This window comes from Halomonas sp. DP8Y7-3, assembly GCF_019801675.1.
Lineage (GTDB): Bacteria > Pseudomonadota > Gammaproteobacteria > Pseudomonadales > Halomonadaceae > Halomonas > Halomonas litopenaei_A.
In genome coordinates this window covers 57,672-115,342 of record NZ_JAHVIO010000008.1, presented here as the reverse complement: position 1 = coordinate 115,342, position 57,671 = coordinate 57,672, and the positions used below count along the sequence as shown (strand labels likewise).

Here is a 57,671-nt window from a genome sequence, read left to right as displayed (position 1 = left end):
GATGTCGACTGCTGCAGCTGCCGCTCCCGGCCTGGGGGCGAATCAACCGCTGTCCGGTGTGACGGTGCTCGACATGTCACGGGTACTGGCTGGACCCTGGTGCGGTCAGCTGCTGGCTGACATGGGGGCCAGGGTGATCAAGATCGAGCATCCAGGCCGGGGTGATGACACGCGTGGCTGGGGTCCCCCCTGGCACCAGGGGGTGGCGCAGGCTGAGCAGGACGTCGAACGTCAGGCGGCGTACTACCTGTGTGCCAATCGAGCCAAGCAGTCGTTGGCGATCGATATTGCCAGCGGCGAGGGCCAGCGCCTGGTCAAGGCGCTGGCCCGCGGCGCTGACATCGTGCTCGAGAACTTCAAGGTCGGAGGGCTGGCGCGCTACGGCCTGGACGCTGCGTCGCTGCGGGCGCTGAATCCTGCTCTGGTGGTATGTTCCATCACCGGCTTCGGTCAGACTGGCCCCTATGCCCATCGGGCGGGTTACGACTTCATGATCCAAGCCATGGGCGGCTTGATGAGCCTGACCGGCGAAGCCGATGGCATGCCGATGAAGACAGGCGTGGCCATTACGGATGTGATGACCGGGCTGTACGCTGCCGTTGGCGTTCTGGCGGCACTGAATCGCCGGCGTGACACCGGGGAAGGCAGCCATGTCGACCTGGCACTGCTGGACGTCCAGGTGGCGACCTTGGCCAATCAGGCGCTGAACACGCTGGTCAGTGGTCGTGCACCAGAGCGCCATGGCAACGCCCACCCCAATATTGTTCCCTACCAGGCGTTTGCCTGTCGGGATGGCCACCTGGTGCTGACGGTAGGCAATGATGGACAGTTTGCACGCCTCGCTGAACTGCTCGGGCATCCCGAGTGGAGTCAGGGCGAGTACGCCACCAATGAAGGGCGGGTGGCCCATCGTGACGACCTGGTGGCCTTGATCCAGGGCATACTCAGCGGCGATGAACGGGATGTGTGGCTGGCGCGCTTCGAAGCCCTGGGCATTCCCGCAGGGCCGATTCACACCCTGACGGAAGTGTTTGCCGATCCCCAGGTGCGGCATCGGGGGATGGCCCGTGAGATTGATGGCGTGCCCCAGGTCGCCAACCCGCTGCGCTTCGATGGCGAGAGTGCCACCGCCGATGTTCCACCCCCCAGGCTCGGCGAGCACAGCGAGCGTGTGCTGACCGACATGGGGCTCAGTGCAGACGATATCGCGCGACTCAGGCGCGAGGGCATCATTCGCTGAGGCGCCTGGTCCCTGGTGTTGCTTCTCAAGTAATACGTGGATGTTGCTGCTCAGGTCAGATGGTTGTCCCAGCGCAGCGGCAGCGAGGCGACCAGGCTATGGTGACCTGACGACGCAAGGTGGTGGACATCACCGCTGCCGGTGGTGATCAGATAGCCGCCGCTGCCGTCGCAGCGAAGCCCGGCAGCATCGTCGATCGGGAGGTCTGCCTGCAGCGCGCCACTGTTTCGGTCGATCAACAGCACGCGATTTCCTCTGGGTGCAGATACCGCTGCAGTGGCGGCAACCTGGCTGACCGCAACACTTGCCGTGTATTGGGCAAGGCCCGCCTGGATCTGGTCGGGCAGTGTCCACTCCTCAAACCCACCATCTGCGGATCGCTTAGCGATCAGCGGGTGGTGGGTTTCCCATTCGGGACCCTGGAATTGATAGCCGACGATGATGCTGCCATCGTCGGCAATATCCAGGTGGCGGCAGCTCAGCTGGTGGTGAGACGGGCGGTGGCGCTCCACAAGGTCACCGCTATGGCGATCGATCAGCAGCAGGGCCGGTGCCATCTCGGCCAGGTTGAGCTTGGCGCGGCCGCTTTCGGGACGGGTCAGGATGCCGCCCAGGGCGATCGCCAGGCTGACACCGTCGGGCATCAGGCCGATCTCGTGGGGCCCGATACCATCCAGTTCCCACTCGTTCACCAGGCGATAGTGATCCTCTGCATCCCGCACCTGCACCAGCCCCATGGCATCCTCGACGCGATTGGCGGTGAGGTAGAGCCAACGGCCGCTGGGGTCGAACACCCCATGTCCGTAAAAGTGGCGCCCGTCACCCGCTTCTATGGTCATCAGCGTCGCTTGATGCGATGCGTCGATGACGTGGAAGCGGTAGCCGGGACGACGTGCAAACAGCACCGCCTGGTCGTGGCCTGGCCTCAGGCAGCCGCCGTGACAGCGCTCTGGCGCGGGCAGCAGAAAATGCTCGCTGCCGTCACGCCGAAGACCCGCCAGGTGGTGGCCGCCATCGGTATCGTCCACCGCGCTGAAAAACCACTCACGCCGCTGCTGCTCGTCGCTGGCCCACAGCGACGTGGGCACACCCGCTAACGCCAGGCCGGTCAGGGCGAGTCCCGCACTGGAGCCGACCAGCAGCCGTCGGCGCAGGGGGTCCTGAACCGACGCTTGTCGAGAAGTCGACGGCTGTTTGCGGCCGATGGCTAGCCTCGATGACATGGGATCAGTCTCCGTCGCTCGAGTTGAAGCCGCGAACGATACCTAGCGCCGGGGCTATTTCATCGCCGAGTACCTGGCGTAGCTGGGCAACTTCCAGATAGAGCGTGGCCAGCTGCTGGCGCGCCTGGTCGTCTTGCAGTCCAGCGGCAATGCCTGTGTCCAGTTGACGTGCCTGGTCGAGCGTATCCTTGAGCTGGTCGCTGAATGCCGCGGCAAGATCCTCCTGGTGCTGCTGCGAGAGCCACCGCTCTAGCCCCGGGACGAAGTGATCCTGCAGTCCCTCCAGGGTGGCCGTCGCCAGGGTGATCGAGGCATCACTGCGCCAGGCCTCTGCGCGGTAGCCATTGGCCGGTGCACCCATCATCCCCAGGGGCTCGCCCAGGCGCTTGTCCTCGAGGATCTCTAGGGACTGCAGCGCGGCGTGAACGGTGGCCTCGGGGTAGCTGTCGGTGGCCAGGTAGTGGGAGCGGAAGGCTTGCCAATCGCGGTTCAGCTCGCTGGCGACCTGAGCAAGGTGCTGACTGATGGCCTGGGCCAGCGCACAGGCATTCGGCTGCTGGAGGGAGTGCTGCGTCATGGCGTCGTCAAACAGCAGGTATTCCAAGGCAGGGAAGCCCTGCTCGGCGACGCCGGCGGCGGCGATGTCAGCGGGCGTGACCACCGTCTCCTGACGCAGTCGGCTGGCGATGCGACTGCCGACCAGGTTCTTGTTATCAGGCCAGAACTGCAGCTGCCAGGCGCGACTGTCGACCTCGATCGGGCCAAAGTCGACGAAGCGGACGGCCTGCCAGGCCTGGTAGGCGTCCAGCCAGTGCGCTGCCATGGCGTCATGATCGAGCGCATCGCAACCCGGCGTGAAGGCCTTCGCCAGGGACTCGGTGGTGCGGTTCAGCTGCTGGTAACCCTGCTGGATATCGTGATGCCACGTCTCACGGGGCGAAGTACCCGCCTGGTCTGCGAGGGCGGCGCTACTGTACATCGCGACGATCGACGCCAGCGTGGCGCCACCCAGTGAAAAGGCGCGAGAAAGTGACGCGAAGGGGGAACGTGAGCGGTACGTCATAGTGAATTCAGGAACTCCAGCAATTGTGCACGCTCCTGCTGCGCAAGAGCGCGATAACGATCCCGGGCGGCGAGCGCTTCACCACCGTGCCACAGGATGGCCTCTTCAAGGGTGCGTGCCCGGCCATCGTGAAGGAAGCCTGCCTGGGGGTTGACCTGCTGGGCAAGACCGATGCCCCACAGCGGCGGGGTGCGCCATTCGTTGCCATCTGCCTGGTACTCGGGGCGGCCGTCGGCAAGCTCGGGGCCCATGTCATGCAGCAGCATATCGGTGTAGGCCCACAGGGTCTGGCCCGCCAGTTCAGGACGAGTCGTGTCCTCCGGGGTGGTCAGGCTGGGGCGGTGGCAGGCGGCGCAGCCGAGTTCGTTGAACTGGCGGGCGCCGGCCTGTACCGCAGGATCCTGCATGTTCCTTCGCTGCGGAACGGCCAGGCTCGAGGCATAGAAGGTGACAAAGTCGGCCACTTCGTCGCTGACCTCTGGGTCGCCGCCGTCGGGGAAGTCCTCGCAGCCCTGGCCTGGCATGCAGTCGGTAGCGGCGGACAGACGTGAGGTCAGCCCCATGTCGCCGGCGAAGGCATGCAGGCTCTGCTGTTCTACACTGGGTTCGCCGGCCTTCCAGCCAAATCGTCCCAGCACCGTCTCCTGCTGGCGCACGTCCCAGACGCGATTGGCGCGCCCGGAGATGCCGTCTGCGTCGCTATCGTCGGGATCCGCCCACTGCAGCAGCTGGTCCTCGTCCACGACTTCGAGCAGGCCCAGTCCGATCATCGGTGGCGCCACCCGAGGCGAGGTCAGCAGCGTCTCGGGCAGTTCGCCGTAGGCGGGATCCTCGATGTGGTAGGTGGGCACCGCCAGCGTGACCTGGTGGCCATCATCGAAGGTGATCTCTCGGGGCGAGAGTGAGCGAACCATGTCGGCTTCAGGCGTTGCGCCCGGAATCGCCGCGGTTTGCAGCTGGCGGCCGTAGTGGGGCACCGGCACAGCGCCGGTTCGCCTGACCAGCTCGTGGTCGTCCGAGGTGGTGGCCGGCACGGATAGCCTCAGGAACAGGGACACCGGTGGTTCACCGTCTGCCGGCGGGTGACCGCGACCGTCCTTGATATGACAGCCCTGGCAGCTATTGGTATTGATCAGTGGACCAAGGCCGTCACGGGCATCGGTGCTGGCGGGGGCCACGACCCAGGGATTGCGAAAGAAACTGTTGCCGACGCTGAAGTCGAGCCGCTTGGTCATGCTCATGTTGCCCAAGGGCAGCGAGTAGGCGTTGTGGTCGAACTGCTTGACCGAGCCTTCGCCGCCGGAGCGAGGATCGGTCTGGAGTGATGGCTCGCCGCTGGCAAGGACCTGCGTGCCAAGGGTGAGCCCAGCCAGCAAGACTGGCAAGGTACGGTTTAGTGTGGGCATGTGACGCATCTGGCGATTCCTTGACACAGTCAAGCCGCACGCCAAGGCGTGCGGCTTCTCGAGGCGAATGAATCGCATTTCATCATTTAGTTCCTGGCCTGGATGTGATCTACATCAACAAAGCTCCGGCCAGGAGTCGATCAGAAGTCGTGACCGGCATCATCCGGCTCGAGTGAGGTGACGCCAAGCTCGCCCGCAGCCTGCTCGATGGAGACAGTCTGGGTGACCAGGGCAAGAATGGCGTCGTTGACGATGGCCGCACCTTGCTCGTTGCCTGGAGCGATCATCATGTCGAAGGTCATGGGCGACTCGCTCTGCTCCGCTGTCTGCTTGAGGGTGCCCAGGGCTGCCATGGAGCTCTCAAGCTGCTGCTCAAGGGTCTGCGCCAGGTCGCTGTCGGTCTGCGCCAGCAGGGCCTCTACACTGGGTCCCTCGAGAACGCTGCCATCGATGCGCTGATATTGGCCGGTGTAGACGTTCTGAATGCCCTTGCCATTGTAGTAGTGCGAGTTGTGGGTGTTGTCGCTGAAGCAGTCGTGCTCGTCTTCATAGGAATTGGCCTCCAGCGCGACCTTCATGCGCTCACCGGCCAGCTCGCCCAGTGACAGCGACCCCATGCCAAACAGAATACGGCGCAGGCCTTCTTCGCTCGGTACGCTGGTCAACTCGCGGCGATAGTTGTCTTCGTCCACCGGTGCCCATTGGGCCACCATCCACTCCAGATCCTGGATCAGCAGCTGGCTGGCGGCTTTCAAGTAGGCGCGGCGGCGATCGCAGTTACCGTTGGTGCAGTCATCGCCAAGGGCGAAGTCGCTGGCTCCACGCTCGCCGGCACCCGGCTCGTAGCCATGCAGATCCTGTCCCCACAGCAAAAACTCAATGGCGTGGTAGCCGGTAGCGACGTTGGCTTCGGAGCCGCCAATTTCATTGAGCTCTGCCAGCAGTTCCGGCGAAAGAGTGGAGACATCGATCTCGTCGCCGCCGACGGTAATCGAGGAGGAGGCGATGATGTTGGCGGTGGCACCGGCGTTGCCGAGCTCATGCTGATAGCCGTCCTGGCTGACGTAATCGATCATGCCCTCGTCCAGCGGCCAGGCGTTGAGCTGGCCTTCCCAGTCATCGACCACGGCATTGCCGAAGCGGAAGACCTCACTCTGCTGGTAAGGAATGCGTGCCTCGCGCCAGGCCTTCTTGGCGGCAGCCAAGGTTTCGGAGGTCGGGGCCGCCAGCAGCTCATCGATGGCGACGTCCAGCGCCTTGGCTGTCTTCAGCGCATCGCTGTAGGTGGTGTGTGCCAGGTCAGCGTAGTGCCCGACGACCGCGTCGGCGGTGACATCCTCGGCGGAAGCATGGGAAGCCACGGCCAGAGCACCGGCAGCGATAGCAAGCGCCAGAGGGCGACGCACAAGACGAGAGATCATGGAATTGTCCTTTTCACGAAGGCAGGAAGGAGGCGCTGGAACGCGTTCTTGAAATAGTAACGAGATTGACTCTCATTGCAAGCTGGGCGACCGGTTGTAGAACGGAAAAAAGCACCTAGGCGAAGCGATAGAGACAAGCACTTGCTGCAAAGATGACGAGTGGACGTCTGTCCGTGGGCCGACAGTCAACCGTGCCGACCGTGAGGCCCAACGGACAGAGAGCAGAGGTAACCGGGGACTCGGAGCACTTGCCCCAATGTCCTGAGCGCGATCAGCGAGGGGAAAAGCGGCGGTTGATGCCGGTTTCCGCAATCATGCGCGTCGAAATCTCTTCCACGGAAAAGCGCGTGGCGTCGATGAACGGAATATGCAGCTGTCGGAACATGGCCTCAGCCTGAGCGACCTCCTGCATGCACTGGTCCATGCTGCTGTAGCGGCTATTGGGCCTTCGTTCGTGGCGAATCGCTGCCAGTCGCCTGGGATCGATCGTCAGGCCAAACAGCTTGTGGCGTTGCTTGGCCAGCACGGCCGGCAGTTTCAGGGTGCCGCTGTCGTCCTGGTCGTCTTCGGTCAGCGGGTAATTGGCGGCGCGAACGCCGAACTGCAGTGCCAGGTAGAGCGACGTCGGGGTCTTGCCGCAGCGCGATACGCCGACGAGTATCACGTCCGCCTGGTCGTATTGATGGGTGCGCGCGCCATCGTCATTGTCGAGGGCGAAGTGCACCGAGTGAATGCGGTCCATGTAGACGTCATCGCTGGAAATGGCGTGAGTGCGCCCCACGCTGTAGGACGAATGTGTTTCCAGTTCCTTTTCCAGCGGCTCCAGGAAGGTCGAGAAGATATCGACCTTGAACCCCGGCGCCTGACGAATCACAGCGCGAATCTTTTCGTCGACGATAGTGTCGATGATGATCGGCTGCACGCCGTCCCTTACCGCGGTGGCTTCGATGATCCCGACCAGCGAGCGCGCCTTCTCGATAGTGTCGATATAAGGCTTGGTCAACTTGCGTATCTCGACGTTCTCGAACTGGGCCAGCAGGCTGCGTCCAAGACTTTCGGCGGTGATGCCGGTGCCGTCGGAAATGAAGAAAGCGGTACGGGTCATGGCGGATACCTTGTAAAGAGTGCTGGCATTGTCCGCTGCATGGCGGGGACAGACAAGTTGTGCGCGTTCGAAGTAAAATTAGCCAGGATTGGCCTCCCTGACTACAAGCAGATCAATCGGCTGTGCTGGCCCAATGATGGGCCGAGACCGTCGGCCCCCAGGCCAGGTGAGGGAAGGGCCGGCGGGATATCGGTCGGACGCCGCCATGACCCTGATGGAGGCGTTGCGTAGTGGCACGCCGATGCCCCTGAAGGTGTCCAGACTACAGAAAGCTGGCTTTTTCCCCCGGTGTTGTAAAAATCCTCCAGTGACTTCGCTCTTAGACCAATGGCGAATATGGTGGGGCGCTGATAGAGTCGCCAGCATCCAGTCATGACGGCGTGTCATGGACGAGTTCGTCGACATCCAAGGGGGTCACGTGGACAAGTACATTCTGTGGTTTGATCAGTTGGGCATGAACGACGTCGAGCGCGTTGGCGGCAAGAACGCTTCTCTCGGCGAGATGATTTCCAATCTGGCGGGGGCGGGGGTCACGGTGCCCGGCGGTTTCGCTACCACCGCTGATGCCTATCGCGAGTTTCTCTCTCACGAGGGGCTCAATGATCGAATCAATCAGGAACTTGCACGCCTGGACGTCGATGACGTCAATGCTCTGGCCGAGGCCGGCAGCAAGATTCGTCAGTGGGTGATCGATACGCCCCTGCCGCCCGCCTTCGAGGCGGCGCTGCGCGAGGCCTACGAGCAGATGCTGGGCAAGCATCCGAACCTGAAGGTGGCCGTGCGCAGCTCTGCAACGGCGGAAGACTTGCCTGACGCTTCCTTCGCTGGCCAGCAGGAAACCTTCCTCAACATTGAAGGCTACGACAATATCAAGCGTGCGGTGCACGAGGTGTTTGCGTCGCTGTTCAATGACCGCGCCATCTCCTACCGCGTGCATCGTGGCTATGCCCACGAGAACGTGGCGCTGTCCGCCGGGGTGCAGAAGATGGTGCGCTCCGAGACCGGCGCCAGTGGCGTCATGTTCACCCTGGACACAGAGTCCGGCTTCCGCGACGCGGTATTTGTCACCTCTTCCTGGGGCCTGGGGGAGACCGTGGTACAAGGCGCGGTGAACCCCGATGAGTTCTACGTGCACAAGCACACCCTGGCGGCAGGGCGCCCTGCAGTGCTGCGCCGCAACCTGGGATCGAAGCTGATCAAGATGATCTACACCGGCGACGCCAGCGCGGGTAAGTCGGTCGAGACCGTGGACGTGCCCCTGTCCGACCGCGGTCGCTTCAGCATCAACGATGAACAGGTCATGGCCCTGGCGCGCCAGGCGATGACCATCGAACAGCACTATGGCCGCCCGATGGATATCGAGTGGGCGCTGGATGGCGACGACAACCAGCTGTACATCGTGCAGGCGCGTCCTGAAACCGTGGTGTCTCAGCAGGAAGGCGGCTCGCTGGAGCGCTTCCAGCTGAAAGAGAAGGGGCGCACCCTGGTCACCGGCCGTGCCATCGGTCAGCGCATTGGCCGTGGTGCGGTCAAGGTGATCCTGAGCCCGGACGAGATGGATAAGGTCAACAGCGGCGACGTGCTGGTGACGGACATGACCGACCCGGACTGGGAGCCGATCATGAAGCGTGCCTCGGCCATCGTCACCAATCGCGGTGGACGTACCTGTCACGCGGCGATCATTGCCCGTGAGCTGGGCATCCCCGCGGTGGTTGGCTGTGGTGATGCCACTGAGGTACTGCGTGATGGTCGCGAAGTGACCGTATCCTGTGCCGAGGGTGATACCGGCCATGTCTACGACGGCCTGCTGGAATTCGATCGTAACGTGACCAGCGTCGACGCCATGCCCGACATTCCGTTCAAGATCATGATGAACGTGGGCAACCCGGATCGTGCCTTCAGCTTCTCTACGCTGCCCAACGCGGGCGTTGGCCTGGCGCGCCTGGAGTTCATCATCAATCGGATGATCGGTGTGCACCCCAAGGCCCTGCTGGAGTACGACACCCTGCCGGGTGAGCTGCAACAGACCATTGACCTGCGTATTGCCGGCTACGACGATCCCGTCAGCTTCTATGTCGACAAGCTGGTAGAGGGTATCTCGACCCTGGCCGCCGCTTTCTACCCCGAGCGTGTCATCGTGCGCATGTCGGACTTCAAGTCCAACGAGTACGAGAACCTGATCGGCGGCAAGCTGTACGAGCCCGGCGAAGAGAACCCGATGCTCGGCTTCCGCGGCGCGTCGCGCTATATCTCCGAGACCTTCCGGCCGTGCTTCGAGCTCGAGTGCCGTGCCATGAAGCGGGTGCGCGACGAGATGGGACTCGACAACGTCGAGCTGATGATTCCCTTCGTTCGCACCACCGAGGAAGCCAGCGAAGTGGTTGACCTGCTGGCGGCCAACGGCCTCAAGCGCGGCGACAACGGGCTCAAGGTCATCATGATGTGCGAGCTGCCTGCCAACGCCCTGCTGGCGGACGAGTTCCTCGAGTACTTCGATGGCTTCTCTATTGGCTCCAACGACCTGACCCAGCTGACGCTAGGTCTCGATCGCGACTCCGGCATTGTGGCGCACCTCTTCGATGAGCGTAATCCCGCCGTCAAGAAGCTGCTGGCCATGGCGATTCAGGCCTGCAAGGCCAAGGGCAAGTACGTGGGCATCTGCGGCCAGGGGCCGTCGGATCATCCGGAGCTGGCCAAGTGGCTGATGGAGCAGGGTATCGACTCCGTGTCCCTGAACCCGGACGCTGTACTGGAAACCTGGTTCATGCTGGCGGGCGAAACCATCGGCTAGGCTAGCAGCGCCCTCTGTCGAGGGCGTGTGACCAGAACGTCTGACGAGAGCGTTTGACCGGAACGTCTGACGACAACCTCTGTAGAGAACGTCTGTCAGCACCCTCCGTATTCACGCCGCGGCCATGGCCGCGGCGTGTTACGTTGGTTCGGGGTGCATGGCATCGCCGTATCAGGTGCAGTGGCCAATGATGCCGCGACGAGCGGCGCATACCGAGCAGGCAGCAAAGTGGCCTCCAGGGCTCCCCAAGGGCCATGAGAATTGGCACCATACAGGCAGTTTGTTGATAGGACGTTGTAATGGCATATCTGTTGGTCATGGGGAGCGTGCTGCTGTCCATTGGGGTGTGCCTGGGATGGATGTGCTGGTCGCTTGGGCGCTGGCTGCTGGCGGGGATCCTGCCGGAGCGGACCCCAGCGGCGAAAAAACCGACACCCAAGGCGCGCAGCAAGCGGGCTCCGGCCAGTCGCGCCAAGAAGGCGGGCAGCGACAAGGCCGCTGCGGCCAAGGCGACCACCTCTGCACCAAAGACACCGCGACCCAAGCGCGAGCCCACCCCGCCCTGGTCATTGACCAAGGCGCTTGCGCGTGTGCGCTCGGCGCTGCCGTTGGGCCTGCTGATGGCGTTGGTGTTTGGGGTGGTGCGCCTGGCGGAAAAAGGCATGGCCGAGCGCGCCGAGGATGTACCGCAGGGGTACCATCAGTTGGTTTCCACCCTCGGCGGGTTGACGCTGGTGATGCTGGCATTGGCGCTTATCTGCGCGTTTTGCCGCTTGCGCATCCGGCGCCACGAGAAGCGAGCATGAGCGTGCGGTATCGTAGGCTGCGATAAACTATGCTGAAGCAGCAACTATGCATCAGCACACCTATGCATAAACACACCTATGCAGAAACACATAAGGCATCTTTGATTTCGTCACAAAAGGAGCGGTGATGAGAGCGACGTTCTTGCGTCGGCCTGACGGCCTGGCCACGGCAGTGGCCTGGGTAATGGCAAGCAGTCTCCTGGCATCGGCAGCGGAAGCCGCGCCAGCGTTTGACTACACCCGTCCTGCCATTTCCCCAGAGGAGGGCTCCGGTTACGAGGAAAAGCCGGGTTGGGCGACCGAGCAGTTCGCGGTGGCAGCGGCCAACCCGCTGGCGACGGATGCCGGCTATCAGGTATTGAAGGCAGGTGGCAACGCCATCGACGCGGCGGTCGCGGTACAGATGGTGCTGACGCTGGTCGAGCCTCAGTCCAGTGGGATTGGCGGCGGCGCCTTCCTGATGCTGCATGACGGCGAGAAGGTCCACGCCTTCGATGGCCGAGAGAAGGCTCCGTTAGGGGCCGACGAGGCGCTGTTTCTGGATGCAGACGGCGAGCCGATCGAGTTCATGACCGCCGTGGAAAGTGGCCGCTCCGTCGGTGTGCCCGGCACCGTGCGCATGCTCGAGCTGGCCCATGACGAACATGGCAAGCTGCCATGGGCGTCCCTGTTCGTGCCCGCCATCACCCTGGCAACCGAGGGCTTCGAGGTCAGTCCACGCCTCCACCAGAGTCTGGCCGCCACGCCATCGCTGGCGGAGGACGATGTCGCAGGTGCCTACTTCTTCGATGACGAAGGGCAGCCAGTGGCGGTCGGCACCCGGCTACGCAATCCTGCGCTGGCGGCGATTCTGACCAAGATCAGCGAGGAGGGGAGCACGGCCCTGCATACCGGTGAGATTGCCGAGGATCTGGTGTCCAGGGTACAGAATCATCCGGACATGCCGGGCACCCTGAGTCTCGAGGACATGGCCGGCTACGCGGCCGTGGAGCGTGACGCACTGTGTACCCCTTGGCGGCAGTGGGAGGTCTGCGGTTTTCCGCCTCCTTCCTCGGGGCATCTGACGATGATGCAGATCCTGGGCATCATGGAGGCCAGGCCCGAGATCGAGACCGCGCTGAATGAGGGGGTGCCCACCGTGGACTGGCTGCACCCGTTCCTTGAGGCGTCGCGCCTGGCCTTTGCCGACCGCGCCCGCTTCATCGGTGACAGCGACTTTGTCGAGGCCCCAGGCGGTACGTGGAGCTCGCTGGTAGCGCCGGAGTATCTGGCCAAGCGGGCCGAGTTGATCGAAGAGCAGAGCATGGGTAGCGGTGCGGCGCGGCCGGGCAACCCAGGGGCGATGAAGACAGCCTACGCGTCGCAGCCCCATCAGCCCGAGTATGGCACCAGTCACATCAGCATCATTGATGGTGACGGACAGGCGGTCGCCATGACCGCGAGTATCGAGCAGGCGTTTGGCTCGCGCATCATGGCCAATGGAGGGTCGGAGCTGGACGGCGGCTACCTGCTCAACAATGAGCTGACCGACTTTTCCTTTACGCCTACCGATGAGCAAGGCACGCCCATTGCCAACCGGGTCGAGGCGGGCAAGCGGCCCAGGTCCAGCATGAGTCCGACGCTGGTGTTCGAGCGTGAGAGCGGCGACCTGGTGGCCAGCCTCGGGTCGCCGGGGGGCGCGGCCATCATCCACTACACTGCCCAGACGCTGGACGCCATGCTGGTGCGTGGGCTCGATGCCCAGCATGCGCTCAATCTGCCCCATGCCATCACGCTGGGTGACGCTGTCTATCTGGAGGAAGGGCGTTTTCCCGAGGCCACCGTGCGTGATCTGCAGGGGATGGGACACGAGGTGGAGACCCGTGAGCTGACCAGCGGCTTGCAGGCACTGGAGGTCACCGAAGAGGGTCTGTTCGGTGGCGCCGACCCCCGTCGAGAAGGCGTCGTCATGGGCGACTGAGGTCATGCCTGGCTGAGCCTTGGCAGCGCCAGCTGGCTTCTGGCTGGCACTGCCACTTGGACTCTGGCTGGCTACGCCACTTGGCCTCTGGCTGGCTGTGCCATGTCTCCGCCGCCGGAGCTCAGCTCTCCAGCCAGTGGCGTAGCTTGGTCAGCATCAGTTCCGCGTCGCTCATGGCCTGGCGCTCGCGCAGCAGCGCCGTCAGCAGGTCGGGTCGGTCGGTAATGATACCGTCGACCCCGAGGTCGATCAGGCGAGCCATGCGCGCTGGGTCATTGACGGTCCAGGCGTACAGCGGCTTGTCGCTCACGTGAGCCCGGCGCAGCTGGTCGTCGTCAATCTGCGTATGGCGCAGCCCGAGCCCATTGAAATGGCGATAGGGCAGGCTTCCGGGCAATGCCCACTCCGCCAGCAGCAGGCTGCGTGCATCGGGCGCAAGCTGATTGATGCGCTGAACCTGGCGATAGGACAGCGATGCCAGCCAGGTGGTCTGCAGCAGCTGCGGGTCGCCGCAGACGAGCCGGTCGAGCTTGTCCGTGGCATCGTGACGACATGCCAGCCGCTGCTGCCGCTCCCGCTGCAGGTCGCCTAGCACAGCCTCGATCAGCGCCTCTTCCTGGCCCCGCTCAGGCTTGAGCTCTATCAACAGCCTAGCGCGTCCGCGCACCTCCTCCAGGACTCGGTCGAGCCTGGCCAGGGGCTCTCCGGCAAAGGCATGCGCGAAGCTCGCGCCGATGTCCAGCCTGGCAAGCTCGCTCCAGTCGAGCTCGCCGATGCGTCGGTCATCACCGGCCAGGCGCAGCAGGGTGGCATCGTGACTCAGTACCACGGTGCCGTCGCCGGCCAGCCTGACATCAATCTCGATCACATCAGCGCCGTCGTCCATGGCGCGACGAATCGCCGACATGGAGTTTTCCGGCGCGACCATGGAGGCGCCCCGGTGGGCGATCACGTCGACCTGTTCGCGGATATCCTGTCGCTCGACCATCAACCACGCCTGAGACAGGGCAAACAGCACGATGCCCACCTCGATACCCCATGCCCAGCGACCCGGATGGGCGTCGGCAGGAGGTGGGGCGGGGCGGGGCAGGCGATGGGCACGCCGCAGGTAAAGACAGGTCGCCAGCAACGCATTGACGACGATGATGGCAAAGGCGACGCCCAGGGTCAGCAGCGTGGCCGAGGTCACCACCGCCAGCATGGTCGGTATGACCACTGCGCCGATATCCGGCAGATTGGCGATCAGGGGGCCGACCCAGGCACTGAATACCAGTGAGACCGCAGAAGGCAGGGCCAGCAGGATGGTCAGCATGCTGAAGATGACCAGTGCCAGGCCGCCTTGGCGTTCGACCGTCAGAGCGTGGCTGCGACGCAATGCGGCAAAGGGCTTGAGGCCCTCCAGCACGAGGCTTGGCAAGGCAAGCCACCAGCGAATGTACAGCCTGCCTGCAAGCGCCAGCCACAGTCCTACCATCGGTAGCAAGGTAGAAAGATAGAGCCAGAAAGCCGGTGGTCGCACGTGACGGACGTAATAGGCGTCCAGGCCGCTGAGCAGACTGTCATGCACCAGGTGGGCACAGGCCAGCAGGATGGCCACGCCGCTCAAGTGAACGGCCACCTGCAGGCACGCCAGTGTGGCCAGTGCCGGCAGCCGATGCAGGCTCTGCCATAGCGCCACCAGTGCCTGACGCGCATGGGAGCCCTGGCGTTCGACCGCCACCAGCATCATGCCGGCCTGCTGCAGGTACAGCAGCGTCAGCAGGCCGGCGGCAAAGGCAAAGACCCAGGTGAAGCCCAGAGGCGACAGCAACAGCTCGACGGCGTCGGCAGTGGTCACCAGTGGTCGACCGACCTGTTCCAGCCAGATGGCCAGCAGCCAACCCAGTGTGGGCAACAGCAGGGCAGAGGCGAACAGGGTGAACAGCAGATGGTAGGCCAGCAGCGGGCGCAGGTGGTCGCTCAGGCTGGTAAAAACATCCCGGGCAAGCGTCATTGAGGGTCGTCTGCCGTTGGACGGTGCATGTGTGGCGTGCCGAGGCTATGGTCGATAGTGCTGGACCACAGCCCTGGATGTGTCACAGGAGGCTGGGCAGCCGCGGTAGGGGGAAGCGTCGCGCCGATCGCGGAACACCTCACTCCAGAGCGAGACGCTCTTCGGCCACCAGGATGCCGTTGTTGTCGACGTAGACCCATTGGCCCGGGGTAAAGCTGACCCCAGCGAAGGTGACCGGCACATCGCGCTGCCCTTCACCACGCTTCTCGCTCTTGCGTGGGTGGGCGCCAAGCGCCTGAATGCCTAGATCCGTCTCGGCAAGGATGTCTACGTCGCGCACGCAGCCGTACATGATGACCCCGGCCCAGCCATTGCCTGCCGCCTGTTCTGCCAGCATGTCGCCGAGCATCGCGCAGCGGGTCGAGCCGCCGGCATCCACGACCAGCACCGCGCCGTCGCCAGGTTCGGCGACCGCCTGCTTGACCAGGGAGTTGTCCTCGAAGCACTTGACCGTGCGAACCGGGCCGGCAAACGCTTCTTGACCGCCGTAGTTGACGAAGATCGGGTCACATACGGCCACTTCAGGAAAGGCATCACAGATATCTGGGGTGACAATCTGGCTCATGGGGGCATCTCCGTTGCTGTTCATCGCATGATGCCATAGATGCGGGGGTTATCCAGCCCCGGGGCACGGCGTGGCATCATGGCACCCGCAAGGCGTCCAACAAAAAAGCGCCCGGACGATGACGTCCGGGCGCTTCATTACTGACAGGCGGCGTGCCTGATCAGAGCGTGACTCAGGCCTCCTGGGCGACCGGAATCACGTTCGAGGCGGCTTTCTGATATTCCTCGATTTCATGGAAGTTCATGTAGCGGTAGATTTCACCCGCCATGGCATCGAACTCACCCATGTAGCGACGGTACTCGTCGACGCTCGGCAAGCGGCCTTCCACCGCCGCCACCGCCGCCAGTTCGGCGGAGGCCAGGAAGACGTCGGCGCCGTCGCCCAGGCGGTTGGGGAAGTTACGGGTGGAGGTGGACACCACCGTGCTCTTGGCGGCAACACGCGCCTGGTTACCCATGCACAGCGAGCAGCCGGGCATTTCCATACGGGCGCCAGCGCGGCCATAGATGCCGTAGTAGCCTTCCTCGGTCAGCTGGTGCTGATCCATCTTGGTCGGCGGAGCGAGCCACAGCTTGGTCTTGAGGCTGCCTGCGGGCTGTTTCTCGAGCAGCTTGCCGGCGGCACGGAAGTGACCAATGTTGGTCATGCACGAACCGATGAACACTTCATCGATGCTCTGGCCAGCCACTTCGGACAGCAGGCGCGCATCGTCCGGGTCGTTGGGGGCACACAGCACCGGCTCCTTGAGCTGCTCCAGGTCGATCTCGATGACCTCGGCGTACTCGGCGTCGGCGTCGGCGCGCATCAGGCTCGGGTTGGCCAGCCACTCTTCCATGGCCAGGATGCGGCGCTCGATGGTGCGCTTGTCGCCGTAGCCGTTGGCAATCATCCACTTGAGCAGAGTGATGTTCGACTTCAGGTACTCGCTGACCGAATCCTCGGACAGGGTGATGGTGCAGCCTGCAGCGGAGCGCTCGGCACTGGCGTCGGACAGCTCGAAGGCCTGCTCGACGGTAAGTTCCTCGAGGCCTTCGATTTCCAGCACGCGGCCAGAGAAGGCGTTCTTCTTGCCGGACTTCTCGACGGTCAGCAGGCCCTGCTGGATCGCGTAGTAAGGGATCGCGTGGACCAGATCACGCAGGGTCACGCCGGGCTGGCGCTTGCCCTTGAAGCGAACCAGAATCGACTCCGGCATGTCCAGCGGCATGACGCCGGTGGCGGCGGCAAAGGCGACCAGACCAGAACCCGCGGGGAACGAGATGCCCATCGGGAAACGGGTGTGGGAGTCGCCGCCGGTGCCGACAGTGTCCGGCAGCAGCATGCGGTTCAACCAGGAGTGGATGATGCCGTCGCCGGGACGCAGGGAGACGCCGCCACGGTTCATGATGAAGTCGGGCAGGGTGTGGTGAGTTTCCACGTCCACCGGCTTGGGATAGGCACTGGTGTGACAGAATGACTGCATCACCAGGTCGGCCTGGAAGCCGAGGCAGGCCAGGTCCTTGAGCTCGTCACGGGTCATCGGCCCGGTGGTGTCCTGGGAGCCAACGGTGGTCATCTTCGGCTCGCAGTACATGCCCGGACGCACGCCGTCCATGCCGCAGGCCTTGCCGACCATCTTCTGGGCCAGGGTGAAGCCCTTGCCGGTGTCCTTGGGCTGCTCGGGCAGGCGGAAGACGTCCGACTGATCCAGGCCCAGCGCCTTGCGCGCGTTGTCGGTGAGTCCGCGACCAATGATCAGCGGAATACGGCCGCCGGCGCGCACTTCGTCGAGAATCACCTGGGTCTTCAGCTCGAAGGTGGAGATGACTTCGTCGGTGTCGTGACGGCAGACCTTGCCTTCATAGGGGTAGACGTCGATGACATCACCCATCTCCATCTTGGAGACGTCCATTTCGACGGGCAGGGCGCCGGCATCTTCCATGGTGTTGAAGAAGATGGGAGCAATCTTGCCGCCGAAGCAGAAGCCACCAGCGCGCTTGTTGGGCACGTTGGGAATGTCGTCACCAAAGAACCACAGCACGGAGTTGGTGGCGGACTTGCGCGAGGAGCCGGTACCGACGACATCGCCGACGTAAGCGACCGGGAAGCCCTTGGCCTTGACCGCTTCGATCTGGGCCATCGGGCCTTTGGTACCGGGGACTTCCGGCTCGATGCCTTCACGCTCGTTCTTGAGCATGGCATTGGCGTGCAGCGGAATGTCCGGGCGTGACCAGGCGTCCGGAGCCGGCGACAGGTCGTCGGTGTTGGTCTCGCCGGGTACCTTGAACACTGCCAGGGTGATCTTGTCGGCCAGGGCGGGCTTGGACAGGAACCACTCGGCATCGGCCCAGGACTGCATGACGTCCTTGGCGACGTCGTTGCCGGCCTTGGCGCGGTCAGCGACGTCGTGGAAGGCATCGAACATCAGCAGAGTGTGCTTGAGCTGCTCACCCGCTTCCTTGGCCAGCTCTGGGTTGTCGAGCAGTTCCACCAGGGTGGCGATGTTATAGCCGCCTTGCATGGTGCCCAGCAGCTTGACCGCATGGACCTTGTCGATGAGCGGAGACGTTGCCTCGCCCTTGGTAATGGCGGTGAGGAAGCCAGCCTTGACGTAGGCCGCTTCATCGACGCCGGGAGGCACGCGATTGGTCAGCAGATCGAGGACCGCTTCTTCTTCGCCGGCAGGCGGCGCCTTCAGCAGTTCGACCAGTTCGGCGACCTGCTCGGCATTCAGCGGCTTGGCAGGGATGCCTTCCTGGGCACGCTCTTCGACATGTTGGCGATAGGCTTCAAGCACGTGGGGGCCCTCATTGGTTTATGGTGGTCACGCTCCGGCGGACTGAGCCGAGCGTGAGGGACACGCTGTCAACGGTGGCCGGGATTCTAGAATAAACTGTCGACAATGTTAAGCGAGCCCCCCATAACGGCCTTTGAACTTTGGTCGCCGAGGGCATCGCCGAGCCAGTTCAGGGGTGTGTCTCGGCGGTGCAGGCGTTACCATGTCGCCGATTCAAGAGACGGGAACGGGCGGTGCATCAATGACGGGAGCAGTGCTGTCTCCTTGCGTCGGGCTATGTTCCACCACGCTGGGGGATGACGTTTGTCGAGGCTGTCAGCGCCATCGCGACGAAATTCGCGACTGGTTTGCCATGCCCGCAGAGGAACGTCAGCGGCGCATGAACGAACTCGATGCCTTGCGCCAGCAGCAAGCGTCGGTGCTGATCGACGTATTCGATGAAGCCCGGCTCGAGCAGCAGATGCGTCGACATCGCATCCGTTTTCGCGCGTCACAGCCGGCGTTGTCCCGCGCCGTCGAGCTGTTACGCGTCGGTCGAGAGCGCATTGGCGTGCTCGACGCCTATGGCCTCAGTCCGCGCCCCGGCGCGCCTGCGTCGGCGGCCGAGTTGTACGCAGTGCTGAGCGACGCCTTGAATGGCGCCGCCGCTTCCCGTCGTCAGCGCGATTCCCAGGCAGGTCGCTGACCTGCCCACTACTGGATGTTTTCTGCATGAACAGTCCTGTCAGCACCGAGCATGACGCCTCCTTGCCTGTCGAACTTCTCGAGTTTCTGCCCTGTGAGACGCCTGCATCATGGGTTCAATGGGCCCTCGATAACGAAACCCTGCTGTTGATCGATCACGCTCAATGCGAGAAGAAGGCGGCCTCGACCGCCATGAGCCTGATGTACCGTTATGTCGATCACACCGAGCTGCTGACCAAGATGTCGCAGCTGGCGCGGGAGGAACTCCTGCACTTCGAGCAGGTGGTCAAGATCATGAAGACGAGAGGCATTGAATATCGTCACCTCAGTGCTTCGCGCTACGCTGAGGGGCTCAGAGAACTGGTCAGAAAAGATGAGCCTGATAGGCTTGTAGATATACTGATCGTGGGTGCCTTGATCGAAGCGCGCAGCTGTGAACGGTTCGCACGACTGATTCCGCATCTTGATGAGGAGCTTGCCAAGTTCTACCGAGGTCTGGTTAAGTCGGAGGGACGTCACTTCGAGGATTACATCAGTCTGGCCCGCCAGCTGACCGACGCGCCGATAGAAACGCGTATTGCGGAGTTCAAGGCCCGCGAAGAGCAACTAGTGACGACCCCGGACGTCGCCTTTCGTTTTCACAGCGGTGTACCGGCCTGACGCCGAGTGCATCGCCACGCAGGGACACCATCATGCGGGACGCCCAACACGATGCTTCCCAGATAATCGACCAGGATCACCTGGCACTCTTCGGGCACTTTTCCCTGAGCCTGGGAGACGATGTCCTCGTTCAATTCAGCTACGACAAGGTCAAGGCATTACTGGTGTATCTGCTGCTGCATCAGCAGCCGGTCAACCGCGCCACACTGGCAGAACTGCTGTGGCCCGATCAGGGCCTGTCATCAGGCAGGACCAATCTGCGTCATGCACTGCACTGCCTGAGACAGTCTCTGGGGGATGAGGCCGACAAGGTGCTGACCGTGTCGCGCCAGACCATTGCCTTCCAGCTGCCGTCCCAGTGGGGCTTCGATGTACATGGCTTGCAGCGTTTGCTCGAGGGCAAGCGCGATATCGACACCCTCAAGACGATTCTTGAGCTGTATCGCGGAGATCTTGTCGAAGAGCTGCAGCTACCTGCCTGTCCTGACTTTCAGCGCTGGCTGATTCAGGTGCGTAACGAGTGGCGTCAGCGCGTCATCCGCTTTGCTGAAGACGTGCTGGACCAGGAGGGCGAAGCGCCTGATCAACTGCTGCAGGATCTGGTCAGCCGTTTCTCAGGCTACGCACCGTTTCACGAGCGACTGGTTCGCCAGCTGGCCGAGCAGGGTCAGATGGCGGCCGCTCACGAGCAGTACAACAGCTTCCTGCAGCTGCTGGCGCTGTCCGGCCAGCAGCCTGACCCCGGCTTCCTGCAGCTGGCCGCCTATTGGTCAGACAGCCAGGCCGATAGTGGTTCGCTGTCGCCCAAGGGAGCGTTCTCACGCACCTTGTCGGTGGACAGTCCACCTCTCAGTGAAGACGAAGTCGAGCATCGTCAGCTGTCCGTCATGGCAATCCGCCTGAGCCTGCAAGGCGACATGGGCAGCCGCGCGGAGACCCGTGCCTGCCTGGCGCTGCAGATCGAGCTGATGCGTTGGCTGGAAAAGCAATGTCATCACCTGGGTGGGTTCTGGCTGCCCGGTGCGACCGGCGGCCTGGGGCTTGCCTGTTTCGGTACCCATGGCCCGGCCCACCAGCTGGCTGAACTGGTTGCGCTGTACGAGCACTGCCGTCGGCTGCTGGATGAAGAATGCCAGCGCCATTGGACGGGCGAGGGCAGTGTACCGACCATCGAGCTGGCCGCCGGGTTGAACAGTGGCCAAGTGGTATACCTTCCAGCACGTCATCTGGTAGATCCGCTTGGCCAGGTGACCCAGGGGGCACTGAATTTGATGAGTGCCGCCGAGGGCAGCGAGCTGGTCATCTCCCAGGAGGCCAGTCAGCACATGCCTCCTGCACTGGACCTCCAGCCTCGGTTGTTTTCTCGGTTGGTCGCCAGCGATGGCCGGGTGCGCCTGCGGGCGCTGGTGCTGGGCAGCAACGAAGGCGGGCGCGACGCCATGCCACCCAGCCTGGTGGGCCGTGAGAATGCGCTGCGCATGTTGCGTGATGCCCTGGCGAGGGCAGGCATTGGCCTGCGCCAGAGCGTGCTGGTCAAAGGGCCATCCGGTCTCGGAAAGTCGGCCCTGCTGGTAGGTTTCCGTCACCTGGAGCAGAGCCGTGACGCGACGATCTGCTGGCAACCAAATACCCGCATGTCGGTTCAGGAACCCTATGGAGTGGCGCGTCAGCTGCTGCGCTGGCACCTAGGGGGTGAGCTCGATGCCGAGGGGTTAAGCGGACTGGTCGAGCGCCTGGGGCTGGGTGAACTTGACGACAACGACCGGCAATGGCTGGAAGAGGCCATGGGCATCCGGGATGCCCAGGAGAGCACCTTGCTGGCCAAGAGCAGCGAGGCGGTGGAAGCCGTCGTCTCCCTGTTGCACGGCCTGGTGCTTGAGCTGTCGCAGGATCGGCCGCTGGTCCTGATGATCGATGACCTGCAATGGGTCGACGAGCCCTCCTTCAAGGTGCTGGCCGGACTGCAGGCCCGCCTTCCGATCAACTGCCCGCTGCTGTTGATCGCCAGTCATCATGGACGTGAGTCACTCCCGACTCGCCTGCATTGGGACCAGCAGATCACGCTGGGCCGTCTTGATGCGATGCAGTCGTCGCGGCTGCTGACTCAGCTGGCTCGACGTTATCGGCTGCACCTGTCACCGCGCTTGCGAGGTCAGATCATCGAGCGCTGTGATGGGGTGCCGCTGTACCTGCAGGAGATCTGTCGCCGCCTCGATATGGATCGACGTGAAGGCCGTAGCGTTCAGCTTGATGAGCTTCCCCACGGATTGCTGGGTCTTCTGACCAGCCGGATTGATCAGCTGGACGTGGATCGTGAAGTTGCCCACGTGGCCGCCGTGCTGGGGCGTAACTTCCGTTTCGACTTTCTGGCCGAATGCAGCGGTTGGGAGCCCGATCGTCTGGGCAAGGCGCTGGAGGAAATGCGCCGGCTGGAGATCATCGAGATCGCTGACGGTGAAGCGGGCGCAAAGCAGTATCAGTTTACCCATCAGCTGCTCCACGAAGCCGCCTATCTATCCTGTCCCCGGGATGTGCGAGTCGACATGCATCGCCGCGTCGTGCAGTTGATCGAAGAACGCTTCCCGATGTGGATCAGCCGCCACCCCGGCGATTTCGCGATGCACTTGCGGCGCAGCGGACATTACGCGCGGGGTGCTCGCTACTTTGAACTGGCGGCACGAGAGGCCCTCAAGGTCAGCGCCAATCGCACGGCACTGAAAATGGCCGATGCGGGACTCGCGAGCCTGCGTCAGGTTGAACGACAGGCCGAGCGAGAAATCAGCCTGCTGACGGTCCGAGGTCAAGCCGCCTTTGCACTGGAGGGACACGGTTCTCCCACTGCCCACGAGAGTTTCGTCAAGGCCAGGGAGCTTCTGACCGAGTGCACCACGGATCTTGAGGACGAGGACGATCTCGAGCAGGCCTTCCTGGTCAAGTGGGGGCTATGGGTGGGCTGCAGTCAGCGCAACGCCCATGCCGATGCCTTCCTGCTGGCGTCACGTCTGAACGATCTGGCGGTGCGGCTGGAGGATCCCCGCTATCAACGGCTGGCAGACTACGCCGGCGCTAATTGCGAGTATTGGGCGGGGCGCATTCGTCAGGCCTATGACCACCTCGAGGAACTGGATCCACTCAATAACCCGATGATGATCGAGTGGCTGCCGTTCTCCGATCATCCTCAGGTGGCGGCGGCCTGCTTCCAGGGCTGGACGCTGTGCCTGAGGGGTGACTATCAGCGGGCTGAGCGACACGTGGAATCGGCGATCCGACTGGCGGAAGAGATTCATCACCCTGGTAGCCTGGCGATGGCATTGATGTACGCCGCCGCCTTGTACCGCCAGCTGGGCCATGTGCACGAGGCCGCCCATCGCGCGCAGCGCGCGTTCGAGTTGACCGGAAGCTCCGATCTGCATCTGTGGCAGGTGTCCTCGCGGGCGGTGGTTGGCTGGCAGCGTGCGCTGGCGGGCAGCCGTGACGGCTTGCAACAGCTTCAGGCCGCCCACGAGGAACTGGCCGAGATCACTGGGCGAGATCCTTGCCAGCGTCCCAACTTCTGGTATGTGGACGCCTGCCTGGCCATGGGGGAACTGGAACAGGCCGAGGACTATCTCGACCAGTGCCTGCTGCTGGCCAGAGAACGCGCGACCCTGTTCGTTCCGGAGCTGGCCATTCAGTTGGCGCGGGTGAGGCGCCAGATCGGCCGTGATCTCGACTCGGTGCGCACCTTGGCCGAGCTGGCGAGACAGCAGGCCAAGCGCGACGGCAACCTGCATCAGCAGCTCTGTGCGCTGGAACTCTGGTTGAGCCACGTCGACGGCAATGATGATGCCGCCCACGATGAGTTCCGTCAGCTGTTGGCCCAGGTCTCGCTGAGTGACGCCCCGGTGCTGATTCGCTGGCGCGCCTTGCTGGATCGGCGAGTATCGCAGACTAGCGGAGCCTGATCTGCCCATCACGAGCGTTAGTGTTCTGGAGGGCCGTGACGCTTTTTTCGAAACGTCTCAAGGGCCCCAGTAGTAGGGCCCAGTGGCCAAGACTCCGACAGGCTAACCTGTTGGGGTCTTGTCGTCATAGAGCAGGGCGTGAGTCGTCCTGTAGTGTGGCGGAGGGGGTGCTGCTCACGTCATCTGCTCCAGAGCCGTGATGCGCTCAAGCGCTTCATCGCGATGGGTACCGCAGAGGTCGGCATCAAAGTCGAAGCGTGCGCATACCGCTGGGCGTTCGGGCGAACCAAACAGCTTGCACAGGTGATCGCTGTCGAGCTGGACGCAGCGCACGCCGGCCGGTTTTCCCTCAGGCATGCCCGGTATCGGCGAGCTGATCGACGGGGCGATGCAACAGGCGCCACACCCCGGCCGACAGCCGAGGTGGTCAGATGCCTGGGCTTCTGTCGCTGGTGATGCCGCCGCGGCGACGGCAATCAGCTTGTCCGTGGACCTCATCGTCATGATCAGTGGGGGGCCTTGGCCGTGGCGGTGGCACCCTTGTCCACGCCCTCGTAGGCGCGCACCCAGGTATCAATACCCGTGTCCCGTGCAACGTGTTCGGCCAGCCACATGGCGATTCGTTCGACGGTGGTCGCGCCAGGCAGGCAGCGGCAGCGTTCCCGGGGCAGCCGCAGCTGGAAGCGCCCCTGGGGTGCCTGATAGGCGCTGACCAGGGCGTCACCTTCTACGCAGACCAAGTCATGCTCGTCCACCAGGTAGCTGCCATCCAGCCAGCGTGCATAGTGCTCCTCAAGTCCAGGCTGGCGACTGCCGCGCTGGATGATCTCGAGCCGCGAACGATGGCCGTGGGCAATGCGCTGACAGTTCCCGGCGTGGCGCCTGAGGCCGTGGCTGTAGGTATAGGCGGCGCCGTCAATTGACTCATCGCTCAGGCATAGCTCGATGTGCTCGACCCGCTCTGGCGGATGGCGCAGCAGTTGGCGCGACAGATGCTCGGCCATGGCAGTCTTGGTGATTCGTGGCCAGGGCAACAGGGTAAACGCCTGTCGTGGGCCGCGGACTTCCATGGGGTAGGGCGATGAGGTACGCACACACAGTCCCTCACGGCACTCACTGACCTCTACCCCCGGAGCTTGCGTAGGCACCAGCAGTGTATGGTCGGCACCGCTATCAAGGCGTGACTTGATCCATGGCTTGACCTCGCCGAAGTCAAACAGCATGCCATCCTCACCCAATTCACCGTCGAGGGTGGCATCCACTTGCCAGCTGGCCCCGATCAGACCACGGTCCGGGCACCACAGCGACACGTCGAGGTGCGTCAGTCGTCGTACAAAGAGTGCCATCAGTCGATTCCTGCGATCTTGTGGGTTTGCAGCGACAGCCGCCAGCGTGGATGAGCCATGCAGTGGGCGACGGTGGCTTGCAGTGGCGTGGCAGGCGCATCGCTGGCGACCAGCGAGGTGTCCATTGGCTGCAGCAGAAAGTGATCGAACTGCATCGCTTCAAAGGCCTCCGGCGGCGCCTCGGCCTGGGGAAAGACCAGCTTCAGCTCGTCACCATGGCGCTGCGCCAGCGGGGCGGCGCCCTTGGGACTGACGCACAGCCAGTCGATGCCCTCCGGGGCCGGAAGTGTGCCGTTGGTTTCGACGCCGATCTCGAAGCCCGCCCTGTGCATGGCCTCGATCAGCGGTGTGTCGAGCTGCAGCAAGGGCTCCCCTCCGGTAAACACCACGTAGGGAATGACTCGGGAATCGCTGTGGGGCCAGAGTGAGGCGAGGTGAGCGGTCAGCGCCTCTGCAGTGGAAAATTTGCCACCGTTCTGACCGTCCGTGCCGACGAAATCGGTATCGCAGAAGTGGCATTGTGCGCTCGCGCGGTCCTGCTCACGACCGGACCACAGGTTGCAGCCAGTAAAGCGACAGAACACGCTAGCCCGCCCGGCCTGTACGCCTTCGCCCTGCAAGGTATAGAAGGCTTCCTTGACGCTATACATCCTGCGTGGCTCCAACCGCCGGTTGGGCGTCTTCTGCTGCAGCAGTATAGGCCAGTGGATCCGTCACTCCCTGGGCCGCGAAGGCGGCGAGGCGCTCACGGCAGCTGCCACAGCGGCCACAGGCCAGTGGGCGTCCCTCGTAGCAGGTCCAGGTGTGGCGATAGTCCAGGCCCATGGCAAGCCCATCGGCGAGGATGTCGCTCTTGCTGGCATCGAGGTAGGGCGCGTGTATGGCCACCGGGGAGAAGTTGGCGATGGCGGCCACGTCGTTCATCTTGTGCACGAATTCCGGGCGACAGTCGGGGTAGAGCACGTGATCACCGCCATGAGCCCCGTAGTCCACGCGGCTGGCGCCAATATTCACCGCCTTGGCGATGGCCAGTGATAGCAACACCATATTGCGGTTCGGGACCACCGTGGCACTCAGGTTGTCGTCGGCGTAGTCCCCGTCGGGCATGGCGCGGGCCGCATTGGTCAAGGCGGAGTTGTCGATCAAGCCGTGGATGGCGGTGATGTCGACCACTTGATGGGGAATCTTCAATTCCTGGCACACCTGCCGCGCCACCTCGAGTTCACGGGCGTGACGCTGCCCATAATCGAAGGACAGGGCATGTACCTTGAGGCCCTCGCGAAGGGCGCGATGAAGAACGGTATAGGAATCCATGCCACCGGAGTAGATCACCACGGTGGTGGCGGGAGTAGGGCTCATGCTGAATATCTCGAGTCGGAGAATTTGGGGGAGGCGACTCGCTGTCGCCAGGGGCCGGGGTCCGGTCCGGCTAGATGCCATGGGCAATGTCGCTGTCTGACTTGAGTGGCTTAAAGGCTTAAGTCGTTTAAGTGCTTAAGTTGCTTAAGTGCATTGGCGGCTCAAGTGTCAGCGAGACACGCCGGCGCTGGAGCATTCTCTCGCCAGCACCTGCCTGTGGCGCCGCATAGGGTACCGAAAGGTGGGGAACAAGGCCAGGCACCTTTGATGCCGATCATTTGCGCCTCGTCAATATCGCACGTTCCCTGGCATGGCATGCTGCCGGGCCCGCACTGCGGTGTCTGAGCTGTGATGTCTAAGCTGCGGCGTCTGCGCTGTGGTGTCTGAGCTTTAGAAGGAAGCAGGATGTCCAGCCAGTCTTGGCTAGACATACGCTCCGCCGTGTTGCCTTGACCATTACCCCTGACGAGAATCGCCACCATGCATGCCCCTGAACTGCTGTCCCCGGCCGGCACCTATCGCCATATGCGCTTCGCCTTTGCCTACGGTGCGGATGCGGTCTACGCGGGCCAGCCCCGCTATTCGCTGCGGGTGCGCAACAACGACTTTGGCTTGGATAATCTGCTGCGTGGTATCGAACACGCCCGCAGCCGGGGCAAACGCTTTTACGTGGCATCCAACATCGCCCCGCATAACGCCAAGCTGCGAACCTACCTCGATGACATGGCGCCGATTGTCGAGGCGTCACCCGACGCGCTGATCATGTCCGATCCAGGCCTGATCATGATGGTGCGGGAGCGCTGGCCCGAACAGCCCATTCACCTGTCGGTGCAGGCTAACGTGGTCAACCACGCGGCGGCCCGGTTCTGGCAGGCCCAGGGGATATCCCGGATCATCCTGTCACGGGAGCTGTCCCTCGAGGAAATCGCCGAGATTCGCGCCGAGTGTCCGAGTCTCGACATCGAGACCTTTGTTCACGGGGCGCTGTGCATCGCCTACTCAGGTCGCTGCCTGTTGTCCGGTTACTTCAATCGTCGAGACCCCAACCAGGGGACCTGCACCAATGCCTGCCGCTGGCAGTACCAGACTCACGCGGCCACCACGGATGACTGTGGCGACCTGGTATCCACCAGCGCTCAGCCGTCGGTGTTGATCGAGGACCCGCAGCGCTCGGGGGAGCTGATGCCGGTCCATGAGGACGAGCACGGCAGCTACATCATGAATTCCAAGGACTTGCGAGCGGTGCAGCACGTGGCAAGGCTAGTCGAGATGGGCGTCAGCTCGCTGAAGATCGAAGGACGCACCAAGTCTCCCTATTACGTTGCCCGCACCGCCCAGGTCTATCGTCGTGCCATCGACGATGCCGTGGCGGGACGGCCGTTCGACAGGCGACTGATGGATGAGCTCGAGAACCTCGCCAATCGCGGCTATACAGAAGGCTTCTACCGCCGTCACGTACACGACGAGTATCAGAACTACGAGCGCGGGCACTCGATTGGCGTGCACCAGCAGTTTGTGGGAGAGGTGCTGGGCATGGAGCGTGAAGGGTGGCTCGAGGTTGCCGTCAAGAACCGCTTCGAAGTCGGGGATGGGGTGGAGTTGATGCTGCCGACCGGCAATCGGCGCTTTACCCTAAAGGCAATGATGTCGTCCAGCGGTCGTCCCCTGGAGGTGGCGCCTGGCGACGGGCACCGCGTGCGCCTGGCGTTGGAGGGCGAGTCATTGAGCGCTGCGGCGCGCAGCCAGGAGGCACTTGGCTTTGGGCTGCTGCTGAGGGATCTTCCCGCTGCTCGCCAGGGTGCCGTACCTTTACAGGAAGACGTACAACCCTGATGCTGGGGCTTGTACGAAAAGTGCCTGCGCTTGGTGATACGGCGTTAAAAATCAACTTAAAATGCTCATTTACACCTCGTAAACTGCGCTTTCTCACCGATTTTTGCCTTGTCTAACCTTCGCTCGTCGACTTTTCGGACAAAGCCTCGGGCTCAAGTGGCGCCACGGATCGAGCGGGCGCCGGGACTTTCTGGCTCAGGATGCTGCCATGGCCACCATTGAACATAGCGCTGTTCTCGCCGCGCCACCGGAGCGGGTGTTCGCCCTGCTCGAGAACGTCGAGGACTTCGCCGATTACTCCGACCTGATCACCTCGATCGAAGCCTTGGGAGATGATCGTTACCGCTGGCACGTTCACGCGGTGGCGATGGACTGGACCTTCGATGTTCAGGTGACCGAGAAGTCGGCACCGTACCGGCTGGCGTGGCAATCGGTCGATGGGGTCAGCAATGAGGGGCGTTATGACCTTGAGCGCGTGGAAGAGGGCACCCGGGTCAGCCTGACCATCGATTATCGGATACGCAATCGCCTTCTCGAGAAGGCGGTCAACCGAGCCGCCAAGCCGCTGGTCAGCAAGGTCAGCGCCCAGATCCTCGAGCGTGTCGAGGCTCGCCTGTGACGTCAGATCTGCTCCTCGACCCCCTGGTCGCTGGCCTCGCTGTCGTGCTGGATGCGGGCGCGCCCTGACGCCTTGGCACCGTACATCTGCTTGTCGGCTGCGGCGATCAGAGCCGCTGCATCGGTGCGCGGCATCTCGGGTAGCCACTGCGCGACGCCGATCGATGCGGTGACCTGCAGCGGCCGCTGTTCCACGCTGGCCATCGGTTGTCGAGCCAGCCATTGCTCGATGCGTCGTGCGACCTCAAGTGCGCCGGACGCTGGCGTGCCCGCGAGGGCGATCACGAACTCTTCGCCACCGTAGCGCGCGGCAAGGTCGTTGGCCCTGACGGCATCGCGCAGCGTGGCGGCTACGTTGACCAGCACGATATCGCCGATGCGGTGGCCATACTGGTCATTCAGCTGCTTGAAGTGGTCAAGATCGATAAACAGAAGCGACAGTGGACGATTCGTGGAGTAGGCTTCATGCAGCATGGTGCCGAGGCGTTGCTCCAGGGCGGCTCGGTTGGCAAGTCCCGTCAGCGCATCCGTGGTCGCCTTTACGTCCAGGGCCTCGTTGTCACGCTTGAGCGCGGTCAGCTGGGTTTCACGATGATGCAGCTGTTCGACCAGGTGGAGCGTCAGTCCATGCAGCTGCTGTTTCCCGGCGAGCAGCAGGCGTTCAATGTCCTCTTCTGGTGACAACAGTGCGGCCAGGAAGCCGGGGAGGGTGCCCATGGCGTCGTCGAGCTGTCGGGTCAGCACCAGCTGCGTCTCATCGGCCAGGCCCGTGGTCAGCCTGAACCGGTGCAGACTGGCATCGATCGCCGCGCTATCGCCTGCCAGGCAATGACGGGATAGGTCATTGGCCAGGCGCAGGCAGCAGACGTCCAGCCAATGGGTCGTCATCTCGTTATCGACATCTTCCTCGAGCCTTGCCAGCACGGCGTGGGGCAGCTGCCAGCGTTCGACCAGCCAGCGTGAAGCCTGCTCGCGGGTGCAGCCCAATGCCGTGCGCTCGATGGACTGGCGCTGGCCCTTGTCGTCGGCCTCGGCGATCAGCGCAAAATAGTCAGGATCGACCCCGTGCAGGACCAGCACCCCGATGTCCTGAAGCAGTGCCTGGGTGGTCAGTTCCGTGACATGTTCCGGCCGCAGCACTGTGGCAATGGCTCGGGTCAGATGGGTCGTTGCCAGGGTCTGGCGCCAGTAGTCCTTCAAGGGGCCGCGGACGGCGTCACGAACCAGCGTGAAGCCGAGCAGGGCGGTCAGGGTGCCATCGATACCCAGTCGCGCCACGGCGTCGGCATGACAGCTCAGCGGTTTGCCGCCCCGGCGGTAGTACGGGCAATTGGCCAGCTTGAGCAGCTGCAGGCACAGGGCCGGGTCCTTGGCGACGAGCTCGACAAAATCTGTCAGTGGGGCGTCATGATCGTTGGCCAATGTCAGCAGTTCACCCACGACGGAGGGGAGCGACGGCAGTCGCTGTGCAGTTTCAAGTCGTGCTTCGATATCCGGAGAAAGCATGCTCACAGGGGCGCCGAGTCAAGTTCGTTGAAGGGGATAGTACCACCCAGGCATGCCCCTTCTGCGGGAGCAGTGCCTGTGGGATGAATGACAGATGATGGCGGTTCCATGACCGCCATCGCTGTCCCGTTGGCCACTACCAAGGCCGAATGCCGGGGGTGATGAGCGTCACGGTTTGCGCAGCGACGCATTCAGGTGATCGACGACCTCGGCCCAGTCCGCGTCCGCCTCGATGGCTTCGCGCAGGAACTCGGCTTGGCCTTCGTTCCAGCAGGCGGCATCCGGTAGCTCGACATCCTCGGGGATTGGCGCGTTGCGGTCGATGAAGCGCTTGATCGCCTCGGGTTCCGATGCCAGTCCCAGCTGTTCGAACAATTCACTGAACGGGTGATCCGGGTGTTCCATGGACGTCTCCTCATCCTCACGGTTCTCCCTAACCTTACTCCATCGTTCTCGTTGGGGAAGACCATGAGCACAAAAAAGTTGTCACGGTCTGCCCTTCAGCCGCGCTCGCCTACCAGCGGCGTGCGGAACAGCTCGCGCCGTTGGGCAGAGTCGAGAGGGAGAGACAGCAAATGGACGAGCTTGGTGAAGGCCGCCTCCGGGGTCATGTCATCCCCTGAGACCACCTCCGCCGCCGCCAGCAGCTGACCGGCGGCGTAGTGACCGATAGCGATGGTCCCCTGAGGGCACTGGCTGATGGCCACCAGCAACTTGCCTTGGCCGCTGGCTTCAGCAAGCACCGCGCCGAGCTGCGGATCGTCAGGCATATTGCCGCCTCCCCACACCTCCAGCAGGGCGCCTTCGACTCTGTCATCATCCAGCCAGGCCGCCAGCTGCCAGGGGCGAATGCCCGGCCACATCGGAATGCGCACGACCTTGTCGCCAAGCCCACGGTAGTCGCCGAGCTCGAACCGCGGGGCGCCGCGCTGCACGGCATCAAGACCGCGTGCCTCATGCAGCTGCCAATGGCCGGAGACGCATTCGCCGAGGAGCGGTGCATTGGGGCTGGTGAAGGCGTCGCTGTCACGAGCGTGCCATTTACGGCTGCGGCAGCCGCGCAGCAGCTTGCCGGCGAAGCACACGGCCACTTCCTGCAGCTGAGGCATCGCGGCGAAGCCGAGCGCGTCCACCAGGTTGTCCAGTGCATCGCTCTCGGCGGCGGCCAGCGGCGCCATGGAGCCGGTCACCACCACTGGCCGGTCGATTCCTTGCAACTGGAAGGCCAGGCTCGAGGCCGTCCAGGCCAGGGTGTCGGTTCCGTGCAGCACCACGATGCCGCGATAGGCCAGGTAGTGGTCGGCCACCAGCCGGGCGAGCGCTGCCCAGTCTTCCGGCTGAGCGCTGCTCGAATCGATGGGTGTGGCCACCTCCAGCCACTCGAAGGCGGGCAATGAGGCGCGCCGCTGCGCTGGCAGCTCGTCGACGGCACGGCGGACCCTGGCCTCCATATCGGGGCCAGGAGCAAGGCCATGGGGCGTATTGACCATACCGATGGTGCCGCCGGTATAGATGACCAGTACCGCTGCGTCGTGCTGGGAGTTCATGTGGCGATGTCCTAAGTGTGAAACGGTGAAACGAGGCCTGCAGGCCATGTCATCTAGCGACGGCGAGATGCCTGTCGGGTGATGACGGTGCCGTTGTCATCGAAGGTCAGCTGGCGCTGGCGCCCGGCCAGCCAGGCACAGCAGGCGGCGGCCGCCGCGATACCCATCAACACGTAGGCCACCACGCTGATTGGAGCCTGGTGGTCCAGCAGGATGCCAATGCTCAGGGGGCCAAGTGACGCGAGGGCATAGCCGCCACCCTGGGCCAGCCCTGACAGGCGTCCCGCCAGGCGGGCGTCGGCAGTGCGCAACACGATCAAGGTCAGTGCCAGGCTGAAGTTGCCGCCTTGTCCAAGGCCCAACAGCAGTGCGCCCAGATAGCGCAGCGAGGTATCCGCCATCAGCAGCACCCATAGCCCACTGGCGGTGGCGCCCATCACCAGCAGCAGCGCAGGCCGTTGATCACGCCCGAAGCGTGCCAGCCACGGTGCCAGTAACGCCGAAATCAGCTGGACCATGACCGACATGCCCATCAGCAGGCCAGCCTCGGCCTCGCCGATGCCACGTTGCATCAACAGGGTCGGCAGCCAGCCGAACACGATGTAGGCCAGTGAGGATTGGGTCCCCATCAGCAGGGCGACCTGCCAGGCCAGCGGCTGGCGTAGCAGTCCCTTGGTCATGCCGGTTCCCACGTCCGCGCGGGCGCCTGGTGTGGCTGGCGTGCGCGGCATGTAACGTTCCCAGGCGATCAGCGCCGCCACCGCCAGCAGGGCCCAGGCGGCAAGGCTGCGCGTCCAGTCGCCCAGCAGACCCGTCAGCGGAATCGCCAGGCCTGCACCAAGCGCGCCGCCCAGGCAGAGGGCCATGGTATAGACACCCGTCATCAGGTCCGCCCCCCGAGGCAGCTCCCGCTTGACCAGTGCCGGCAGCAGCGCTCCGCTCACGCCAATGCCCGCGCCGACCATCAGGGTGCCGGCGAACAGCGCAACGGGGGAGCCCAGGCCACGCAGCAGCAGACCGGCGGCGATGACCCCCAGGCCGATGGACAGCGCACGTTCGGGGCCGTGTTGGCGAGACAGGCGGGGGGCCAGCGGCGCGAACAGACCGAGGCACAGCACGGGCAGGGTGGTCAGGGCACCGATGGCGGTGGGGGACAGACTGGTGTCCTGCTGTACTCGCGACAGCAGTGGTGCCAGTGAAGACAGCGCGGGCCTGAGGTTGAGGCCGACCAGAACCATCAGCAGAAGAAAGCGCCAGGGCAGCGACGAGGCCTTCATGAGAACTCCTGAAAGATGGCCGACGTGCAGGAGAGCCCGCCAGCGAGGGGCGGCAACCCCTCACTGGCGGCCTTTAATTTACTTCAGGAAGCGGCGAAGGTCGCCACGCACCTGGTCATTGAAGGTCAGAAACTGGCTGTGGCGGTCACCGTCGATGCCGTCGATACGCACTGCCGTGGCCATGCCCTTGTCGACCAGCAGCTGGTCGTAGATTTCCAGCGTGACCTTTTCTACCGGGGTCTCTCCGGGGGCCTGTTGACCATTCTCGAGGCGGAAGGTCTCCAGCAGGCTGGCGCGCACGCGGGTCGCTCCACCCTCGGACAGCACACGCCGGACGAACAGCCAGCCTTCGCAGGCCAGGGCGACACCGTCGTGGTTGCGCAGGTACAGGGTGCGGTAGCAGGCACCTTGCTCGGCGGCCTTGTCGGCCATGCTGCGATAGGCCTCGGTCATACGATTGGCGCTGACCCTGGCCTCATCTATCTTGGCCTGAGCGCCACGGTGTTCGCTGTCGAGCTGTGCCTGCTTCTGGAAGGCCCGGAAGCGCCGATATTCCTTGATCAGTTCTGGGGTAGCCATGTCGCGTTCCTGCTCAGGTGGGAGAGGCGCTTGAGCGCCCCTCCGTTTCAGTGGCATAGGTTCAGTAGCGTGCGTTCAGTCGCGTCGCCTAGGCCTGGCCTTGGCGGTTGCCTTGTCCACCGCGGCGGCGCCTGCGGCGAGCGGGCTGGTCGCTGGCATTGCGGTTGTGGCTGTTACCATTGTCGCTACGCTGGCCGCCGTTGCGCTGGTTGCCGCCGCCATTACCGCTGTTACCGCCACCGCTGTTTCTGCTGGTGTTGCCACCTCGGCGCTGACCGCCGCCACGGCGATTGCGCCCGTTCTCGATGGGTTCCGGCTTGGCGTTGGGGTCCGGTTCGAAGCCGGGCTCGATGCGCTTCTCGAGGTCACGCTTGATCAGCCGCTCGATGTTCTTCAGCAGGCCATGCTCGTCGACACACACCAACGATACCGCCTGGCCTTCGTTGCCGGCACGGCCGGTGCGGCCAATCCGGTGGACGTAGTCTTCGGCCACATTGGGCAGCTCGAAGTTGACGACGTGGGGCAGTTCATCGATATCCAGCCCACGCGCTGCTATGTCGGTGGCCACGAGCACTTGCAGATCACCCGACTTGAAGGCGCCCAGGGCGCGGGTTCGGGCTGACTGGCTCTTGTTGCCGTGGATCGCCATGGCGGTGATGTTGCGCTTGTCCAGATGCTCTGCCAGGCGGTTGGCGCCGTGCTTGGTGCGGGTGAACACCAGTACCTGGTACCAGCGATGACTCTCGATCAAATGGGCAAGCAGCTCGCGCTTGCGCTCACGATCCACCCGGTAGACCGCCTGATCCACCGTCTCGGCGGTGGTATTGCGGCGGGCGACCTCGATCATCTCGGGGCGGTCCAGCAGCTTGTCCGCCAGCGCCTGGATCTCGCTGGAGAAGGTGGCCGAGAACAGCAGGTTCTGGCGCTTCTCCGGCAGCAGCTTGAGCACGCGGCGAATGTCGTGGATGAAGCCCATGTCGAGCATGCGGTCGGCTTCATCGAGCACCAGGATTTCCACCTGGGACAGGTTGACGTGGCCCTGCTGATGCAGATCGAGCAGGCGACCCGGTGTCGCCACCAGCACGTCCAGGCCCGGGCGAATGGCGTCGATCTGCGGCTGCTGGCCGACACCGCCGAAGATGACGTGATGGGTCAGTGACAGGTGCTTGCCGTAATCGCGGACGCTTTCCCCGACCTGAGCGGCCAGTTCCCGTGTGGGTGTCAGCACCAGGGCCCGTATCTGGCGCTTGGCGGGGCGGGGGCCTTCGGCCAGGCGCTGGAGCATGGGTAGGGTGAAGCCTGCTGTCTTGCCGGTGCCGGTCTGGGCACTGGCCAGCAGGTCGCCGCCCTTCAGCACCGCGGGGATCGCTTGGCGCTGAATGGGCGTCGGGGTGTCATAGCCCTGTGCCTCGACGGCACGGAGCAATTCGGCACGCAGGCCGAGATCGGAAAAACTCATGCAAACTCCAACACGCACGCACTCGCAGGACGCCAACTGACGGCTGGCGCCGGTCCCGGACAAGGCGTGGGATAAATTCGGCGGGGGACCCCCCGTCACCGTTGCCGGCATGATGCCAGATTTGTTGCGCCAGCGCACCGGCAACCGCCCTTCCAGCGGTCGTCGGTGGTGATGCAGGGGGCGGGTATCAGGCGCTGACCGTCAGGATGCTTGGCGAACCCGAGCGGCGATGGTGTCAGCAACGCCGTCCCAGGTGCGGCCAAGGGCGCGCACCAGAGCGGCATATCCGTCGCTGTCCAGCGGCTCTCTAGCTTCAAAGCTGTCGCTGTCGATGACCTGGCGTCGGGCATCGCGCAGCAGCCACTGCCCGGAGGTCACCGCGTAGCCATCGTAGTGCCCCTGGAAGCGGTCGATACTGAGCTCCAGGGTCATGGCGCCCTCTGCCGGTCCGCTCGACAACAGCACTCGGCGTCCCGTCAGCCGGTCGGCAAGACGATCACGCAATCCGCGCTCCAGCTGTTGCACCAGGGGGGCGGCCCATTGGTGACTCTTGGCCTGATTGAGGGAGATATCGTCGACCTGCAGGACCACGCCCTCGGCCTCAAGATAATTGGCCAGGCGCGGAGGAGCCACCACCAGTGGAGTATCGCTGGAGGAGGGGATTCGCGCGTCCTGGCTGCCTGCATCGGCGGGCAGCACGTACTGGGTGACCGGTGTCTCGGCGGTGGCGCAGCCACCCAGCCAAAGTGCCAGCAGGGGAACACAGAGGTGTCTGATTGGCCTCATGGAGAACTCCTTTCCGTTGAGGTCAGTGATGTCATCACATTCGCTGGCCCGGGCCGGCATGGCCCGGGCCGCCTGAGTCAGCGCGGTGCCCGCGGAATCGGGTCTTCCGTCTGGATACTGTCGAACAGCAGGGCCCTTGGGTCATCGCTGATCTTGCGCGCCGCTGGCTGCAGGTCGCGAACCAGGCGCTCGACTTCGTTCAGCGTGCGGGTCAGGTCCTGGTAGGCACTGGACTCCGGTGACAGGCCGCTCAAGGTCTGGCGCAGCTCGTCCAGGGTCTGGTTGATGTTGCCCGGCAGACCCTGGGTCTCCGGGTTATCCAGCAGGCTGTTCATGCTCTGCACCAGCGTGCGGGCCTGGGTCAGCATGGCTTCCGACACTTGCAGGTTGCGGTCCAGCCCCGACAGGATCGGCTCGATCTCGAGACGATTGAGCTTGTCGAGCAGCGCCGTGACCTGCGCCTGAATCTGCGCCAGGCCCGCCGAGGCGGTGGGGAAGACGGGGCGGTCGGCAAAGCTCTCCGCCACGTACTGGCCACGTAGCTCTTCGTCGATCTTGAGGTCCACGAACAGGGCACCGGTCAGCAGGCTGCCGCTCTTCAGGGTGGCGCGCATGCCGCGCTCGAACAGACGGTTGAAGCGTTCGCGCCATTCCTCCAGGTCAAGGTCATTAGCACCGATGCCAAGGCGCTGTGGCTCGATTCGGATCAGCACCGGAATGGCCAGGCGCTCACGCCCGGGAGGCTGCTTGGCGGTAAAGTTCCAGGGCACCGCGGCCACGGTGCCGATGCGCACGCCACGGAATTCGACCGGGGCGCCACGGGACAGACCGCGGACGGTGTCCTCGTTGAGCAGTACGAACTCCAGGTAGCGGTTGAAGGTACCCTGACGCGCCGCCTCCTCGTCGGCATACAGCTCGAAGGTGGCGTCTTCCTCGGCCTCGGGGCCGGCAGGAATGTCATCTGGCACACCGAAGGTCACGCCGCCGCCGAGCAGGGCCTCAAGGGATTCGACTTTCACCTGGAAGCCTTCGGAGCCCAGGCTTACGTCGATGCCGCTGGTACCCCAGAAGCGGGTGTTCTCGGTGACCAGGGTGTCGTAGGGGCTTTCGATGAAGATACGGTGATGCATGCTCTGGGTCGAGACATCGAATTCGGCCTTCTCCACGCGACCTACGCTGAAGCCTTGAAAGGTGACGGCGTCGCCCACGCTAAGTGAGTTGCCGACCTGGCTGACCAGGTTCAGGCGCAGCCCCTCGGCGCCTGGCGGCGCGACCGGAGGTTCATCGCTGACGTCGAAGTCCCGGGCATCGACCTCGCTGCGCCCCGGCTCCAGCTGAATATAGGCGCCGGACAGTACGGTCCCAAGACCGCTGATGCCCTCGCGGCCGATACGCGGCTTGACCACCCAGAAGTGGGTGTCCTCGACCAGCATCTGCTCGGCCTGGGGCTCCATCTGGGCGGTGATCTCGACGCCGGACAGGTCTTCGCTGAGGGAGACGGATGTCACCTTGCCGACCTCGACGTTACGGGTCTTGATCAGCGTCTTGCCGGCTTCAATGCCGTCGGCCGTGGGCAGATGCAGCGAAATCTGAGGGCCACGGCTGGCATAGTTGTCATAGACCAGCCAGCCGCCGATCAGCAGTGCCACGAAGGGCACTATCCATACCGGCGACAGGCGTTTCTGCTGGGTCGGTGCGGCACGGTGCATGTCCTGGTCCGGCGGCACTTGATGATCTTCCGGGTGGCGCGAATCGGCGTCACTCATGATGTGCTTCCTTGTTCGTCCTGCGTATGGCGTGTCATCGATGGAGGCGTTTCTTCACCATCCTCGGCGGGATGGTGGATGGCGTCGGTGGGATGGTGGCTGGCCGGTGTATAAGGGGCATGCGTCTTGCTGTCGCCATCCCATAGCAGACGTGGATCAAAGCTCATCGCGGCCAGCATCGTCACGATCACGACGCCGCCGAAGGCCAGCGACGCCGGGCCCGGGTCCACTGACATCAAGGCGCCTGCCCTGATCAGGGCGACCAGGATCGACACCACGAACACGTCAACCATCGACCAGCGTCCGATCAGCTCCGTCAGACGATACAGCCGAGCGCGAACCACGGAACGCATATTAGGTGCCCTTGGCGCGACCAGGCACAGCCACACCAGCGCCAGCAGCTTGCCGATGGGAACGATCACGCTGGCCACGAAGATCACCAGGGCGACAGGCCAGGAGCCGTGACTGACCAGGTAGATCACCCCGCCGATGATGGTCTGAGGTTCCGCCGAGCCGAGACTGGTGGTGTACATGATCGGGTAGACATTGGCCGGAATGTACAGCACCGCTGCGGTCAGTAGAAGAGCCCAGGTGGTCTGCAGACTGCGCGGGCGCCTGGCGTGAAGCTTCTCGCCGCAGCGTCGGCAGCGACCGTGGCCGTGCCGATCCAGCCGATTGATCAAACCGCAGGTGTGGCAGCCCGTCAGACCCTGGGAGGCCGCAGTGGCGCCGGTGCGAGTGCCTTCCGGCGCCAGCGGCTCCCCGGTCAGCGAAAACCACAGCCAGTCCTGATCCAGCGACAGGGTGGTGGCCAACAGCAGCACGGCGTAGATGATGAAGGCCCAGAACGACACTCCGAGCGTGATCTCGGCAAGCCCCGCCACCTTGATCAGCGCGACCATGGTGCCGACGATAAAGACGTCGGCCATCAGCCATGGGGCGATGTGAGACAGTCCCCGTGCCAGCGTGCGACTGTAAGGCAGCCGACGAGGCAGCGTCAGGCTGAGCTGAAGATAGACGACGGTGATCAGATAGAGAGCGGGCAGCACGATGATCGACATCAGCACCATCATGGCGACGATCGGCTGATGATGCTCGAGCATCTGGGTCGCCGTCTGAGCGACCTCGATCTCATTGCCGACGCCCTTGGCACGAAAGCCGATGAACGGGAAGGCCAGGGCCGCCGCCATGGCCACCAAGGCGCTGATCGCCAGCGCCAGACTGCGCTGTGCGGGGAAGGCATGGCGCTTGACCAGATCATGGCCACAGCGTACACAGTCGGCTTCTTCACCGGGGCTCAGCGGGGGGAGTGCCATCACCCAGTCACACTCGTGGCAGGCGCGCAGACGCCGGCGCGACTTGACGTGTGCCTCGGGTGGAAGATGCTGGGTGACGGATGTCTGGCGCAGCCGATCAATATGGCCGCGAAGGGATGTAGGCACGGTCGTCAATATCCTCCCGTGGGTGGCAGCAGCGAGGCGCTGTGCGGGTACTGGACGTCAGCGCTTTCGTAACAAGCTGATCCTGCGAATTAAAATAGTGTGGCACGTTGACGTGGGTGACACCATAGACAAAGATGCGACCGATATCATGGGCTGAGGAGTTGACATGTTGCTAGCGGTTTCTGCCGTCGTGGGCGGTCTGGTCGTACTGGTGTGGAGCGCAGAGCGCTTCGTCGAGGGGGCGGCAGCCACCGCCAATCGGCTGGGTCTGTCACCTTTGCTGGTCGGTATGCTGGTGATCGGCTTTGGTACGTCTGCCCCTGAATTGACCGTTTCAGCACTGTCTGCCGCCCAGGGGAACCCCGGCCTGGCGCTTGGCAATGCTTACGGCTCCAATATTGCCAATATCGGCCTCATCCTGGGGCTGGTGGCCCTGGTGTCTCCGCTGGCGGTGCACTCCTCGGTGATCCGGCGTGAGTTGCCGGTGCTGGGAGCGGCCACTCTGGTGTCTGCATTGATGATGTGGGGCGGCGTGATCAGCCGGCTGGAAGGAAGCCTGCTGCTACTCGGCTTGCTGCTGTTCATGGTCGTCAGCATCATTCAGAGTCGCCGTGAAGAGGCGGCGGCCAGGGCCGATGCCTTGGCGATGGACACGGTACAGGAACTCGATGCCCATGCCATGTCGCTGGGCAAGGGACTCGCTCTGACGCTTGGTGGCTTGGCGCTGCTGGTTGTCAGCTCGCGCTTGCTGGTGTGGGGCGCCGTCGACATCGCTCAGGGCTTGGGCGTGTCTGACGTGATCATCGGTCTGACGGTGGTGGCGGTGGGCACGTCCTTGCCGGAGCTGGCGTCGTCCATCAGTGCCCTGCGGCGCAAGGAGCATGATCTGGTGCTCGGCAACGTCGTCGGGTCCAACCTGTTCAACACCCTTGGCGTGGTCGGCCTGGCCGCCGTGATTGCGCCCATCGAGGCCGGACGTGAAGTGCTGCTGCGCGACTGGTCGATCATGACCGCCATGACCGTGATCATGGCGGTATTTGCGCTCGGCTGGAAAGGGCGCGCGGGGCGTATCAACCGCTTGGAAGGGGGCGTGCTGGTGGCTGTCTACGCCGTGTATACCGGCTACCTGGTATCGCTGGTGCTGAGCACGACCTCGGGCGCTTGATGCCTGGAGGCGAAGAACAGGCAGGCTGCGCCGTTGTCGTCGTTGACTGACGCGCTAGTAGGCGATTGACGACTGCGGCGTGCGACAATTAGCCATGCGACAGAGGCCGATCTGCATTCTATGCTGGGTGCAGCGCTGGATCGAATGTGCAAACTTTTGCATATTGCGTGCGACGATGGGCCACCAGGGATGTGGTGAGCCCCTCGGCGTCTGATCCAGCTCGGTTCAGCTGGGGTCCGGTCCGCAGTGGTTGGGTGGATGGCGGGACACCAACGCCGATCATCTCTGCCTCGAGGAGTCGCTCATGGAACTGGATCCCGTGCTTCTGTCACGCATACAGTTCGCTTTCGTTGTTTCCTTCCACGCCATCTTCCCCGTGTTCACCATTGGCCTTGCCTCTTATGTCGCGGTGTTGCACGGGCTGTTCTACAAGACAGGCAACCCTGCCTGGGATCGGCTCGCCGCCTTCTGGGTGAAGGTCTTTGCCGTGGTATTCGGCATGGGGGTGGTGTCCGGTATCGTCATGGCATTCCAGTTCGGCACCAACTGGAGCAATTTCAGCCAGGCCACCTCCAACTTCCTGGGCCCCATGCTGAGCTATGAGGTGGTCACGGCGTTCTTCCTCGAGGCAGGCTTCCTAGGCGTGCTGCTGTTCGGCCGAGGCAAGGTGCCTGAAGGCGTTCACTTGTTTGCCGCCATCATGGTCGCGGTAGGCACCTTCATCTCAGCGTTCTGGATTCTCTCGACCAACAGTTGGATGCAGACCCCCGCCGGGGTGGAACTGGTGGATGGCCGCTTTCATGTGACCAGTTGGGCCGAGGCGATGTTCACCGCTTCCTTCCCGTATCGCTTTACCCATATGGCCCTGGCCTCCTTCCTCACGGGCGGCTTCGTGGTGGCTGGTGTCAGCGCCTGGTATCTGCTGATTGGCCGCGATGTAGAGGCCAATCGCAAGGCACTGTCCATGTGCATGTGGTTGCTGCTGGTACTGGCGCCGGTGCAAGCCGTCGTCGGCGATGCCCATGGCCTCAATACCCTGGAACATCAGCCCACCAAGGTGGCGGCCATGGAGGCCAACTGGGAGACCCAGTCCGGCGTGCCTCTGCTGCTGTTCGCCTGGCCGGACAAGGAGGCTCAGGAAAACCACTTCGAGATCGGTATTCCACGGCTGGCCAGCCTCATCCTGACCCACGATCTCGACGGCGAGGTGCCGGGGCTCAAGGCGGTACCCAAGGAAGAACAGCCGCCGGTGTGGTTCGTGTTCTGGTCTTTCCGCGCCATGGTAGCGATGGGCATGCTGATGATTGCGGTCGCTTTCGTCGGGCTGTGGCTGCGTCGTGGTGGCCGGCTTTACCGCAGCCGTCCGTTCCTGCAGACGCTGCGCCTGATGAGCGTGGCTCCCTTTATCGCGGTGCTTGGCGGCTGGTTTGTGACAGAGGCCGGGCGCGCGCCATGGTTGGTCTACGGCATGATGACCCAGGCCGAAGCGGTGACGCCATCGCTTAGCGGCTGGATGGTGCTCGCGACCCTGATTGGCTATGTGCTGGTGTATGCGGTGGTGTTCTTAACCGGCGGCTACTACCTGACCCGAGTGGTGCGTCAGGGAATGCTGGCGGAAGAGCCCCATGATGACGAGGTCGAGACGGCCAAGCGCCCGCTGTCCGCCGCCCACGCCACCCTTGAGGCCGATGCCGGCCGCCAGTTCGGGAGCTGATGACATGGAATTGATCAACCTCTCTGCCATCTGGGCCCTGATTATCGGGTTCGGTGTGATGATGTACATCCTGATGGACGGCTTCGATCTGGGGGTGGGCATTCTGTATCCGTTTGCCCCGGACGAACACGCTCGCGATGTGATGATGAACTCGGTGGCGCCCATCTGGGACGGCAACGAGACCTGGCTGGTGCTGGGTGGGGCCGGGCTGCTGGCAGCCTTTCCGCTGGTCTATACCATTCTGCTGCCGGCCCTGTACCTGGGGGTGTTCCTGATGCTCGCCGGCTTGATCTTCCGGGGAATTGCCTTCGAGTTTCGCTTCAAGTCGCGGCGCAACCGTCATTGGTGGAATCGGGCGTTCTGCTGGGGATCGATGGTGGCCACGTTCTGCCAGGGCGTCGTGGTAGGGGCCTATATCGAGGGTTTCGAAGTGGCCAATAACGTCTACGTGGGAGGTCCCTTCGACTGGCTGACGCCGTTCACCGTGATCACTGGTTTGGCGCTGATGGCAGGGTACGCCTTGCTGGGCGCAACCTGGACGATTCTCAAGTCCGAGGGTCACGTCCAAGAATGGGCCTATCGGATTACCCCCAAGCTGCTGCTGCTGGTGCTCGTCGGTTTCGCCATCATCAGCATCTGGACGCCCTTCGTCGATGACTTTGTGCGCGAGCGCTGGTTCGATCATCTGACCCTGTTCTGGATCTTCCCCTTCCTCGCCCTAGTGTGTGCCGGCCTGATCTGGCGCTCCGTGGCCAAGCGCCGTGAGGGGCAGCCGTTCGTGGCGACCATGGGACTGTTCCTGTTTACCTACCTCGGTCTGGTCGCCAGCAAGTGGCCGTATCTGATTCCCCCCGACATCACCCTGTGGGAGGCAGCGTCAGCCCCCGAAAGTCAGCTGTTCTTGCTGCTTGGGGTGCTGTTCGTCATTCCTGTGGTGCTGGGCTACACCGCCTGGTCCTACTGGGTCTTCCGCGGCAAGGTGCGGGGGGCGGGCTATCACTGAGTCCACACACCGCCCTGGCACGCGGGCGCGGCGCTGGCTGGCAGCTCATGTCGGCCAGCACCGGGCCTGGCTTGGAGGAGCGGCGGCCTGTGGCATCCTGTCAGGGTTGATCGGTATCGCGCAGTGGCTGGTGCTGGCGCAGGTGTTGGCCATGGCCATTCAGGGTAACGCCTCCATGGACAGACTGTGGCCATGGCTATTGGGGTTGCCCGTGTTGGTGCTGTTGCGAGCGCTCTGCGGTATCGCCCAGGACCTGCTGGCCCAAGCCGCAAGCCAACGCCTGCGTCGCGCAGTGCGCCGCGAGTTGCTGGATCACCTGGCCACGCTTGGCCCCCTGCGGGTGGCCAACCACCATAGTGCAGGACTGGCCCATCAATGGGTCGAACAGGTCGATGCGCTGGACGGCTACGTGGCGCGCTTCTGGGTTCAGAGCCGCGTGGTGCTGGTCGTGCCGCTGGTGATCCTGGTGGTCGTGGCCTGGACCAACTGGCTGGCCGCGGTACTGCTGGCGGTGACAGCGCCACTGATCCCGCTGTTCATGGCGCTGGTGGGCATGGGCGCAGAGGCGCTCAACCGTGATCAGTTCGAGGCGGTCAGTCGACTCTCGGGGCATTTCATCGATCGCGTGCGCGGCATTCAGACCTTGCGTCTGTTCGGGGCTGGTCAGCGTGCCACGGACGACGTTGCCCAGGTGGCTGACGACTATCGTCGGCGGAGCCTGCGCCCGCTGCGCCTGGCGTTTCTGTCATCCGCCGTGCTCGAGTTTTTCTCCTCCGTGGCCATCGCGGCCTTGGCGATCTACATCGGCTTCGGTCTGCTGGGTGATCTGCCGTTGGCGATTGCCGACCAGCTGACCTTGGCCAGTGGTTTGACCATCCTGCTGCTCGCGCCGGACTTCTTTCAGCCGCTGCGTACGCTGTCCCAGTTCTATCATGATCGAGCCTCAGCCTTGGCCGCAGCCCAGGGCCTGACCGCCTTGCTTGATGAGCCTGCGCCGCCGGGCCGTCGCCGCTCCCAGCTAGCGTCTGGCAGGGATGTCATGGAGGCATCGGGGCAAGTCACCGAGCCAGGTGTCCTGGTGCGCCTGCGCGGCGCCTGTCTTGACCATCCGGGACGCGGCCGCGCGGTAGGGCCCCTCGACCTGGACCTGCATGAGGGTGAGACGGTGGTGGTCAGTGGTCCCTCTGGTTCCGGCAAGTCGAGCCTGCTGGCGTTGGTGGCCGGCTTTGCCGGGCCTGGTGACGGGACTCGCCATGTGCGCAGTGACTTGTCTCTTGCCTGGATGGACCAGCGTCCTTGGCTATTGCATGGCAGTATCGCCGACAACCTGCGGGTGACCGCTCCCGAAGCGGATGACGAGGCGTTGTGGTCAGCTCTGGGCGATGCCGGTCTGGCCACCTTGATGAACACCCTGGAGCAGGGACTTGCCACGCCCATCGGCGAGCATGGAGTCGGTTTGTCGGGCGGTCAGGCCCAGCGTCTGGCCCTGGCACGGGTATTTCTGAGCGATGCTCGCCTGGTACTGCTGGATGAACCCACGGCGAGCCTCGACAGGGATACCGAGGCCATCTTGATCCAGGGCTTCCGACGCCTGGAGGCAGAAGGCCGAACCTTGCTGGTGGCGAGCCATCATCCGCAGCTTCTAGCCCTGGGGGGGCGACATTTGCAGCTGGCAGCGTACTCGCCAAGTGCCAACACAGAGAGCGTTCTGGTGGAAAGTGCAGAGATAGAGAGTAGACCCTGATAGGGGCATAGAGGGGATTGCCCCGGGGCAGGGTCGCGATGGGTACTCTATAGTAGTCAAAGGTATTACCTGTTGGTTGGGAGGTTTATATGGCATCTGCAACGTCCATCAAGCTGGATGAGGATATGAAGGGGCGCGTTCGCAAGCTTGCCGAAGTCCGGCAACGGTCGCCGCACTGGATCATGCGGGAAGCCATTGCCCAGTATGTTGAGCGCGAAGAGCAGCGTGAGGCCTTGCGGCGCGACACCCTGCAGGCCTGGGCGGAATTTCAGGAGACTGGCGTACACGCGACTGCCGAAGAGGTTGAGCGGTGGCTGCAGAGCTGGGGAGGGGATGACGAACTTCCCGCTCCTGAATGTCACAAGTGAAGTTTGCCCCGGCAGCGATCCGGGATTTACAGCGTCTTCGTGAGTTTTTGCGCGCAAGGAACCCGGATGCCGCACGTCGCGCAGGTGAAGCCATCCGACAGGGCGTGCAGGTGCTGGGTGCTCACGCCCGACTCGGTCGACTTGTGGATGACCTTCCCGAAGTGTTCCGCGAGTGGCCTATCGACTTTGGTGACAGTGGGTATGTCGTGCGATATCGAATAGATGAAGATGCTGTGACCATTCTGGCGGTCCGACATCAACGTGAGGCGGGGTGTTTGTGAAAGACTGCTGCAGGCAGAGAACCATGAGCTCGCAACAGCCGTCTATGCTGGCCCATTGGCGCACGCTGAAGGGCTGGCTGGCCTTGCACGACGAACTGCGCGGTCGGCTGCTGGTCGGCCTGGCGTTGATGGTGCTGACCGCTCTGTCGGCGTTGGGTCTGCTGGCGGTGTCGGGCTGGTTCATCACCGCCAGTGCCCTTACCGGAGTCGCCCTCGCCGCGGGTGTCGCGGCCGCGCTGGATGTGTATACCCCGGGAGCAGGGATTCGCCTGTTCGCGGTCAGCCGCACGGTGTCGCGCTACGTCGAGCGACTTTACAACCATGACACTATTTTGCGCCTGCTGGCCAAGCTGCGCGCGCGCTGCTTTGCTGGCCTGGTGGCCATGGATGGCAGGCGTCTCGCCACGACGCGGGCGAGTGACTGGCTGAACCGTCTGACCGCCGATATCGATACCCTGGACGCCTTGTATCTGCGTCTTTTCGCACCAGCGGGGATGGCGCTGATGCTGTGCTTGGCGGTGGTCGGTCTGGTGGCCATATGGCTGCCTGAGGCAGCGCTGGCGCTATCGGCGCTGCTGCTGCTGGGATGGGGCTGGCTGACGCTGGGGCAAGCGCGTGCCGGTATGCAGGCCTGTCGCCAGCGTATGGTGGCGCTGGAGCGTCTGCGCGGGGCCATGATGGAGAGCGTGACGGGAATGTGCGAACTTGAAGCCTATCGGGCGCTGGATCGTCGCCGTCAGCAGTTGGAAGCCCTGGAAGACGACGTGTTGAAGGCACAGTGGCGGCTGAGTGTGGTCACCGCCTGGGGCAATGCCGTATCCGTCATGGTGATGGGAGCGGCCTGGTGGTGGCTGCTCGTCTGTGGCTTGCTGGCGTTTCAGGGCGGGCAGTTGTCAGCGCCGGTACTGGTCATGTTGCCGTTGGCAGCGCTGGCCTTGGCAGAAGGGCTGGCAAGCCTGCCGGCGGCATTCAGCCACGCCGGGGCGAGTCTGGTGGCGGCTGAGCGCCTGAACCAGATCGAGTCGACCGCGACACCCCCGGCGGAGGCAGGCACCGATGCCCGTCAGATGGCGGCGGATCATGCCACGTCGGGGAGTGGTGGGCCCGCTGGCGTGGCCTTCGACGCTCTGGCGTTTCGTTATCCCGCCGCACTGGATGATGCGCTGGCACCTGTCAGCGGCTATGTCGACCGTGGCGAGCGGGTGGCGCTGTGCGGTGCCTCCGGGGCAGGCAAGTCGACGCTGCTGGCGCTGCTGGCGGGTGAGCTGACGGGGTATCGTGGCCGGCTGACCCTGGACGGCACCGACCTCGTCCAGTGGCCACGCAAGGCGCTGGCCCAGCGTGTCGGCTGCTTGACGCAGCGGGTCGAGCTGTTCGATACCAGCCTTGCGGAAAACCTGCGCATCGGTCGGCCTGATGCCTCCGATGAGGCACTATGGCAGGCGCTGGAGGCGGTCGATCTTGCCGATTGGGCGGAAACCTTGCCGCGCCAACTGGACACTCGGGTGGGTGAGGGCGGGCGCCAGGTGTCTGGGGGACAGGCTCGGCGACTGGGCCTGGCCCGGCTGTGGTTGACCGACCCAGGACTGGTGATCCTGGACGAACCCTTCGCGGCGCTGGATGCTGCCACCGCCTCGAGGGTGGCGCGCGGAATCGAGCCCTGGCTTAGCCAGCGCACCGTACTGATGCTGGTGCACCACCACGACCCTCGCGACCCTGCTCCGGGCATGCAGGCTGTCGGCCGGGTGATCCCCCTGGAGGCAGCATCAGCATGGCGCAAGGCTCGCCAATCCGGCACCATGGACCTCATGTGACCGGCATCACTCCGTGTCCGCGCCACACCGTGCTATAGAACAGGGCCACGACCTCATGAACGACGACTTTCTCACCCGCCTGCCCAAGGCGGAGCTGCATTTACATATCGAAGGCACCCTCGAGCCCGAGCTGATGTTTGCGCTGGCCGAGCGCAATGGCGTGACGCTGCCTTATGCGTCGATCGAGGCCGCCCGCAAGGCCTACGACTTCAGCGATTTGCAGTCCTTTCTCGACCTCTACTATCAGGGCATGAGCGTACTGGTCAGCGCTCAGGACTTCGAAGACCTGGCGATGGACTACTTTCGTCGCGCTGCCGCCGAGGGAGTCGTGCATGTGGAACTGCACGTGGATCCCCAGGCACACCGCGCCCGTGGTGTCACCCTTGACCAGGTGATGACGGGGCTGACGGCAGCCTGCGCCAGGGCCCGCACCGAGCTGGACCTGTCCAGCGCCATGATCCTGGCCTTCCTGAGGGATCAGCCCGCAGAAGATGCGATGCAGCTGCTGGAGGACGCTCAGCCATATCTTCAACACTTCAGTGCCGTCGGCCTGGATAGCGCCGAGCAGGGCAATCCGCCGAGCAAGTTCCGTGAAGTGTTCGCCAGGGCAAGGGAGCTGGGCCTCGAGCGCGTGGCGCATGCCGGTGAGGAAGGCCCGCCCAGCTATATTCGCGAAGCCCTGGACGAGTTGCAGGTGTGTCGTATCGATCACGGCGTTCGCGCCATCGAGGACATCGAGCTGGTGGAGCGGCTGGCAGATGAAGGGACAGTGTTGACCGTGTGCCCGCTGTCCAACGTTCGCCTGAAGGTGGTGGAGCAGCTTGAGCACCACAGTCTACCGGCGCTGATCGACGCTGGCTTGGTGGTGACGATCAACTCTGATGATCCCGCCTATTTTGGCGGCGGCATGCGCGAGAACTTCGCCGCTTGCCAAAAGGCCTTCGCCTGGTCCGACGAGACACTGACCTGGTTGGCCAGCAACGCCATCGAGGCAGCCTTTATGGACGATGCTCGCCGGGAAGAACTGCGCCAGCGACTGCTGAACCTGTAGTACGACACCACACTCCCGCCAATCCGGCGGGGGTGTGGGCTGACGGTGGCTGACGATCCTCAGGGCAGCGCCGGTACTGTGACCGTTGGCTGATCGCCGGTCAGCGACCCAAGGAAGGCCACCAATTGGGTGATGGTGGCATCGTCGAGTTCCTTACCCAACATCTCGCGCCCCATGACCGAGACGGCCTCCTCAAGGGTGGCAGCGGAGCCGTCGTGGAAGTAGGGGTAGGTCAAGGCCACGTTACGTAGTGACGCCGTTCGGAAGGCCTGGCGGTCCGCCTGATCCGAGGTGACGGCAAAGCGCCCTGGGTCATCGGAGCCAGGCACCTGAATCGGATGAAATCCGCTGTCGCTGAAATTGGGTCCTCGGTGGCAGGCGATGCAGCCTTGGTCCACAAAGGCCATCATGCCTGCCTGTTGCTCGTCCGTCAGTGCCTCATCATCCCCCATTAGATAGCGGTCGAGCGGTGCGTTGGGAGTGTTCAGGGTACGTTCGAAGCTGGCGATGGCCGCAGCGAGATGATCGGCCGAAAGCGGCTCGTCGCTGTCAGGGAAAGCGTTGCGGAATGGTGCCATGTATCCCGGCAGGGATGACAGTCGCGCCAGTGCGCCATCCAGGTCATGGGCCATCTCGACGCTGTTCTGGATGGGACCCAGGGCCTGGCTCTCCAGGTCGGGTTCGCGGCCATCCCAGAACTGCGCGGTCAGGAAACCGGTATTGAGCACCGTCGGGGAGTTTCGGTTGCCGACCTGTCCATCATGGCCCACCGCCGTGGGCAAACGGTCGGTCCAGGCCAGCGCCGGATTGTGGCAGGAGGCGCAGCTGATGTTGCTGCTCTGTGACAGCCTGGGTTCGAAGAACAGCATCTTGCCCAGCGCAATCTTCTCCGCGGTGAGGCTATTGTTCGAAGGGATCGGCGGAAGGGCGGGTAGCGGACTGAAGTACTTGCGGTAGTCGTCTGCGGTGGTGCCAGCGCTGGATGACTCGGTGGCGGCCTGGGCGTCGGCGGATGAAGCGGCATTGGCCCAGGTCGTCAGCGTCAGCACAAGGGCGCCAACCAGCAGCGACGGGGAGGCGTATCGGGTTGTTGGCATGTTCTCGTCTCGTTACTGCGTCACGGGTAACCGTCGTTGTGTCCCGCAGTGCAGCCGCTGGTCCGGCGGTCACGCTGCGAAAGAACATGGGCGCGAACCGACGGCGGCGCACGAGCCCAACGGGGCGAGCAGAGTGTCGAGTCGAACGCGCCCGCCCACGCCTGTTATTTCTAACGTGAAGACCACCGCCACTGGGGCAACGATCGTCCCGAATGGCTGCTAGGGCACGCATCTGTCGAGATTGACTGGCTGTTTGTCGGTAGTGTGAAGAGAGTTGCGACGTTGCGGACCAGCGTCGCTGGCGATAAGCCACGCGATTGAAATGACGCAGGCTTGGGGAGCAAGCGATACGGAAAGGGCTGCAGACGGTGCTGTCGAGCGCTCATGAAAAAGGCGCCCGGTAGACCGGACGCCTAGCTGATCACGTCGTGATATGGCCGACGTGCCGAGGCGTGGTGGGGAAATGAAAGAAAAGGAAAGGCGAGGAAAGGACTGGGTCGCTTGCCGACCCAGCCCCAGTCCCAGCGGCTTAGCCCTGTTCGCTGTTGGCCTGTCGGGCCGCTTCGCGGGCACGCTGCTTGGCCTCACGACGCTCCGCCATTCGGGCGACGGCGTCGGCCCCTAGGTGCGACTCACCGCGCTCCCGCGCCAGCTGCATCTGGCGTTCCCGCTCAGCAAAGCGCGCCTTTTGCTCGTCACTGAGCTTGTCATAGCAGCGCGGGCAACAGACCCCCTGCTGGTAGTGTCCACTCTGCTTGTCATCTTCAGTGATCGGCATGCGGCAGGCGTGGCACTGATCGTAGCGCCCTGGCTTGAGGTCATGGTCGACGGTGACGCGGTCATCGAACACGAAACACTCACCCTGCCACAGGGTCTGCTCCTTGGGCACGTCTTCCAGGTACTTCAGAATGCCGCCTTTGAGGTGGTAGACGTCTTCGAAGCCCTGTTCCTTGAGATAGGCGGTGGACTTTTCACAGCGGATGCCGCCGGTGCAGAACATGGCGACCTTCTTGTGGCGTGAAGGGTCCAGCGTATTTCTGACATAGTCCGGAAAGTCCCGGAAGGCCTCGGTGGAAGGGTTGATGGCGCCCTTGAAGGTGCCTACCTCAATCTCGTAATCATTGCGGGTGTCGATGACCAGCACGTCCGGGTCTTCGATCAGCGCGTTCCAATCCTTCGGTTCGACGTAGGTGCCGACGGTGTGTCGTGGGTCGATACCCTCGACCCCCATGGTGACGATTTCGCGCTTGAGCTTGACCTTGGTGCGCATGAACGGAGCTCGCTCGGTCAGTGACTCCTTGACGTCGAGCTGCGCCAGCCGCGCATCGCTGCGCAACCACGTCAGCAGGGCATCAATACTCTGACGCGGGCCAGCCACGGTGCCATTGATACCTTCGCGGGCCAGCAGCAAGGTGCCGCGGACCTGGTGATCGAGCATGACCTGAAGAAGCGGCTCGCGCAGCGCTTCGAAGTCTTCCAGAGTGACAAACTTGTACAGGGCACACACCACCAGTTTGCCGCTGTCGGCCTGGTAATCCGAAGCGCCAGTGGTGGTAGCGGTGGTAGAAGTGGTGATCCTGGTGGTCGAAGTCGTGCTATCGGTCGTCATGGGGGCCTCGTGCGAACCGGAGCGTAAATCCGGAGCAGGATGGGGGAAAATCGGAGGGGCGGGATTTTACCTCACTTGCCAACGATTTTCTAAGCCATGCCCGGTGGCCGACAGCGGGCTGCCTCGGCCAGGAGCGAAAGTTGATCCTTTTGCATCACCCTCGAGGTCACCCCTGACGTCCGCCTTGATGTCATCCTTGACGCCACTCCTGGCGGCCCCCTGTGGTGGCTGCTGGTGTCACCCCTGGCGGCGATGCTGCAGGCGTCCTCCCGCCCAGGTCTCATAGATGGCGCGATCGTCACCCATCATCATCAGCGTGAACAGCTCTTCGGAAAGGCTTCGCGTGCGGCCCATGCGCCTCGCCATCAGCGGTGAGGCCATCGGGTCGATGACCACGAAGTCCGCGTCCTTGCCTGCCGTCAGGCTGCCGATGCGGTCATCCAGCGACAGCGACACCGCATTGCCCAGCGTCAGGTCGTGGAAGCCAGCCCAGGCGGTCAGTGGCGTGCCACGCAGCTGGCCTACCTGATAGGCCGCCTTGAGGGTGGCCAGGCCCGACAGGTCGGTGCCGGCGCCGATATCGCTGGCCAGGGTCAGCTTGAGGCGCTGTTGCCTGGCGCCGGCACGGTCGAACAGGCCGCTGCCAAGAAACAGATTCGAACTGGGGCAGAAGGCGATATTGGCACCACGGTCAGCCAGCCGCTGGCGCATGCCATCGTCCAGGTGAATACCGTGGGCAAAGGTGCTGCGAGGGCCAACCAGGTCAGAAGCTTCGTAGACATGTAGATAGTCTCTGCTTCCGGGGAACAGCTCGGCGACCCAGTCCAGCTCGCCGAGATTCTCGGCCAGATGGGTCTGCAGCCATAGGCTCGGGTCGTTGCGCAGCAGGCCGCCGGCGGCATCCAGTTGGGCCCGCGTGGAGGTTGGCGCAAAACGCGGAGTGACGCTGTAGCCAAGTCGTGCTGTGCCGTGCCAGTCGCTGATCAGCCGTTCGCTGTCGCGGATGCCGCCCAGGGTGTCATCGGTCAGCGCGTCCGGAGCGTGGCGGTCCATCAGCACCTTGCCAGCCAGCATGCAGAGATCCCGGCGCCTGGCGGCGCTGAAGAAGGCGTCCACAGAGCCTGGGTGACTCGAACAGAACACCTGGGCGGTGGTGGTGCCGACCCGCATCAGCTCATCCAGAAAGACGTCGGCAATATGTTCGGCATGCTCGCGCTTGGCGAAGCGACACTCTTCGGGAAAGGTGTACTCATTGAGCCAGTCCAGCAGCTGTCGCCCGTAGGAGGCCATGATCTCGAGCTGGACATAGTGCACGTGGCTATCGATGAAGCCAGGCATCACCAGCTTGTCGCGATGATCAATGAGGGTGGTGTCGGCCGGCAGACGCGGGGCGATATGGGCGTACTCTCCGACGGCTTGGATGACGCCGCCGGACCACCATAGTGCGCCATCTTCGATGTAGCTGACGCTGCCTTCGGCGGGTGTGTCGTCATCGCCTGGGTCGGCATTGAAGCTCAGCAGCCGCGCGCGAATGACGTGATGGGCAGATGGCTGTGCCGCAACGTCTGGCTGCCGGGCAGGGCGGATGGACTCGGCGGCATGGCCGAGTGAGGAGTCAGGGGCATCCATCGGAAAACTCTCTTGTCAGTGTCGTCGCCGGCGCGGCCGGAAGGATCAGCGGTGGGCCCCATCCCTGGGGACGTTGCACGCCCGAAAGGGCGTTGGTGGCATCAGGGCATCAGGCGTTTCAGCGTCGCGCTATCGACACCTCTTGAGGTGTCGTCACGTTTCGTTGTGTCACGTCGTGGGTGGGCCAACGGTAGCAGTTCTGCCAAGGCGGCCAGCGCCACGGCGTGAGGCGTCTTGTTGCCGCCGGAGTCACCGATGGGGCAGCGCACGCGGTCGATGCGTGACGCCGCCACGCCGGCACGCTCGAGTCGACCGCGAAAACTGGCCCACTTGCTGCGTGAACCGATCAGCCCAATTGACGCAAGGTCGTCTCTTTCCAACAGTGCCGCGATCAGGGCGTAGTCCTCGCCGTGGTCGTGGGTCAGCACCAGGGCATGGCTGTGTGGCGCCAGGCCCGTGACAGCCTCGCCAGGGTCGTTCAAGCGGTGTTGATGAACGCAAGCATGGGCACCGGTACCTTCGAAGGCCGCGTCGCGACTGTCGAACCAGTCGATGCGCCATTCAAGCGGCGCCGCCAGTTCAGCGATGGCACGGCCCACGTGTCCCGCGCCGAACAGCGCTAGACGGGTCATGCTGCCAAGGTCGGTCTCCAGCAGTACATTGACGAAACCGCCGCAACACTGGCCGCTGCGACCGCCCAGGGGAAAGGCTTCCAGGCTCATGCCTGCCTGACCCTGAGCCAGCCGCTCGCGGGCGCTGGCGATCAGTTGCCACTCGAAGGTGCCGCCGCCCAGGGTGTCATGCAGGCTGTCCGGGGTGATCACCATCTTGGCGCCCGGCTCCCGCGGTGTGGAGCCAAGGCTGGTGACCTGGGTGGCCAGAACGAAGGGCTGGCCAGCCGCCTTGAGCCTTGCCAGGGCGTGGTACCAGGGCTCCTTGTCCGGTCCGGCGTGGGCGGTCATGGTGATGTGTCTCCTGACGGGGCGCCTGGACTTGCCTGGGCTGTTCGCAGGGCTGTGCTAGCGGCGATGTGACGTGCCTTGCGCGCGGCCTGCATGACCCGCTCCGGTGTGGCCGGGGTGTCCAGGCGCACCGCATGGCGGTAGTCGGTCAGGCTCGCCAGGGCGTCGCGCAGGGCACACCACACCGACATGCCAAGCATGAAGGGAGGTTCACCCACCGCCTTGGAGCGGTAGATACTGGCCATGGAATTGGGATGTCCCTCCATCAGCTGTACCTTGAAGGTGGCGGGCAGGTCTCCATAGGCGGGAATCTTGTAGGTAGCAGGGCCGAATGAGGTCAGCTGACCACTGTCATTCCACTTGAGCTCTTCGCTGGTCAGCCAGCCCATGCCCTGGATGAAACCACCTTCCACCTGGCCGACATCGATGGCCGGGTTCAAGGAGTCGCCTACGTCATGCAGGATGTCGACCCGGTCGACCTGGTATTCCCCGCTCAAGGTGTCGACCGATACCTCGGCCACGGCGGCACCAAAGGCAAAGTAGTAGAAGGGCCGACCCTGCCCACTGTGGCGATCGTAGTGGATCAGCGGCGTCGCGTAGAAGCCTTTCTCTGACAGCGAGACGCGTCCGAGATAGGCGTCCTGAATCAGCGTGCCCCAGGCGATTCGCTGCTCGCTGCCGGCAATACCCGCGATAAGTTCACCCCGCTCCAGGCGCATTCCCTGGCGGTCGAGCTGGTAGTGCTCGGCGGCGAAGTCAAACAGGCGCTGCTTGAGCTTGTCGGCTGCGTCCCTCGCCGCCTGACCATTGAGGTCGGCACCGCTGGACGCTGCCGTGGGCGAGGTATTGGGAACCTTGTCGGTGCGGCTGGCACTGATACGTACGCTGGACAGCTCGAGGCCCAGCTCGCGGGCGACCACCTGACAGATCTTGGTGTGCAGGCCCTGGCCCATCTCGATGCCACCGTGATTGATCAGCACACTGCCATCGGTATACACGTGCAGCAGGGCACCCGCCTGATTGAGGTGCTGGGCGGTGAACGAGATGCCGAACTTGACCGGCGTCAGCGCCAGTCCTTTGCGGATCACCGGGCTTCGCGCATTGAAGTCGGCAATGGCGCGGCGCCTGGCCCAGTAGTCGCTGTCCGCCTCCAACCGTTCAACCAGTGTATGCAGCAGCGCGATCTGGTCTACCGTCTGGCCATAGTGGGTGGTGTCGCGGCCCTGGCGATAGAAGTTGCGCTTGCGCACGGTCAGCGGGTCTTCCCCGACCTGCCGGGCAATGTCTTCCATGGCGGCCTCGATGACCATCATGCCCTGGGGGCCGCCAAAGCCGCGAAACGCGGTGTTGGACGCGGTATGGGTGCGGGCTCGATGGCCCGTGACTCTGGCCTGTCCGAGCGAATAGGCATTGTCGGCGTGGAACATTGCACGGTCGACGATGGCGTCAGACAGATCCGGGGAGTAGCCGCAATCGCCGGTAACGCTGATGTCCCCCCCGCTGATCACTCCCGCGGCGTCGATGCCCAGGCGATAGCGGTTATGGAAGGGGTGGCGCTTGCCGGTGACCTTCATGTCATCGCCACGGGGCAGGCGAATACGGCAGCTCTTGCCGGTTCTTCGCGCCACCAGGGCCGCCAGGCATGCCCAGGGAGACGCCTGCGTCTCCTTGCCGCCAAAGCCGCCGCCCATGCGCCTCACCTCGACGGTGACCGCATGGAACGGAATATTCAGCACTTCCGCGATCAGCTTCTGTGTTTCGCTGGGATGCTGGTTGGAGGTGTGGACCATTACCCCTTCGTCTTCGGTAGGGTGTGCGACGCAGGCCTGTCCTTCGAGATAGAAGTGCTCCTGGCCGCCGATAAATTGCTCGCCCTCTACCACATGGTGGGCGTCGGCCAGCGCCGCTTCCCAGTCACCGCTTTGCTGACGATGGGTGGGGCGCACCAGATCGCCAGCGTCGACCGCAGCCATCGGATCGAGAGACACTGGCAGCTCATCGATCTCGATGCGGGCCTTGGTAACGGCCTGTCGGGCAGCGCGATGGCTGGTGGCAGCCACGCAGAACATGACCTGGCCGGCGTAGAGCACTTCCTGGTCTGCCATGATCGGGTCGCCAGGGAAGACCGGACCAATATCGGTGTGACCCGGCACGTCGGCAACGCTGATGACATCGACCACGCCAGGCGCCCGCCGCACCTCGTCAAGGTGCATGGCGGTGATGCGCCCGTGAGCCTTGGGCGAGAGGCCCACGGCCAGGTGCAGGGCGTCGGAAGGCAATGCCAGATCATCGATATAAGCGGCTCGCCCAGTGACATGTTTCACGGCACTCTCGTGACGGGCGGACGAGCCAGAAAAACCGTGGGCAGCGGTGGCATCGGCGTTGTGGCGCTCCGTCGTATCGGACGGAGGTGTCGGCAGATCAGTGAGCGTACGCATGAAGCATCACCTCCGTGGCGAGGGTGTCGGAATGGTCACGAGCATCAGTGGATGACGGATCCGGGGACGTCGCGTCCTGGGCTGCCCCCTGGGCAGAGGATGCGATCACCAGCAGCAGTCGCTCGAGCAGGGCGGCGGCGGCATCTTGACGATACTCGCTGCTTCCTCGCACGTCGCTCATGGGCGTAAAGTCCTGGGCCAGGGCCTCGCTGACTGCGCCAAGACTCGCGCTGTCCGCAGGCTTACCCTCAAGGGCGGCCTCGGCGCCCGTGGCCCTGGCGGGAATGGCGGCCATGCCACCGAAGGCCAGGCGAACATCGGCCAGGCGCCCGCCGACCACGCGCCAGGAAAAGGCGCCCAACACTGCCGAGATGTCATCTTCCCGACGCTTGGACAGCTTCCACACCTTCAACTGCTGATCGTTAGCCAGATGGGGCAGGAAAATGGCTTCCAGCACCTCATCGTCACCCAGGGCGGTATCCCGGTAACCCAGGAAGAACTCGCTGGCGGCCAGGGTCCGGCTGCCGCCGGGCCCGGTCAGCCGCAGTCGTGCATCCAGCGCCAGCAGTACCGGCGGGGTATCGCCGATGGGCGAGGCGTTGGCGACGTTGCCACCGAGGGTGCCGCGGTTGCGCACCTGGCCAGAGCCCAGGCGATGCAGCAGATGGGCAAAGGCGGGGTAGTGCTCGGCAAAGAGTGGCTCCAGGCGTGAGTAGGTCACCGCAGCGCCAATCCACACGCCGCTGCGACCCAAGTCGTCGGCCGCAGATTCGACGGTCAGAAGCTCTGCAACGCGAGTCACATCAATGACCTGTGGAAGATCCTTGAGCTGTTGCGTCACCTCGAGCCATAGATCGGTACCGCCCGCGACCAGCCGTGCCTTGGGGAAGCGCTGACGCAGAGCCACCAGGTCAGCCAGGCTGCGGGGCTGGTAGAAGCCGGAGGCGTTCGTTGTCTCAGCCCCGCTTGTCTCAGCACCGCTTGAAGCAACGTTGCGCTGGTTGGGAGTCGCGCCAGGGCCACCCACGTCGGTGGCAAGGGCGTCGGCCAGGGTCAGGTCGTCGAGCCAGGCAGGACGGAAGCCCGGAGTGTCGTGCATGGCCAGGGCGGCATCTCGAATCGGCCGGTATCCGGTGCAGCGACACAGGTTGCCGCCCAGCGCGGCTTCCAGCCGCTGTGGGGTCAGCGGGGCGGGCTGCTGGCGTTGATGCTCGTGCAGGGTGAACAACGACATGACGATGCCCGGCGTGCAAAAGCCGCACTGACTGCCGTGGTGCTCGACCATGGCCGCCTGGCAGGGATGGAGCTCGTCGCCATGGGAGATTCCTTCGACGGTCACCAGGTGACGACCGGACAGCTGATGGGCCGGCATGATGCAGGCGTTGGCACTGTGATAGTGCAGGCGGCCGTCGGCATCCACTTCACCGATGGCGACGGTACAGGCACCGCAGTCTCCGGAGGCACAGCCTTCCTTGGTGCCCGTCTGGTTCAGCCGTTCGCGCAGCAGATCAAGGACGCTGAGATGGGGCTCGGCATCCACGTGCTGCATCCGGCCATTGAGGTAGAAACTGATCATGGCTA

General features: G+C 63.8%; 44 protein-coding genes. 17 read left to right on the top strand and 27 right to left on the bottom strand.

The features are described 5' to 3' along the window. The first annotated feature begins 1 nt into the window (after position 1). Entirely contained in the window at positions 2-1,240 is a 1,239-nt protein-coding gene (locus tag KUV86_RS09595; protein ID WP_222484625.1) for a CaiB/BaiF CoA transferase family protein, read from the top strand. Positions 1,241-1,290: 50 nt separating this feature from the next. Here the strand turns inward: KUV86_RS09595 and KUV86_RS09590 are convergent, their stop codons facing one another. The 5 genes from KUV86_RS09590 to KUV86_RS09570 all read right to left on the bottom strand — a co-directional run bounded on the left by KUV86_RS09590 (position 1,291) and on the right by KUV86_RS09570 (position 7,458). Next, positions 1,291-2,463 carry a DUF1513 domain-containing protein gene (locus KUV86_RS09590; protein ID WP_222484624.1) on the bottom strand — a complete coding sequence of 391 codons (1,173 nt, stop codon included), beginning with the start codon at positions 2,461-2,463 and terminating at the stop codon, positions 1,291-1,293. Positions 2,464-2,467: 4 nt separating this feature from the next. Next, entirely contained in the window at positions 2,468-3,526 is a 1,059-nt protein-coding gene (locus KUV86_RS09585; RefSeq protein ID WP_222484623.1) for an imelysin family protein, read from the bottom strand. Next, positions 3,523-4,941: a di-heme oxidoredictase family protein gene (locus KUV86_RS09580; RefSeq protein WP_261397599.1), complete on the bottom strand. Its 1,419-nt coding sequence runs from the start codon at positions 4,939-4,941 to the stop codon at positions 3,523-3,525. Before KUV86_RS09580 ends, KUV86_RS09585 begins: the two co-directional genes overlap by 4 nt. 131 nt (positions 4,942-5,072) lie before the next feature. Continuing rightward, positions 5,073-6,353 (bottom strand): imelysin family protein, encoded by a 1,281-nt coding sequence (locus KUV86_RS09575; protein ID WP_222163170.1) that lies wholly within the window; start codon positions 6,351-6,353, stop codon positions 5,073-5,075. Positions 6,354-6,624: 271 nt separating this feature from the next. After that, positions 6,625-7,458 (bottom strand): pyruvate, water dikinase regulatory protein, encoded by an 834-nt coding sequence (locus KUV86_RS09570; protein WP_206938193.1) that lies wholly within the window; start codon positions 7,456-7,458, stop codon positions 6,625-6,627. A gap of 418 nt (positions 7,459-7,876) precedes the next feature. On the opposite strand from KUV86_RS09570, the gene ppsA reads away from it, so the two are divergent. The 3 genes from ppsA (at position 7,877) to KUV86_RS09555 (ending at position 13,015) form a co-directional block, all read left to right on the top strand. Continuing rightward, complete coding sequence (gene ppsA / locus KUV86_RS09565) at positions 7,877-10,249, top strand: phosphoenolpyruvate synthase (protein WP_206939197.1); 2,373 nt, start codon at positions 7,877-7,879, stop codon at positions 10,247-10,249. A gap of 299 nt (positions 10,250-10,548) precedes the next feature. Then, on the top strand, positions 10,549-11,055 hold the full coding sequence (locus KUV86_RS09560) for a hypothetical protein (protein WP_206938195.1): 507 nt from the start codon (positions 10,549-10,551) through the stop codon (positions 11,053-11,055). 184 nt (positions 11,056-11,239) lie between these two features. Next, positions 11,240-13,015 (top strand): gamma-glutamyltransferase family protein, encoded by a 1,776-nt coding sequence (locus KUV86_RS09555; protein WP_222484647.1) that lies wholly within the window; start codon positions 11,240-11,242, stop codon positions 13,013-13,015. 121 nt (positions 13,016-13,136) lie between these two features. Here the strand turns inward: KUV86_RS09555 and KUV86_RS09550 are convergent, their stop codons facing one another. The 3 genes from KUV86_RS09550 to acnB all read right to left on the bottom strand — a co-directional run bounded on the left by KUV86_RS09550 (position 13,137) and on the right by acnB (position 18,409). Then, positions 13,137-15,008 carry a glycerophosphodiester phosphodiesterase family protein gene (locus KUV86_RS09550; RefSeq protein ID WP_222484622.1) on the bottom strand — a complete coding sequence of 624 codons (1,872 nt, stop codon included), beginning with the start codon at positions 15,006-15,008 and terminating at the stop codon, positions 13,137-13,139. A gap of 139 nt (positions 15,009-15,147) precedes the next feature. Then, positions 15,148-15,633: a ribonuclease E activity regulator RraA gene (rraA, locus tag KUV86_RS09545; protein ID WP_222484621.1), complete on the bottom strand. Its 486-nt coding sequence runs from the start codon at positions 15,631-15,633 to the stop codon at positions 15,148-15,150. A 172-nt stretch (positions 15,634-15,805) separates the two neighbouring features. Continuing rightward, complete coding sequence (gene acnB, locus KUV86_RS09540; protein WP_206938202.1) at positions 15,806-18,409, bottom strand: bifunctional aconitate hydratase 2/2-methylisocitrate dehydratase; 2,604 nt, start codon at positions 18,407-18,409, stop codon at positions 15,806-15,808. A gap of 202 nt (positions 18,410-18,611) precedes the next feature. Between acnB and KUV86_RS09535 the strand changes: the two genes are divergently transcribed. The 3 genes from KUV86_RS09535 to KUV86_RS09525 are packed head-to-tail and all read left to right on the top strand — an operon-like array spanning position 18,612 to position 23,697. Beyond that, complete coding sequence (locus KUV86_RS09535) at positions 18,612-19,094, top strand: DUF1289 domain-containing protein (RefSeq protein WP_261397598.1); 483 nt, start codon at positions 18,612-18,614, stop codon at positions 19,092-19,094. A 26-nt stretch (positions 19,095-19,120) separates the two neighbouring features. Further along, positions 19,121-19,753 carry a tRNA-(ms[2]io[6]A)-hydroxylase gene (locus KUV86_RS09530; RefSeq protein ID WP_222163172.1) on the top strand — a complete coding sequence of 211 codons (633 nt, stop codon included), beginning with the start codon at positions 19,121-19,123 and terminating at the stop codon, positions 19,751-19,753. Between the two features lie 32 nt (positions 19,754-19,785). Beyond that, complete coding sequence (locus tag KUV86_RS09525) at positions 19,786-23,697, top strand: AAA family ATPase (protein WP_206938206.1); 3,912 nt, start codon at positions 19,786-19,788, stop codon at positions 23,695-23,697. 174 nt (positions 23,698-23,871) lie between these two features. On the opposite strand, the gene KUV86_RS09520 is transcribed toward KUV86_RS09525, so the two are convergent. Genes KUV86_RS09520 through queC form a run of 4 tightly spaced genes read right to left on the bottom strand, consistent with a single transcriptional unit; the run spans position 23,872 to position 26,402 of the window. Then, entirely contained in the window at positions 23,872-24,174 is a 303-nt protein-coding gene (locus tag KUV86_RS09520; RefSeq protein WP_315900980.1) for a YkgJ family cysteine cluster protein, read from the bottom strand. Between the two features lie 29 nt (positions 24,175-24,203). Continuing rightward, a complete protein-coding gene (locus KUV86_RS09515; protein WP_222484619.1) occupies positions 24,204-25,043 on the bottom strand; it encodes a 6-carboxytetrahydropterin synthase in 840 nt (279 codons plus the stop codon). Continuing rightward, the gene (gene queE / locus KUV86_RS09510) at positions 25,043-25,693 is read right to left on the bottom strand and encodes a 7-carboxy-7-deazaguanine synthase (protein WP_222163176.1); all 651 of its coding nucleotides are present in this window, start codon (positions 25,691-25,693) and stop codon (positions 25,043-25,045) included. Before queE ends, KUV86_RS09515 begins: the two co-directional genes overlap by 1 nt. Beyond that, positions 25,686-26,402, bottom strand: coding sequence for a 7-cyano-7-deazaguanine synthase QueC (queC, locus tag KUV86_RS09505; protein ID WP_222484617.1), 717 nt, complete (start codon positions 26,400-26,402; stop codon positions 25,686-25,688). The genes queE and queC overlap by 8 nt, the downstream gene beginning before the upstream one ends. A 480-nt stretch (positions 26,403-26,882) precedes the next feature. Between queC and yegQ the strand changes: the two genes are divergently transcribed. Both yegQ and KUV86_RS09495 read left to right on the top strand, forming a co-directional pair. Continuing rightward, positions 26,883-28,235 (top strand): tRNA 5-hydroxyuridine modification protein YegQ, encoded by a 1,353-nt coding sequence (gene yegQ, locus KUV86_RS09500; protein ID WP_222484615.1) that lies wholly within the window; start codon positions 26,883-26,885, stop codon positions 28,233-28,235. Between the two features lie 208 nt (positions 28,236-28,443). Then, positions 28,444-28,854 (top strand): SRPBCC family protein, encoded by a 411-nt coding sequence (locus KUV86_RS09495; protein ID WP_222484614.1) that lies wholly within the window; start codon positions 28,444-28,446, stop codon positions 28,852-28,854. A gap of 2 nt (positions 28,855-28,856) precedes the next feature. On the opposite strand, the gene KUV86_RS09490 is transcribed toward KUV86_RS09495, so the two are convergent. The 9 genes from KUV86_RS09490 to KUV86_RS09450 all read right to left on the bottom strand — a co-directional run bounded on the left by KUV86_RS09490 (position 28,857) and on the right by KUV86_RS09450 (position 39,215). Next, on the bottom strand, positions 28,857-30,359 hold the full coding sequence (locus tag KUV86_RS09490) for a GGDEF domain-containing protein (RefSeq protein ID WP_261397603.1): 1,503 nt from the start codon (positions 30,357-30,359) through the stop codon (positions 28,857-28,859). Between the two features lie 168 nt (positions 30,360-30,527). Then, positions 30,528-30,764 carry a DUF2789 domain-containing protein gene (locus tag KUV86_RS09485; protein WP_206938244.1) on the bottom strand — a complete coding sequence of 79 codons (237 nt, stop codon included), beginning with the start codon at positions 30,762-30,764 and terminating at the stop codon, positions 30,528-30,530. 95 nt (positions 30,765-30,859) lie between these two features. Beyond that, positions 30,860-31,906: an asparaginase gene (locus KUV86_RS09480; protein WP_222484612.1), complete on the bottom strand. Its 1,047-nt coding sequence runs from the start codon at positions 31,904-31,906 to the stop codon at positions 30,860-30,862. A gap of 53 nt (positions 31,907-31,959) precedes the next feature. Next, positions 31,960-33,183: an MFS transporter gene (locus KUV86_RS09475; protein WP_261397597.1), complete on the bottom strand. Its 1,224-nt coding sequence runs from the start codon at positions 33,181-33,183 to the stop codon at positions 31,960-31,962. Between the two features lie 78 nt (positions 33,184-33,261). Next, entirely contained in the window at positions 33,262-33,762 is a 501-nt protein-coding gene (locus KUV86_RS09470; RefSeq protein WP_222163182.1) for a hypothetical protein, read from the bottom strand. A gap of 88 nt (positions 33,763-33,850) precedes the next feature. Beyond that, a complete protein-coding gene (locus KUV86_RS09465; RefSeq protein WP_222163183.1) occupies positions 33,851-35,221 on the bottom strand; it encodes a DEAD/DEAH box helicase in 1,371 nt (456 codons plus the stop codon). Between the two features lie 201 nt (positions 35,222-35,422). Next, positions 35,423-36,007, bottom strand: coding sequence for a membrane integrity-associated transporter subunit PqiC (locus KUV86_RS09460; protein ID WP_206938266.1), 585 nt, complete (start codon positions 36,005-36,007; stop codon positions 35,423-35,425). Positions 36,008-36,084: 77 nt separating this feature from the next. Further along, positions 36,085-37,773, bottom strand: coding sequence for an intermembrane transport protein PqiB (gene pqiB, locus KUV86_RS09455; RefSeq protein WP_206938275.1), 1,689 nt, complete (start codon positions 37,771-37,773; stop codon positions 36,085-36,087). Continuing rightward, entirely contained in the window at positions 37,770-39,215 is a 1,446-nt protein-coding gene (locus KUV86_RS09450; RefSeq protein ID WP_315900978.1) for a paraquat-inducible protein A, read from the bottom strand. Before KUV86_RS09450 ends, pqiB begins: the two co-directional genes overlap by 4 nt. Before the next feature lie 166 nt (positions 39,216-39,381). On the opposite strand from KUV86_RS09450, the gene KUV86_RS09445 reads away from it, so the two are divergent. The 8 genes from KUV86_RS09445 (at position 39,382) to KUV86_RS09410 (ending at position 48,355) form a co-directional block, all read left to right on the top strand. Then, positions 39,382-40,380 carry a calcium/sodium antiporter gene (locus tag KUV86_RS09445; protein ID WP_222484611.1) on the top strand — a complete coding sequence of 333 codons (999 nt, stop codon included), beginning with the start codon at positions 39,382-39,384 and terminating at the stop codon, positions 40,378-40,380. A gap of 304 nt (positions 40,381-40,684) precedes the next feature. After that, a complete protein-coding gene (locus tag KUV86_RS09440) occupies positions 40,685-42,094 on the top strand; it encodes a cytochrome ubiquinol oxidase subunit I (protein WP_222163185.1) in 1,410 nt (469 codons plus the stop codon). A gap of 4 nt (positions 42,095-42,098) precedes the next feature. Continuing rightward, positions 42,099-43,097, top strand: a complete 999-nt coding sequence (cydB, locus tag KUV86_RS09435; RefSeq protein WP_222239376.1) for a cytochrome d ubiquinol oxidase subunit II — start codon at positions 42,099-42,101, stop codon at positions 43,095-43,097. Continuing rightward, positions 43,024-44,841, top strand: coding sequence for a thiol reductant ABC exporter subunit CydD (gene cydD / locus KUV86_RS09430; protein WP_409996344.1), 1,818 nt, complete (start codon positions 43,024-43,026; stop codon positions 44,839-44,841). Before cydB ends, cydD begins: the two co-directional genes overlap by 74 nt. Before the next feature lie 89 nt (positions 44,842-44,930). Further along, the gene (locus tag KUV86_RS09425) at positions 44,931-45,209 is read left to right on the top strand and encodes a CopG family ribbon-helix-helix protein (RefSeq protein WP_222239377.1); all 279 of its coding nucleotides are present in this window, start codon (positions 44,931-44,933) and stop codon (positions 45,207-45,209) included. After that, the gene (locus KUV86_RS09420) at positions 45,197-45,490 is read left to right on the top strand and encodes a type II toxin-antitoxin system RelE/ParE family toxin (RefSeq protein ID WP_222239378.1); all 294 of its coding nucleotides are present in this window, start codon (positions 45,197-45,199) and stop codon (positions 45,488-45,490) included. Before KUV86_RS09425 ends, KUV86_RS09420 begins: the two co-directional genes overlap by 13 nt. Positions 45,491-45,513: 23 nt before the next feature. Then, positions 45,514-47,304: a thiol reductant ABC exporter subunit CydC gene (cydC, locus tag KUV86_RS09415; protein ID WP_222484610.1), complete on the top strand. Its 1,791-nt coding sequence runs from the start codon at positions 45,514-45,516 to the stop codon at positions 47,302-47,304. 55 nt (positions 47,305-47,359) lie between these two features. Further along, the gene (locus tag KUV86_RS09410) at positions 47,360-48,355 is read left to right on the top strand and encodes an adenosine deaminase (protein ID WP_206938317.1); all 996 of its coding nucleotides are present in this window, start codon (positions 47,360-47,362) and stop codon (positions 48,353-48,355) included. Between the two features lie 59 nt (positions 48,356-48,414). On the opposite strand, the gene KUV86_RS09405 is transcribed toward KUV86_RS09410, so the two are convergent. The 6 genes from KUV86_RS09405 to xdhA all read right to left on the bottom strand — a co-directional run bounded on the left by KUV86_RS09405 (position 48,415) and on the right by xdhA (position 57,666). After that, positions 48,415-49,452 (bottom strand): cytochrome-c peroxidase, encoded by a 1,038-nt coding sequence (locus KUV86_RS09405; protein WP_206938319.1) that lies wholly within the window; start codon positions 49,450-49,452, stop codon positions 48,415-48,417. 529 nt (positions 49,453-49,981) lie between these two features. Continuing rightward, the gene (locus KUV86_RS09400) at positions 49,982-51,061 is read right to left on the bottom strand and encodes a rhodanese-related sulfurtransferase (protein WP_222484608.1); all 1,080 of its coding nucleotides are present in this window, start codon (positions 51,059-51,061) and stop codon (positions 49,982-49,984) included. 237 nt (positions 51,062-51,298) lie between these two features. Further along, complete coding sequence (guaD, locus tag KUV86_RS09395; protein WP_222484607.1) at positions 51,299-52,690, bottom strand: guanine deaminase; 1,392 nt, start codon at positions 52,688-52,690, stop codon at positions 51,299-51,301. A gap of 101 nt (positions 52,691-52,791) precedes the next feature. Then, the gene (gene xdhC, locus KUV86_RS09390; protein WP_222484606.1) at positions 52,792-53,652 is read right to left on the bottom strand and encodes a xanthine dehydrogenase accessory protein XdhC; all 861 of its coding nucleotides are present in this window, start codon (positions 53,650-53,652) and stop codon (positions 52,792-52,794) included. Continuing rightward, a complete protein-coding gene (xdhB, locus tag KUV86_RS09385) occupies positions 53,649-56,090 on the bottom strand; it encodes a xanthine dehydrogenase molybdopterin binding subunit (protein ID WP_222484605.1) in 2,442 nt (813 codons plus the stop codon). Before xdhB ends, xdhC begins: the two co-directional genes overlap by 4 nt. After that, entirely contained in the window at positions 56,074-57,666 is a 1,593-nt protein-coding gene (xdhA, locus tag KUV86_RS09380; protein WP_222484604.1) for a xanthine dehydrogenase small subunit, read from the bottom strand. Before xdhA ends, xdhB begins: the two co-directional genes overlap by 17 nt. Positions 57,667-57,671 lie beyond the last annotated feature (5 nt).

What these genes read in the sequence shown, in the direction of transcription:
- KUV86_RS09560 (WP_206938195.1), top strand. Translation starts at nt 10,549, where the DNA reads ATGGCATATCTGTTGGTCATGGGGAGCGTGCTGCTGTCCATTGGGGTG.
- KUV86_RS09445 (WP_222484611.1), top strand. Translation starts at nt 39,382, where the DNA reads ATGTTGCTAGCGGTTTCTGCCGTCGTGGGCGGTCTGGTCGTACTGGTG.
- xdhC (WP_222484606.1), bottom strand. Translation starts at nt 53,652, where the DNA reads ATGACCGCCCACGCCGGACCGGACAAGGAGCCCTGGTACCACGCCCTG.
- KUV86_RS09515 (WP_222484619.1), bottom strand. Translation starts at nt 25,043, where the DNA reads ATGGCACTCTTTGTACGACGACTGACGCACCTCGACGTGTCGCTGTGG.
- KUV86_RS09530 (WP_222163172.1), top strand. Translation starts at nt 19,121, where the DNA reads ATGAACAGTCCTGTCAGCACCGAGCATGACGCCTCCTTGCCTGTCGAA.
- KUV86_RS09420 (WP_222239378.1), top strand. Translation starts at nt 45,197, where the DNA reads ATGTCACAAGTGAAGTTTGCCCCGGCAGCGATCCGGGATTTACAGCGT.
- KUV86_RS09550 (WP_222484622.1), bottom strand. Translation starts at nt 15,008, where the DNA reads ATGACGCTTGCCCGGGATGTTTTTACCAGCCTGAGCGACCACCTGCGC.
- xdhB (WP_222484605.1), bottom strand. Translation starts at nt 56,090, where the DNA reads ATGCGTACGCTCACTGATCTGCCGACACCTCCGTCCGATACGACGGAG.
- KUV86_RS09440 (WP_222163185.1), top strand. Translation starts at nt 40,685, where the DNA reads ATGGAACTGGATCCCGTGCTTCTGTCACGCATACAGTTCGCTTTCGTT.
- KUV86_RS09485 (WP_206938244.1), bottom strand. Translation starts at nt 30,764, where the DNA reads ATGGAACACCCGGATCACCCGTTCAGTGAATTGTTCGAACAGCTGGGA.
- KUV86_RS09495 (WP_222484614.1), top strand. Translation starts at nt 28,444, where the DNA reads ATGGCCACCATTGAACATAGCGCTGTTCTCGCCGCGCCACCGGAGCGG.
- KUV86_RS09405 (WP_206938319.1), bottom strand. Translation starts at nt 49,452, where the DNA reads ATGCCAACAACCCGATACGCCTCCCCGTCGCTGCTGGTTGGCGCCCTT.
- cydB (WP_222239376.1), top strand. Translation starts at nt 42,099, where the DNA reads ATGGAATTGATCAACCTCTCTGCCATCTGGGCCCTGATTATCGGGTTC.
- KUV86_RS09595 (WP_222484625.1), top strand. Translation starts at nt 2, where the DNA reads ATGTCGACTGCTGCAGCTGCCGCTCCCGGCCTGGGGGCGAATCAACCG.
- KUV86_RS09585 (WP_222484623.1), bottom strand. Translation starts at nt 3,526, where the DNA reads ATGACGTACCGCTCACGTTCCCCCTTCGCGTCACTTTCTCGCGCCTTT.
- KUV86_RS09575 (WP_222163170.1), bottom strand. Translation starts at nt 6,353, where the DNA reads ATGATCTCTCGTCTTGTGCGTCGCCCTCTGGCGCTTGCTATCGCTGCC.
- xdhA (WP_222484604.1), bottom strand. Translation starts at nt 57,666, where the DNA reads ATGATCAGTTTCTACCTCAATGGCCGGATGCAGCACGTGGATGCCGAG.
- rraA (WP_222484621.1), bottom strand. Translation starts at nt 15,633, where the DNA reads ATGAGCCAGATTGTCACCCCAGATATCTGTGATGCCTTTCCTGAAGTG.
- KUV86_RS09465 (WP_222163183.1), bottom strand. Translation starts at nt 35,221, where the DNA reads ATGAGTTTTTCCGATCTCGGCCTGCGTGCCGAATTGCTCCGTGCCGTC.
- queC (WP_222484617.1), bottom strand. Translation starts at nt 26,402, where the DNA reads ATGAGCCCTACTCCCGCCACCACCGTGGTGATCTACTCCGGTGGCATG.
- KUV86_RS09490 (WP_261397603.1), bottom strand. Translation starts at nt 30,359, where the DNA reads ATGCTTTCTCCGGATATCGAAGCACGACTTGAAACTGCACAGCGACTG.
- KUV86_RS09580 (WP_261397599.1), bottom strand. Translation starts at nt 4,941, where the DNA reads ATGCGTCACATGCCCACACTAAACCGTACCTTGCCAGTCTTGCTGGCT.
- KUV86_RS09470 (WP_222163182.1), bottom strand. Translation starts at nt 33,762, where the DNA reads ATGGCTACCCCAGAACTGATCAAGGAATATCGGCGCTTCCGGGCCTTC.
- guaD (WP_222484607.1), bottom strand. Translation starts at nt 52,690, where the DNA reads ATGGATGCCCCTGACTCCTCACTCGGCCATGCCGCCGAGTCCATCCGC.
- KUV86_RS09460 (WP_206938266.1), bottom strand. Translation starts at nt 36,007, where the DNA reads ATGAGGCCAATCAGACACCTCTGTGTTCCCCTGCTGGCACTTTGGCTG.
- KUV86_RS09425 (WP_222239377.1), top strand. Translation starts at nt 44,931, where the DNA reads ATGGCATCTGCAACGTCCATCAAGCTGGATGAGGATATGAAGGGGCGC.
- queE (WP_222163176.1), bottom strand. Translation starts at nt 25,693, where the DNA reads ATGTATAGCGTCAAGGAAGCCTTCTATACCTTGCAGGGCGAAGGCGTA.
- KUV86_RS09555 (WP_222484647.1), top strand. Translation starts at nt 11,240, where the DNA reads ATGGCAAGCAGTCTCCTGGCATCGGCAGCGGAAGCCGCGCCAGCGTTT.
- KUV86_RS09535 (WP_261397598.1), top strand. Translation starts at nt 18,612, where the DNA reads ATGTCGCCGATTCAAGAGACGGGAACGGGCGGTGCATCAATGACGGGA.
- KUV86_RS09410 (WP_206938317.1), top strand. Translation starts at nt 47,360, where the DNA reads ATGAACGACGACTTTCTCACCCGCCTGCCCAAGGCGGAGCTGCATTTA.
- KUV86_RS09570 (WP_206938193.1), bottom strand. Translation starts at nt 7,458, where the DNA reads ATGACCCGTACCGCTTTCTTCATTTCCGACGGCACCGGCATCACCGCC.
- yegQ (WP_222484615.1), top strand. Translation starts at nt 26,883, where the DNA reads ATGCATGCCCCTGAACTGCTGTCCCCGGCCGGCACCTATCGCCATATG.
- KUV86_RS09525 (WP_206938206.1), top strand. Translation starts at nt 19,786, where the DNA reads ATGCGGGACGCCCAACACGATGCTTCCCAGATAATCGACCAGGATCAC.
- KUV86_RS09590 (WP_222484624.1), bottom strand. Translation starts at nt 2,463, where the DNA reads ATGTCATCGAGGCTAGCCATCGGCCGCAAACAGCCGTCGACTTCTCGA.
- KUV86_RS09480 (WP_222484612.1), bottom strand. Translation starts at nt 31,906, where the DNA reads ATGAACTCCCAGCACGACGCAGCGGTACTGGTCATCTATACCGGCGGC.
- KUV86_RS09400 (WP_222484608.1), bottom strand. Translation starts at nt 51,061, where the DNA reads ATGACGACCGATAGCACGACTTCGACCACCAGGATCACCACTTCTACC.
- KUV86_RS09475 (WP_261397597.1), bottom strand. Translation starts at nt 33,183, where the DNA reads ATGAAGGCCTCGTCGCTGCCCTGGCGCTTTCTTCTGCTGATGGTTCTG.
- pqiB (WP_206938275.1), bottom strand. Translation starts at nt 37,773, where the DNA reads ATGAGTGACGCCGATTCGCGCCACCCGGAAGATCATCAAGTGCCGCCG.
- cydC (WP_222484610.1), top strand. Translation starts at nt 45,514, where the DNA reads ATGAGCTCGCAACAGCCGTCTATGCTGGCCCATTGGCGCACGCTGAAG.